The following is a 55,452-nucleotide window of genomic DNA, read 5'->3' as shown; positions in this document are numbered from 1 at the left end:
GGATTCGGGGCAGGTCCGCCCCGGCGACCGCATCGTCACTTCGGGCGATGGCGAGGTCTTTCCGCCCGGCCTGCTGATCGGCCAGGTCGCCAAGGACGCGGGCGGGCGCCTGAGGGCGCGGCTGGCCGCGGACTACGAGCGGCTCGAGTTCCTTCGGGTGCTGCGCGACCATGGCGCGCGCCAGGTGGACCAGCCCAGCGCCCTCATCACCCCGGCGGAACTGCCCGACTCGGACCCCGAGGGCGCGACGAGCGGGGATTCGGACGCGAGCGCCGGAGATGGCTGACCCCCGCGCCGGACAGGTCTGGCTGATGCGCGTGAGCTATGTCGGGATCGCGCTGGTGGTGGTCTTCTTCCATCTCCTGCCCTTCGAGATGGAGCCGAGCCGCCTTGTGGCGCCCGATCTGCTGATCGCGGTCACCTTTTCCTGGGCGCTCAGGCGGCCGGACTTCCTGCCCGCCCTGCTTGTGGCCGGGGTCATGCTGCTGTGCGACCTGCTCCTGCAGCGCCCGCCGGGGCTCTGGGCGGCACTGGCGCTGATGGCTACCGAGTGGCTCAAGCGGCGCGACCGGCGCATCCGCGACAACACCTTCTTCGAGGAATGGCTGACGGTCGCCATCGTGCTGGCTGCCATAACCGTGATCTATCGCTTTGTGCTTGCCCTCTTGATCGTATCGCCCGGCACGCTTTACTTGGCGCTGATCCAGTACGTGGGCACTGTTCTGATCTACCCGCTTGTGGTGGCGGTCTCGCACGTCTTCCTGAACGTGCGCCACACCGCCCCCGGAGATTTCGACCCGATGGGACGTTCGCTATGAGACGCATACCGCGCGAAACGGCCGAAAGCTCCCGCCGCATCACCCGGCGGGGTCTCATCCTCGGTGGGGCGCAGCTAGGCTTTGCCGGGGCGCTCGCCCTGCGCATGCGCCAGCTCCAGGTCGACCAAGCCGACGAATTCCGCCTGCTGGCCGAGGAGAACCGGATCAACATCCGTCTGATCCCGCCGGCGCGCGGCCGTATCTTCGACCGCGAGGGCCGCGTGATCGCCGAGAACGCGCCCGCCTACCGCATCACCATGGTGCGCGAGGACGCGGACAACGTCGAAGAGGTCATCGCGCGGCTGTCGCAGCTGATCGAGCTGGACGAGGGCGAACTCAACCGGGCGCTGGCCGAGATGGACCGAAGCCCACCCTTCCTGCCGATCACCATTGCCGACCGCGTGAGCTGGGAGGCCGTGAGCCGCGTCGCCGTCAACGCCCCTGCCCTGCCCGGGGTGTCGCCCGAGGTGGGCCTCAGCCGCATCTACCCGAGCAAGGAACTCTTCGCGCATGTGGCGGGCTACGTGGGGCCTGTGTCGGATCGCGATCTGGCCGCCTACGAGGATCCGCCGCCGCTGCTGCGCATCCCGCGCTTCCAGATCGGCAAGGTCGGCATCGAGGCGAAGTATGAGCAGCAGCTGCGCGGCGAGGCCGGCGCCAAGCGCGTCGAGGTCAACGCCGTGGGCCGCGTCATGCGCGAGATCGACCGCCGCGAGGGCGAGGCCGGCAACGACCTACAGCTGACCATCGACGCGTCGCTGCAGGAGTACGTGCAGGCGCGCCTTGGCGAGGAATCCGCCTCGGTCGTGGTCATGGACCTCGAAAAGGGCGACCTGCTGGCCGTGGCTTCGGCGCCCTCCTACGATCCCAACAAGTTCGTGCGGGGCATCTCGGTCGCCGACTACGGCGAGCTGCGCGACAACAACCACCGGCCGCTTGCCTCCAAGACCGTGCAGGACGCCTACCCGCCCGGCTCGACCTTCAAGGTCGTCACCGCGCTTGCGGCGCTCGAGGCCGGCGTGGTCGGCCCCGAGGAAACCGTCTGGTGCCCCGGCTACCTCAAGGTCGGCACCCGGCAGTTCCGCTGCTGGAAACGCGGCGGGCACGGGCACCTGAACATGGAAGGCTCGCTTCGCGAAAGCTGCGACGTCTACTACTACGACCTCGCGCTCAAGGTCGGCATCGACAAGATCGCCGACATGGCGCGCAGGCTGGGGCTCGGCACGGCCTACGACATCGGCATGTCCGCCGTGACCCGCGGCCTTGTCCCCGACAAGGACTGGAAGCGCAGCGAGCGCGGCGAGGAATGGCGCATCGGCGACACGGTCAACGCTTCGATCGGCCAGGGCTACGTGCTGACCTCGCCGCTGCAGCTGGCGGTGATGACCGCCCGGGTGGCCACCGGGCGCAGCATCTCGCCCCGTCTGGTCAAGAGCCTCAACGGTGTCGAGACGCCCTCGCAGGGGGGCGAGGATCTGGGCATCAAGCCCGAACACCTGCGCCAGATCTGGAAGGGCATGTACGCGGTCAGTAACGACCGGCGCGGCACCGGCTATGGCTCGCGTGTGATCGGTGACGACATGCGCATCGCCGGCAAGAGCGGCACCGCGCAGGTGCTGAACCGCGTGGTGCGCAACGAGGACGTCGACTGGGAGGAACGCGACCACGCGCTCTTCATCACCTTCGCGCCCGCCGACAACCCCAGCATCGCCGTCTCGGTCGTGGTCGAACACGGCGGCGGCGGGTCCTCCGTCGCGGGGCCCATCGCGCGGGACGTGGCGCTGCAAGCGCTCTACGGCGGCGCGCCCCCCGTCGAGGTCTACCCGACCAAGGACCGCGACCGCATCTCGGCGCAGCAGGAACGGCTCGAACGCGAACGCCTCGAACGCGAAGCCGCACAGCGGACGCGCGCATGAGTTACCTCGAATATACCGTCAAGTCGGTCCCCTCGGGCTGGCGCAAGGTGCTCTACCTCAACTGGCCGCTGGTGCTGCTGCTGAGCGCGGTGGCCTGCGTCGGCTTCCTGATGCTCTACTCGGTGGCCGGCGGCACCTTTCAACCCTGGGCCGAGCCGCAGATGCGCCGCTACGTGCTGGGGCTCGCCGCCATGTTCATGGTGGCCATGGTGCCGATCTGGTTCTGGCGCAACATGGCGCTGCTGGCCTACCTCGGCACCTTCGCGCTGCTGATCTTCGTGGAGTTCTTTGGTTCCGTCGGCATGGGCGCGCAACGCTGGATCGACCTCGGCTTCATCCGGCTGCAGCCCTCCGAGCTCATGAAGATCGCCATGATCATGCTGCTGGCCGCCTATTACGACTGGCTGCCGCTGCGAAAAACCTCGCATCCCTTCTGGGTATTGGTGCCGGTTCTGATCATCCTCGCGCCCACCGCCTTCGTGCTGATCCAGCCCGACCTCGGGACCGCACTTCTGCTGGTCATGGCGGGCGGGCTGCTGATGTTCGTCGCGGGCGTGCACTGGGCCTATTTCGCCACCGTTATCGCGGCAGGTGTCGGCGGTATCTATACCGTCTTCCTCTCGCGCGGGACCGAATGGCAGCTGCTCAAGGACTACCAGTTCCGCCGCATCGACACCTTCCTCGATCCCTCCTCGGATCCGCTCGGGGCGGGCTACCACATCACACAGGCCAAGATCGCCATGGGCTCGGGCGGCTGGACCGGCAAGGGCTTCATGCAAGGCACGCAATCACGGCTGAACTTCCTGCCCGAGAAGCACACCGACTTCATCTTCAACACGCTGGCCGAGGAATTCGGCTTCATCGGGGGCGTCTCGCTGTTGATCCTCTACGTGCTGGTGCTGCTCTTCTGCATCTTCTCGGCCCTGCAGAACCGCGACCGCTTCTCTTCGCTGCTGACGCTCGGGATCGGGCTGACCTTCTTCCTGTTCTTCGCGGTCAACATGTCCATGGTCATGGGGCTTGCCCCGGTGGTGGGCGTACCGCTGCCGCTGGTCAGCTACGGCGGCTCGGCCATGCTGGTGCTCATGGTGGCCTTCGGCCTCGTCCAGAGCGCCCACATCCACCGTCCCCGCTGAGGCGCAGCCGCGCGACATACAAACAGAGCGGTTCACTTGCGGGCCGCCCTGCGCTAGTCCGGTGGCAAAACAGAGACCGGAAGCCCCATGACCACCAACATCCTATTCGCCGCAAACTCCGAACGCTGGTCCGTCTACGAGCCGCACCTGCGCCACGCGCTGGACTCGCAGAAGATCGACTACACGCTCGGGACAGACATGCCCAAGGATCAGGTCGACTACATCATCTACGGGCCGGGCCTCAGCGAGATCGAGGATTTCTCTGCCTTTCCCCGCCTGCGGGCGGTGCTGAACCTCTGGGCCGGCGTCGAGAACATCGTGAAGAACCCCACCCTCACGGTGCCGCTCGCGCGAATGGTCGACGAGGAAGGCCTGACGCAGGGCATGGTCGAATGGGTCACCGGGCACACCCTGCGCCATCACCTCGGCATGGACGCCCACATCGTGAACCCCGATCACGAATGGAACCACGTGGCACCACCGTTGGCCGCTCAGCGCCCGGTGACCATCCTCGGTCTCGGCGAGCTCGGCATGGCCTGCGCGCGGTCCCTGCGCCAGCTGGGCTTTCCGGTGACAGGCTGGAGCCGCCGCCAGCGCAGCATCGCGGGCGTGACCTGCTATTCCGGCCCCGACCAGTTCCACCGCGCGCTCGACGGGGCGCAGATCGTCGTGCTGCTGCTCCCGCTGACGCCCGACACCGAGAACACGCTCGACGCCCATGCGATCGGGCGCCTGGCCCCCGGCGCGGTCGTGCTGAACCCGGGCCGCGGGCCTCTGATTGACGATGGCGCGCTGCTTGCCGCGCTCGACAGCGGGCGGCTTTCGCACGCCACGCTCGACACCTTCCGGATCGAACCGCTGCCCGCCGGGCATCCCTTCTGGGCGCATGACAAGGTCACGGTCACGCCGCACATCGCCTCCGAGACGCGACCGGCCAGCGCCTCCCGGGTGATCGCGGACAACATCCGCCGCGGCATTACGGGCAAACCGCTGCAGCATCTTGTGGACCGCGACGCGGGGTACTAATCCGCCCGCGACGTTAACAGGAGACGCCCATGTCCTTCGACCGCAGCCTCAAGATCGCGCCTTCGATCCTTGCCGCCGATTTCGCCGACTTCGGCCGCGAGGTGCGCGCGGTCGAGGACCAGGGCGCCGACTGGATCCACGTGGACGTCATGGACGGGCATTTCGTGCCGAACCTGACTTTCGGCCCGCCCATGGTATCGGCCCTGCGCAAGCACGTGACCACGGTGATGGACGTGCATCTGATGATCGCGCCCGTCGATCCCTACATCGAGGCCTTCGCCAAGGCCGGCGCCGACGTGATCACCGCCCATGCCGAGGCCGGTCCCCATCTGCACCGCACGCTTCAGGCGATCCGGGCGGCGGGCTGCAAGGCGGGCGTCGCGCTGAACCCCGCCACCCCGTCCAGCGCCGTGGCGCCGGTTCTGGACATGGTCGACCTCGTCTGCGTGATGACCGTGAACCCCGGCTTCGGCGGCCAGGGCTTCATCCATTCCATGGTCGACAAGGTGGCGGAACTGCGCGCCATGATCGGCGACCGCCCCGTGCACATCGAGATCGACGGCGGCATCACGCCCGAGACCGCGCCTGCGGTGGTCGCCGCCGGTGCCGACGTGCTTGTCGCGGGCTCTTCGGTCTTCAAGGGCGGCTCGGTCGAGGACCCGGCCCCCTACGGCGCGAACATGCAGGCGATCCGCCACTCGGTCGGCTAGGATGCCGCCTCGCCCGCCCGAGGGCATCCTCTGACGGATCGCCAGCCGGTCCGTGGTGTCACTGGTGGGTCACAGGGCCGTGGAAAAGGTCCCGATCAGCTTCGCAGGCGGACTTGATGAACTGCCAGACCGCATACTGCCCCGGGTAGCGGTGCAGGTCGGTGGTGGCCGAGATCCAGTAGGTCCGCTCGAAGCTGATCGACGGCATGACCTGCTCGAGTCCCCGCCCGTGGGCCACGTAGTGCGGCAGGATGGCGAGCCCAATGCCCGACCGGGCGGCCTCGAGCTGGGTCATTAGGGTGGTGCCGCGGAAGGCATAGGTCAGGTTGTCGCCAATCTCGCGGTGATAGGTCAGCGCGGACGAGAAGATCAGGTCCTCGACATATCCGATCCAGAGCTGCGACTGCAGACCGGCGCGGCTCTCGATGGGAGGACGCTGTTCGAGGTATCCCGGCGAGGCGTAGATCCCCAGCCGGTAGGGCACCAGCACCTGCTTGATGATGTTCTGGCCTTCGGGCTCTTCCATGTTCACACAAAGATCGGCCTCGCGCTGCGTGACACGGCTGAGCTTGGTCAGCGTGACCAGTTCCAGCTCGATGTCCCGCTGGCCGATCCAGGTCGCGAAGCGGGTGGCGAAATAAATGTTGCCGATTCCCTCGGTGACACCGACGCGCACGCAGGGCCGCACGGGAACCACCTCGCCGATGCCCGTACCGGCGGCGAGCTGAAGCTGTCGCTCGCATTCCTCAGCGTAGGGAAGGAATGCCTTCCCCTCCCGCGTCAGGCGAAAACCGTCGGTCCCCTGCGAGAAGAGTTGCTGCCCGATGGCGCGTTCCAACTCGGCGACGCGGTTCGAGACCGTCACATGGGTGCTGCCAAGCTCGCGCGCAGCGCCGGTCAGGCGCTGCCTGCGGGCCAGCGCCAGGAAGTATTTCACGTCATTCCAGTTCATGCGGTCGAGGTCCGGCGGCATGGCGGCACTCCTGCGGTCAGGTCTGACACCAGACTAACAGCCCTGCGCGCCTTGCTGTAACAGAACTTGGCCACGCCGGGACGCCTAGCCCGACATCAGATTGGGAAGGGCCATGCTGATCGCGGGGATGTAGGTGATCGCGAGAAGCGCCAGGATCATGATCGCGATGAAGGGCAGGCAGGCCCGGAAGATCGCCGGAAGCGACATCTTCGACACGGTCATGGCGACGAAGAGGTTCAGCCCCACCGGCGGCGTCAGCATCCCGACCGAGAAGTTGACCAGCGTGATCACCCCGAAATGGACGGGGTCGATGCCCACCTTGGCCGCGATCGGCTCGAGCAGCGGGGACAGCACGATGATGGCCGAGGCGCTGTCGAGAAAGAACCCGGTGACCAGCATGATCAGGTTGAAGAGCGCAGCAACGGCAAGCGAGTTGTCCGTCGTGGACAGCACCTGCCGGGACAGCTCGGCCGGCGTGCCGGTGAAGGCCAGCAACCACGAGAAGGCCGCAGCCCCGGCGGTGATGAGCAGCAGCGCCGCCGAGATCGTCCCCGAGGACTTCAGGATCTCGCCAAGCTCGGCCACACCGATCTTGCGGTAGATCACCGTACCGACGAACAGCCCGTACATGCAGGCCACCGCCGCCGACTCGGTGGGCGTGAAGACGCCCGAGTAGATCCCGCCCAGCAGCACCACCGGCAGGCCAAGCCCCCAGGCCGCGCGCCTGAAGGCCCGCAGGATCTGTCCGGCGGTCGGGAACGGCGCGCGGGGATAACCCTCCTTCAGCGCGAAGACGACGCAGGCGCCGATCAGCAGGCCGCCGATCAGTACGGCCGGCAGGATACCCGCCGCGAAGAGGCTGCCGACCGAGGTACCGGTGACGGCACCGTAGATGATGAGCGCGATGCTCGGCGGCACGATCGGCCCGAGCGTGCCTGCCGTGGTGATCAGGCCGATGGCGAAGGCCTTGGAATAGCCGGCCTCGACAAGGGCCGGGAACATGATGCTGCCGATGGCGATCACGGTGGCAGGACTCGACCCCGATATCGACCCGAAGAAGAGGCACGACAGAACCGTCGCGGCCGCGAGCCCGCCCGGCACCCAGCCGATCAGCGCCTCGGCGAAGTCGATCAGCCGCTGCGACAGGCCGCCGATCCGCATGAGCTCGGATGCGAGAATGAAGAACGGGATCGCCATGAGCGAGAAGTTGTTCATGCCCCAGAACATGCGCATCGGCATGATCACCGGATCGAGCATGCCGCCGGACGAGACCGCACCGGCCACCGACAGCGAAAGCGCGGCAAAGATCGGCAGGCCGAGCAGCAGGAGAAGCGCGAAGATGACGAGCAGGGCAGGAAGCATGTCGGCAGGCCTCGTGGTTGTACGTGGAAGGGCGGCGCAGCGGCCGGATCACATCAGCGTCGGCGTCTCTTCGCCCACCGGACGCGTGTCGCCACGCCAGCTCCGGCCGAATTCCAGGGCATAGCGAAAGGCCGTGGCGAGGCCCGCGAAGGGGATGATCGCGTAGACGTAGCCCATCGGGATTCTCAGCGCGGGCGAAAGCTGTCCCCGGCCGAACGTCGTGGCTGTCAGTTTCCAGCCGAGCCAGAGCAGCACCACGCCGAAGACGATCCCCAGCGCGCAGGACAGGATCCTGAACGGCCATGCGAAGCGCGACGGCAGAAAGGCCTCGAGCACGTCCACCGAGATGTGGCTCGCCCGCGGCAGCCCGTAGCTGATGCCGACGAAGCTCATCCAGATGATCGCGTAGAGCACCACTTCCTCGGCCCAGAAGAGCGGCGCGTTGAACACGTAGCGCAGGACCACCTGCGTGAAGGTCAGCGTGATGGCAACGGCCATGCAGACCACCATCATGGCGCCTTCGAACCTTTCGAGGCAGCGGTCGAGAAGTCGTATCATCGGTATTGCCTCCGTCGGTCGGACAAGCCGGGGCGGCGCGGATCCCGCGCCACCCCGCCGAAGGTCGTGTTACTGCTCCGGACCCGCGCCGGTGGCGTCGTAGATGGTCTGGATCAGTTCCGGCGTCACCACGTCGGCGAAGGCCTCGTGCACCGGGTAGCTGGCCTCGATGAAGGCCGAAAGCTCTTCATCGCTCAGCCGCTTGATCGCGATCTCGTCCCCGATGGCCTCGAGCTGCTCTGCCTCGTAGTCCACGGTCAGTTCGCGCGCGAGGTCACGGGCGTTGTCGAACGCCTCGGTCATGACCTCCTTCAGATCATCGGGAAGCTGGTTCCAAGCCTGCTCGTTCACCACCGCGGCGTAACCGTGGTAGGCATGGTTGGAGATCGTGATGTGGTCCTGCACCTCGTAGAAGCGCATCGAGACGATGTTGGCGATCGGGTTTTCCTGGCCATCGACCACACCGGACTGAAGCCCGTTGTAGACCTCGGCAAAGGCCATCGCGGTGGGGCTTGCGCCCCACTGGCGGTACTGCTCCAGGATCACCGGCGCCTGCATGGTCCGCATCTGGACCCCTTCGAGGTCCCCTGCGCTGGCCACCTCGCGCACGTTGTTGGTGATCTGGCGGAAGCCTGCGCCCCAGAAATTCACCCCGTGCATGCCATGCTGGTCGAGCGTGTCGAGGATCATGCGTCCGGCCTCGCCGTCGAGCACGGTCTCCATGGCCTCCTGACCCGGCATGATGAAGGGCAGGTCGAGCACCTGGAGCTTGGGCTCGAAGTTGCCCAGCGTCGCCGTGGGCGGAATCGCGATCTGCACGAGGTTCTGCTGAAGCTGCTCGATGATCTCGACATCGCCGCCAAGCTGACCCGCGGGCAGCACGTTGATGCGGATGCGTCCGTCGGATTGCTCGGCCACTTCCTCGGCAAAGCTGATCGCCGCCTGGCCGTTCGGCGTGTCTTCCATCAGCACGTGGGCGAAGGTGAAGGTGTAGTCCTGTGCCGCGGCGGGCATCGCGGCTGCGGCGGCCAGCAGACCTGCGGGCAGGATGGTTCTGAGCGTTTTCATGTCGTTGTCTCCACTGTTGGGTGTCGGTTCACACCGCAAGCGCCCCGCTGGGGCGGCTGCGCACTTCGGACAGGAATCGGTAGTTGGTCCGAGCTTCCAGGAGATCGTCACGCTTCAGCGTCGCGCGCAGGATCTCCTGCCCTGTCTGCCCGGCCTCGGCGAGAACGCCCGAGGCGGGAGAGGCGATCTGGCTGAGCCCCATGCGTTCCCATTCCCCCAGACCACCGCCAAGATCCTGCGTCCCGCAGCAGTTGGCCGAGAGCACGAATGCCTGGTTCTGGACGGCGGTGACAAAGGGCAGCTTGTGCCAGAGGTCGCGCTTGGTTTCCGGGTCTCCGACGCCGCCCCGCGCGCCACCCCGCCAGAAGGAGGAGGAAAAGACGATCATCTCGGCACCATCGAGGAAATGCTGCCGCGCGATCTCTGGGAATAGCGCGTCGTAGCAGATCACCGTGCCGACCCGGCCAAGCCCGCAGTCGAAGGCCTTCACCGCCGGGCCCGGCGTGTAATAGAGTTTCTCGACACCGGGAAAGTTCTGCTTTCGGCTCACGCCGACGACACCCTCGGGACCGATCAGCGCCGAGCTGTTGTAGACCACGCCGAACGTATCCGAGCGTTCGTTGAAGCCCACGACGGTATAGAGGTTGAGACGCCGCGCCGCGTCGCGGACCACCTCGATCTCGGGACTGTCCAGCGTGATCGAGGCCGTCTCCCAGAGATCGCGCATCCCGCCCGGACCGTGTCTGAAGAAGTTGGTGATGCCCACCTCTGGAAAGACCACCAGCTCGGCGCCCGATTTCGCCTCGTCGGCGAGCGTCGCAAGGATGAAGTCGATATTCGCCTGCCGCTCCTGCTTTTCCGCAGGTCGGTGTTGGACGACGCTGGCCTGAACCGCCTCGCGCATGAAGAAACTCCGCATCTGGGACGTCCTCGGACGCCGATTTCGGAGAATGCTAGCGAGCGTCGCCGCCGTATGTCAGCCGCAAGAGGCTTGCACGGGGTGTAAGGAAATTATCAGCCACGCCGCAAGTGGCTGAAAAAACAAACTGTGCGGGCAGGCCGGAGGCACCGGCTGCCGACCAACTCAGCCCGAGATGATATCGATAAAGGGCAGATTGCCCGCCGTCAGGCCCGCGTCCACCGGCAGGACGGTCCCTGTGACGCCGCTCGACAAAGATGAGGCCAGGAAGATCGCGGCATTCGCCACTTCCTCGGGGCGGACGAGCCGACCAAGCGGGTAAAGCCCGGTGACACGCCCGAATATCTCGGGCTGACGCGCCTTGCGCTCGTCCCAGGCGGCGGTGTGCACCGACCCGGGCGCCACGACGTTGGACCGGATGCCGAGGCGGCCCTCCTCGGTCGCCAGAGCCCGCGACCAGGCGATGAGCCCCGCCTTGGCCGCGGAATAGGCCGGGTTGCCGTAATGCGCGAGGCCATTGACCGAGGCGACAAAGACCGCTGCCGCCCCATCGGGCCGCCCGCGCATGGCTGGCAGCAGGGCGCGGCTGAAGACCGCCGCCCCGGTGAAGTTAAGTTGCATTTCCGCCTGGATCACTGCAGAATCTGTCTGCTCCATGAGGTCCGTCCGCGACCCGCCCGCGTTCGAGATCAGCACATCCACCGGCTTTTCGGCAATCCGCGCCGCCGCGGCCTCGCTCTCGGCCACGTCGGTGATGTCGAACTCGACCATCTCGTCGGCCTCGGGCGCAGAGCCCGCCCTGTCGCAGGCCACGACCGTGGCGCCTGCGGCGCGCAGCGCCTCCATCATGGCGCGCCCGATTCCGCCGCCGGCGCCGGTCAGGACCGCCCTCTTGCCTGTCAGTATCATGCCTGCGCCTCCTTCTCGACCGTCGCCTCGTCGAGCCCCAGCGGGTCCGCCACCTTGGGCCAGAAATCACGTCCCGCCTTGCGATAGTCGGTCAGGGCCGGCTTGGTCGGATAGGACGAGGGGCTGTCGACGTGGATGATCCGCGACGACACCGGGTCGAAGCCCGCGTGGAAGTGGTTGGTCGACTTGACCAGCAGGATCTCCTTGCCGGTGAAATCGACGCCCTGGTTGGAGAAGAGCGTCGGCTCGTAGGTCTGGGTCCGGCTCGAGATCAGGACGATGTCGATCTCGGTGCCGATGATGCGCACCGTGGCCGACCGTCCCAGCGAAACCCGGCTTGCGCGAAAGCTCTGGTGGCCTTCCTCGGAAAGGTGCCGCACCTCGATATCGGCGTCGATGGGCAGGCCCGCCTCGGCCCCGGCCTTGCCGCCGAAGCGCAGACGCAGATGCGCGCCCTGCCCCGCGGCATGGCAGAAGCTGACGGCGATCGGATCCCAGATCGCGCCAACGGCAACCCGCTCGACCTGCCGCGCGATCAGCGACCTGAGCACGAAGGTTCCGTCCCCTGCGCAGCCGCCGCCGGGATTGTCCCAGGTGTCAGCGATGGTCACGGGCTTCGACGGGTCGGCGGCGTAGGTTTCACGTGCAAGGTCGATGCCTTCCTCGTAGTCGAGGATCGCCATCGCCGTCTGGCCGCGCAGGGCATAAAGCTCCTCGCCCAGCCGTTGCGCCAGCGCCGCGCCTTCCTCGGGCGCGTTGTCGCTGACCACAAGGATGCGCGTGCCCATCTCGGGCACGTCGCCCGCCATGAATCCGTGGATGACCGAGCACGACAGGATGGCGCCCTGCCCTTCGAGCACCTTCATCCGGTCGACGAAGCCGCGCATGGGCTGCTGGCTGGTGGGATAGATCCCGATCATGCGGCAGTCGAATGTGGAAATCACCGGGGTGATCTCGCCCCGCAGCGTGCGCAGAGCAAGGTCCACCACGTGGGCGCCGCGTTCCTGGAAATCCGTATGCGGGAATTCGAGAAAGGCCGCCGCGATATCAAGTTGGGCCACGCGCTTTGCCGTCAGGTGGCTGTGCGGATCGAACTCCGCCGCCAGCACCACGTCCGGCCCGACGATGGCCCGGACCCGTTCCAGCAGGTCACCCTCGCAGTCGTCGTAGCCCTGCGCCACCATGGCGCCGTGCAGACCAAGCACCACGCCGTCCACCGGCAGCGCCGCGCGCAGCTGGTCGAGGATCTCGTCGCGCAGCTCCTCGAAGGTCTCCTGTTTGATGAGCCCCGCCGGTTCCGCCCAGGTCGAACTGCCTTCGATGACGGTAAAGCCCTCCTCTCGACCACGCCGCCGCAGGATCGGCACTGGCGAGGAACAGAGCGTGGGCGTTTCAGGGTGTTCGCCGGGGCCTGCGTAAAAGCCCGCCTCGAAGGCCGCGCGGTCGGTGGGCAGCGGCGAGAAGGTGTTGGTTTCTGTCGCCAGGGAAGCGGTAAATACCCTCACGCGGGTCTCCTTGCGTCTGGGCGTGCCTGTCCGGCCGCGGCTTGGGGATAGGGGCGCCGCATCAGGCGGCCCGCGGTTTCGGATCGCGCAGGGCCAGGATCGCGGCGCCGACCAGCCCCGGCTCCTCGCGGTGCTGCGCTTGCACCACGAGCGGGCTGGAGGGCTGGGCCAGCGTCAGCGGCCGGGTGGCATCGTCCAGTGCCGCGATCAGGGGGGCATCGCTGGCAAGCCCTCCGCCGGTAGCGACGACCGTGGCCCCGGTCATATTGACGACCATCGCCAGCGGTCCCGACAAGAGTTCGAGCCAGGCCGACACGGTCCGCGTCGCGCCCGTGTCGCCCGCGTGCCAGCCCGCGACGACCTCGGTCGATGGCAGATATTTACCCGCGATGTCGCGGTGCAGACGCTCGATCCCACGCGCGGAACATGTGGCGTCAAGGCAGCCCTTCAGGCCGCAGCCGCACTGGTAGAGCGGCAGGACCTGGTCGATGGACTCGAGCATCCGCCGCGCCACCGGCCCGTGGCCCCATTCCCCGGCATAGCCACTGCCGGTGCCGATCAGGCGCCCTTCCGAGACGAGCCCGCCGCCGATGCCCGTGCCGATGATCGCGCCGAAGACCACGTCATGCCCGCGCCCCGCGCCCACCACCGCCTCGGCGAGGGCAAAGCAGTCAGCGTCATTGGCCACCAGAACATCGAGGCCGAGAAGCCGCGACAGCTCGGGCGCCAGGCGGCGGCCGGTCAGGCAGGGGATGTTGGCCACATGGGCCTTGCCGCTGACGGGATCAACGACCCCCGCGATCGAGATCGCCAAACGCTCCGGCCGCGCGCCGGCCTCGGCGATAGCCTCGCGCAGGGTTTCGACAAAGGCTTCGAAATCACGCGTGGGCGTGGGCCTGCGCGAGAGTGGGCGCACGTCGTGGGCCGTGGTGGCGACGGCGCTTTTGACGCTGCTGCCGCCGATGTCGAAACAGATGATCACGATTGGGCCTCCAGCAAACCGCCGACCCAGGTCGACTTCAGTTCCAATGCGCCGTCGAGGACAAGGAAATCCGCCCGCGCGCCCGGCGTCAGACGCCCCCTGTCCGCAAGGCCCATGGCTTCGGACGGGTAGAGCGTGGCCATGCGGATCGCCTCGCCCAGAGGCAGGTCCAGCCGCTCCGTGCAATACCGAACCGCTTCAAGCAAGGATATATCCGCCCCCGCCAGCGTCCCGTCCTCGAGCGCAAGCCGCCCGCCCGCGCGGCGTATGGTGCGGCCGTTCAGGGTGAAGGCGTCCAGATCGGAGCCCGCCACCGCCATGGAATCGGAGACGAGGAAGATGTGCCCCGGGCCGCGCTTGGCCCGCAGCGCCACGCACATCGCCGTGTCGCTGACATGGTGCCCGTCCGCGATCAGCCCGTAGCTTACCGTACCGCTTTCGAGCGAGGCGCCGACGAGCCCCGGCGCGCGATGGGACATCTGGCTCATGGCGTTGAAGAGATGCGTGGTCATGCGTGCCCCGGCCGCCATGTAGACCTTGGCGATTTCGGCGTCGCAGTCGCTGTGGCCAAGCGACACCCGGACGCCACCGCGCACCAGCCGCGCAACCTGATCGAGCGCCACCGCTTCGGGCGCAAGCGTCACCAGCAGCGGGCCGCAGGTTTCCACCGCATCGAGGATGCAGGCGAGGTCGGCTTCCTCCATCGGGCGGACCAGGGCGGGGTCATGGGTGCCCGGGCGCGCAGGGTCGAGGTGCGGCCCTTCCAGGTGCACCCCGACAAGCCCGGCCTGCCCCGCAGCGCGGGCCTCGGCCACGGCGGCGATCGCGGCGTGCGTCACGTCGGGCCCGTCGGTGATCAGCGTCACGAGGATCGAGGTGGTCCCAAGGGAACGATGCGCGGCGCAGATCGAAGCGATTCCCCCAGCGTCGGGCCGGTTGTTGAACTGCACTCCGCCACCGCCGTTCACCTGCAGATCGACGAGGCCGGGAACGATCAGATCGACCTCCGGCGCGCCGCCGGGAATCAGGTCGGTGATCCTGCCATTCGCAAACGCCACCGCCACGTCGCGGTGCCATGTCTGTCCGTCGAAGACCCTGCGCGCCACCGGCGAAACCCCGGCCGTCATCCGCCCGTCGTCCTCGCTACCGGAGCCTGCCCATGGTTGAGGCATAAAATGAAAATGAATTTCATCATTACCGCTATCATCCGCACTTTCTTATTGACTGTCACGAATCTCGTCCACAGTCTACGAAAATAAATTACGTACTTACGAGACTTGCGCCACCGCCTCCGGGCAGCGACGCGAGCCTCAGAAACGGGAAACTGGTATGAAAGTCGGCATCGTCGGGCTCGGATATCGCCTGGGTTACCTGGGACAGGTCTTCACTCAAATTGACCCTGGGTTCGAAATCCGGGGCTACGTCGATCCGGCCCCCGCGGGCATGGACCTGCTGGTCGAAAAGGGCATCTCGGCGGGGACGCAATACAGCAGCGTCGAGGAGCTTCTGAAGACCGAGGACCTCGACCTGCTGATGGTCGGCTCGCCCAACGTGATGCACCTCGATCACATCCGTGCGGGCTTCGAGGCGGGCGTGAGGGTCTTTTCCGAGAAACCCGTCGTCACCACCCGCGAGGACAGCTTCGCCATGGCGGAGCTGCTGGCGAAATATGGTGTCGAGAACCTGCTGATCGGCCTCGTGCTGCGCTACGCCCCGCTCTACACCGATCTGCGCGCGGCGCAGGCGCGTGGCGAACTGGGCGAGGTGATCTCGATCGAGGCCTCCGAGCATATCCCGCCCTACCACGGCGCCTTCTTCATGCGCGACTGGCGTCGCTACGACCGCTACGCGGGCGGATTCATGCTCGAGAAATGCTGCCACGACATCGACCTCTACAACGGCGTGATCGGCGCGCGGCCCGAGCGGGTGAGCAGCTTCGGCGGGCGTCGGACCTTCGTGCCTGCGAACGATCCCCGAAACCGCGGGATCAACGACATGACGGTCTACAGCCGCAAGCCCTCGGGCTGGGAAGGCACCGACAAAGTTTTCGACAGCGATGCCGAGATCATCGACTACCAGGTGGCCATCGTCGAATACGAGAACGGCGCCGCGCTGAACTTCCACACCAATCTCAACGTGCCCGACGACTTCCGCCGCTTCGCGGTGATCGGTTCGCAGGGCATGGCCGAGGGTGACTTCGTGCGCGGGTTCCTCAACATCACGGACAGCCACACCGCCCGCCCGCTGGAGCGCAAGACCTACGAGGCCTCCGAGCTGTCGCACCACTACGGCGCGGACGAGAAGATGGCCCAGGGCGTCATCGACGCGGTCAGGACCGGCGCGAAACAGCCCGTCTCGGTGCTCGACGCGCTCGAGGCGGGGCTGCTGGCTATGGCGATGGACGAGGCCCGCGCCACCCGCAAGGTGGTCGAGATGGCCCGCACCTGGGATATGTACGACGAGGCCCTCAACAGGAAGGTCCCCGCCTGATGCCCGGACAGAGATCAGCCGTCCTCTTCGCCTGGATCCTGCTGGTCCCGGCGCTCATCTATGTTTGCGCCATCGTGGTCTACCCGCTGCTGCAGACCATCAACCTGTCGTTCACCGATGCCTCGCTGCGCCGGACCACCGATTACATCGGCTGGGAAAACTACGCGCGTATCTTCGATGCCGAGTTCGCCACCATCATCGGCCGCACCTTCCTGTGGACCTTCCTTTCGGTCGCGCTGAAGATGATCATCGGCACCTGCGGCGCGCTTCTGCTGAACGCCGCCCTGCCCGGCCGGTCGCTGTTCCGTCTGATGACCATGCCGCCCTGGATCGTGCCCATGGCCATCGGCATCTTCATGTGGGGCTGGATGTACAACGGCCAGTTCGGGATGATCTCGGGCCTGCTGCAGCGCTTCGGCATCGTCGACGGGCCCATCGCCTTCCTCGCCTACGGCAACACCGCCTTCTGGGCGACCATCGTCACCGACGTCTGGATCGGCGTGCCCATGGTCACGATGTACATGCTGGCCGCGGTGCAGACCGTCCCGCAGGACCTGCACGAGGCCGCCTGGACAGACGGCGCAAGCCGGCTCTACCGCATCCGCCGCATCACCCTCCCGATGATCTTGCCGGCGGCGATCACCATGTCGATGATCTCGCTGATCTCGACCTTCAACTCGTTCGATCCGATCTGGATCCTGACGCAGGGCGGCCCCTCGGGATCGACCACGACCATGATCATCGACACCTATTCCACCGCGCTCGGCTCCAAGCGGTTCGGCGAGGGCGCCGCCCGCGCGGTCGTGATCTGCCTGTTCCTGTCGGCCTTCGCCCTGCTCTACTTCCGCGCCGTCACCCAGCTGTCGAAGAGGATGTCGACATGATGAAGAAGAACGCGATGATCGACCGCTACCGCTGGTGGGAGGTGATCCTGATGTACATCGGCATCGCCATCTTCCTCTTCTTCATGCTGGCGCCCTTCATCGAGGGGTTCCTCGTCTCGCTGAAGCCGCTGGGATTGCTCTTCTCCACGCCGTACAAGTTCTTCCCCGAGAACGCCTCCTTCGACGCCTACTTCACCATGTGGGACAGCGTCCCCGAGTTCGGCCGCTACATCTTCAACTCCTTCTACATCTCGACCGTCATCACGATCATCGTGCTGCTGCTCGTGGTGCCCGCCTCGTATGCCTTTGCCCGCATCAACTTCGGCGGCGCCGGCCCGCTGCTGGGCGCCTTCCTGGCCGTGAACATGTTCTCGGGCGCAGTGCTGCTGATCCCGCTGTTCCGCCTGATGCGCGCCTACGGGATGCTCAACACCTACTGGTCGATGATCGTGCCGGGCGTCGCCTTCCTGATCCCCACGGCGATCTGGCTGCTTTCGGCCTACATGCGCCGCATCCCCAAGGAACTGGACGAGGCCGCCTACGTCGACGGCGCCGGGCATCTCTACATCCTGCGCCGGGTGATCCTGCCGCTGGCCATGCCAGGCATCACCGTGGTCGCCATCACGACCTTCATCGGCGCCTATGCCCAGCAGTTCATCTTCGCGCTGACCTTCAACTCCAAGACCGAATACATGCCGCTGCCCATCGGGCTTTACGCCTACTTCGGCCGGCAGGAGGTCATCTGGAACGAACTCATGGCGGCAAGCTTCGTCGGCATCGCCCCCGCCATGATCCTCATCTTCGCGCTGCAACGCTACCTCGTGGCCGGTCTGACCGCCGGCGCGATCAAGCAATAAGGCGCAAGACCAAGGGCGCCCCTGCGCGGGACGCCCCACAAAAGACCGCCCGCCCGGGGCACCAACAGGAGAGAGACATGACCAAGACACTTCTTCGCAGCGGCGCTGCGATCCTGGCCCTCAGTGCGGCCGCACCCGCCATGGCTCAGGAGATCAGCATGATCGTCTGTGGCGACGAGATGGACCCGATCCAGCAGAAATACATCGACCAGTGGGAATCCGAGAACGAGGGCTGGACCGTCGCCCCCGAGGTCGTCGGCTGGGGCCAGTGCCAGGACAAGGTGACCACCCTCGCCGTCGCCGGCACCCCCGTAGGCATCGCCTACGTGGGCTCGCGCACGCTCAAGGAATTCGCCGAGTTCGGCCTGATCGAGCCGATCCCGATGACCGAGAAGGAAAAGGCCTCCTACTATCCCAACGTGGTCGACACCGTGACCTACCAGGGCGAACAGTGGGGCGTTCCGGTCGCATTCTCGACTAAGGCCTTCTACTGGAACAAGGGCCTCTTCGAGGAAGCCGGCCTCGACCCCGAGACCCCGCCCACGACCTGGGAAGAAGTCATCGCCGACGCCAAGGCCGTGACCGAGAACACCGACAGCGCCGGCTTCGGCTTGGTCGCCAAGACCTTCGACAACACGGTGCACCAGTTCCTGCACTGGGTTTACACCAACAACGGCAAGGTTGTTGATGACGAGGGCAACATCGTCCTCGACAGCCCGCAGAACCTTGCCGCGCTGCAGGCCTACAAGGACCTCGTCCCCTACTCCGAGGAAGGCCCGACCGCCTACGAACAAAACGAGGTGCGCGCGATCTTCCTCGATGGCGGCGTCGCCATGATGCATGCCGCGGTCAGCACCGTGCAGCGGCTTGAAGACACCGACATCGACTGGGGCGTCGCCAACCTGCCGCTCGGGCCCGATGCCGAGGGCCCCGGCACGCTGCTCATCACCGACAGCCTCGCCGTCTTCTCGGGCTCGGGCTACGAGGACAAGGCCATGGACCTCGCCAAGTACATCACCGCGCCCGGCCCGCAGGAGGAATACGACCTCAGCTACGGCCTGACGCCGCTGCGCCCCTCGGACAACATCGATGCCCTCGTCGAGGAAAACCCCTACTGGAAGCCCTTCATCGACGGGATCGAGTACGGTGGCCCCGAGCCGCTGTTCACCGACTACCGCGGCTTCCAGAACATCATGATCGAGATGGTGCAGTCCGTCGTGACCGGCCAAGCCGAGCCCGCCGAAGCGCTGAGCAAGGCCGACGCCGCGCTCAAGGAACTCGACTGACCAAGGTCCCTCAGGGGATTCAGGGTCCGGACCAGATGGTCCGGACCGTTTCATAAGGAAAGGACACTGCCTTGGGACAGCTCGCCCTGAGAGGAGTGAAGAAACGCTTCAATCACCTCGAGGTCATCCACGGGATCGACCTCGAAATCCAGGACGGCGAATTCGTGGTGTTCGTCGGCCCCTCGGGCTGCGGCAAGTCCACGCTCCTGCGCATGATCTGCGGGCTCGAGGACATCTCGTCGGGCGAATGCACCATCAACGGCCAACGCGTGAACGACCTGCCACCGGTCAAGCGCGGCATCGCGATGGTCTTCCAGAGCTACGCGCTCTACCCGCACATGTCGGTCTTCGAGAACATCGCCTTCCCCCTGCGGGTCGAGAAGATGCCCGCCAAGGAGCTCAAGGAACGCGTCATGCGCGCGGCCAGTGTCCTGCAGCTCGAGAACCGGCTCGAACAGAAACCCGGCAATCTCTCGGGCGGCCAGCGCCAGCGGGTTGCCATCGGCCGCGCGATCGTCCGCGAACCCTCGATCTTCCTCTTCGATGAACCGCTCTCGAACCTCGACGCCGCACTGCGCTCCGAGATGCGGATCGAGCTCGCCGCGCTTCACCAGAAACTCAAGGCGACGATGATCTACGTCACCCACGACCAGGTCGAGGCCATGACCATGGCCGACCGCATCGTGGTGCTGGACGGCGGCCGCATCAGCCAGGTCGGCGCGCCGCTGGAGCTTTACCACAAGCCCGACAACCTCTTCGTCGCCGGCTTCATCGGCAACCCGCGCATGAACTTCATCCCCGCGACCTGCACCGCCGCCGGCGAGGGCGGCGTGACTGTCAAGCTGGTCACCGGCGGCGAGATCACCGTGCCCGTCGCGGCCCCTGCGGGCTTGGTCGGCGAGACGGTGACGCTGGGCGTCCGGCCCGAGCACCTGCACCAGGGCGCGGGCGACGTCGCGATCGAGGTCATCCCCAGCGTGGTCGAACGGCTCGGCGTGAACACCGTGGCCTATGCCGAACTCAAAGAGGTGGGCACCGTCTCGGCCCTGCTGCCCGGCGCCGCGCAGGTGGCACCCGCCGTGCCCGCCACGCTGTCCTTCAGCGGCGCGGACTGCCACCTCTTCGTGGCAGAGGGCAAGGCCCTGCCCCGCACGGTCGACACCTCGGCGCCCATGCCGGACGTGGCCACCGCATAAGAAAAGGCGCCGGGGCCTGCCCCGGCGCCTCCGACCCATTCCGACGAAGGCGAGCTACCAGACGGTGCCGCGTGCCTTCACGTCGAGCACCCGTGTCACCACGCCACCATCGTGAAAGACCATCCGGTCGAACAGGTTCGTGACCACGCAGGTGTGGTTCGGGATGATGCGCAGCTGCTCTCCGACCTGCGGTCCCTCGCCCTCCACGCCCGACAGATCGACGACGCCGTGTTCCTCGGACAGGCCGGTGATCCGCGCGCCCGGGTAGTCCGGGATCAGCCCATGATCGGGAAAACCCAGAAGATCCGAGGTCAGCGCCTTGGAGCCCGCGTCGATCACCGCGCGGTTCGCCGTCGGGCGTGACACGCAGGTGACGAGCACGTGCATCGCGCAGTCATCTTCGCTCGCATGGCCCGCCCGCACCATCGCCCGGTCGTTGTAGACATAGGTACCGGCCCGGTGCTCGGTGGCCGAGGGGATCTCTCCGGCGGCGAAGAAATCCGGCGTTCCGCCGACCGACACCGCCGGACAGCCAAGCCCGGCCTCCTCCAGCAGCGCCTTCGCTTTCGTCACGAACCCCTCGACCGCCGCGGCCCCGCCCGGCGCGGGATAGGTCATGAGGCCGCCGAAGGTCAGCCCCTCCGCGTCTGCAATTTCCCGTGCCAGATCTCTGGCAGCCTCGGGCGTCTGCACGCCGCAGCGCCCGCCGCCCGTGTCGCATTCGACCAAAACCCGCAGGGGTGCCGCAGCATCGAAGGTGGCCGCAAGCCCCGCGACGGTGGTCGCATTGTCGGCCGTCACCGCCAGCCGCGGCACGCGGGCCTGCAGCGCCTTCAGCCGTGCAAGCCGTGCCGCGCCGAGGATGTTGTAGGTGATCAGGATGTCCGCGATCCCCGCATCGGCAAAGACCTCGGCCTCGGTCACCTTCTGGCAGTTGATGCCCACCGCCCCTGCGGCGAGCTGGGTCAGCGCCACCTCGGGCAGCTTGTGCGTCTTGATATGCGGACGAAAGGCGCGCCCGAGTCCGTCCATATGGGCCTGCGCGAGCGCGATGTTGGCGGCCATGCGCGCCTCGTCGATAACCGGCATCGGCGTCAGCACTTCGGACAGTGGTGTGCCCGCTTCGGGCCAGATCCCCTCCATCTCAGTGCCCCGCATAGGGCAGGTAGCCGACGAAGCCCGCGATCTTCCAGCCATCGGGCGTCTCGCGGCAGGTGTAGAGCGTCTGCCACAGCATCCGGTCGGCCCCGCCATCGGCCCGTCTGATCGTGCCGTCGAACTTCTTGCGCACCAGCGCCACCGGGCCCTGAAGCTCGATCTCCTCGAGCTTTGTCGCGCGGAAAATACCGGCACGCTGATCCTCGGCGTATTCTGTCTTCTGCGCGTCCGCCGCCTGACGCAGCCACTCGTCCCGGTAGGCCTCAAGCGAGGCGAAGGACAGCGACCAGTTCTGCGGGTCGGGATCGAAATTGCCGTTCATGCCGATGAAGTTCTCGGCGATGAAATCCCCCGCGATCATCGGCCAGTCGGCGCCGATGAAGGCGTCGATGTCGCGCTGCACGAGCATCTCCCAGATGGCGTGGCGGGCCTCGTCCAAGGGATCGAAGGGGTTCTGCATGGGATCTCGCATCCGGGTGGCCTCTTTTTCTGCAATCATGCAAATTATTTTCTCTATTCACCAAAAATACTGGCCAATCCACGGGTCGCATGCAAGTGTGATCGGGAAAACAAGAAAATGATTTTCGGAAATGCGGGCCTGCGCCCCTTCCCGAACCCCGAAGACCCGTGAGAGGATGGGGCCATGGATATCTTCGCGACACTGATGCAGGAGGGGCTCAAGCTCTCCCAGTCGGAACAACGGCTCGCGGACATCGTCCAGGCGGACATCGACTTTGCCACCAATGCCTCGATCACCGACCTCGCCGCAAGGGCCGAGGTCTCGCCGCCGACGGTGACGCGCTTCTGCCGCAGGCTCGGCTGCAACTCCTTCTCCGACTTCAAGGTGAACCTGGCCAAGTCGAACTACGTGGGCTCGCGCTACCTGCGCCCCGAGGCCCGGACATCGACCCCATCCGAGGTGGCCGAGGACATCGTGACCAAGGCGCAGAAGGCGCTCTTCATGATGCACGAGGCGCTCGACATGGCAGCCATGGAAAAGGCCGCGGCGCTGCTGTCTGGGGCCGAGATGACCTATGCCTTCGGCTCGGGCGGCAATTCCTCGATGATCGTGGGTGAGTTGCAGAACCGCCTGTTCCGGCTCGGCTGCCGCATCACGACCTCGACCGACCACGGCATGCAGATGATGCTGGCCTCGGCCCTGAACCGCGAGGACCTAGTGATTGGCTCGTCCTTTTCGGGGCGCAACGCCGAGCTTGTCACCTCTTTCGAACTGGCCCGCGCCCAGGGCGCCACGACCATCGCACTGACGCAGTCCGGCTCGCCCGTGGCGCAGGCCGCCGACCTGGTGCTGGCCGTCGATCTTCCCGAGGGCGAGAACATCTTCCGCCCGACCTCCACCCGATACGCCATGCTCGCCGTGGTCGATATCCTTGCCAACCTTGTCGCCTACGCGGACCGCACGGCCACCGCCGCCACGCTGCGCCGCATCAAGGAAAGCCTGATCCGCCATCGCGACGGTGACGACAGCCAGCTCCTGGGCGACTGACCCGAAGGACCCCTTCCATGACCAAGACCCACCGGATCGCCGTCGGCGGCATCCACACCGAATGCTCGACCTACAACCCCGTCCTGATCCGCGAGGCCGATTTCGCGGTCATGCGCGGCGAGGCGCTGGCAGCGTCGGACTACTTCGGCTTCCTGCCCCGCGAGGATGTGCAGGTGCTGCCCCTTCTGCACGCCCGCGCCGTGCCCGGCGGCCCGGTGGAGCGCGAGACCTACGAGACGCTGAAGGCCGACTTGCTCTCGCGTCTCGAGGCCTCGTTGCCGGTCGACGGGGTCTACCTTGCCATGCATGGCGCCATGCACGTGGACGGCATGTGGGACGCCGAGGGCGACTGGATCAAGGCGGTGCGCGATCTGGTGGGCCCCGAGATGCCGATCGCTGTCAGCTACGACCTGCACGGCAACGTCAGCCAGCGCATCGTCGACCAGATCGACATGTTCGCCGCCTACCGCACCGCGCCGCATATCGACGTGGCCGAGACAATGACACGCGCCTGGGAAATGCTCCTGCGCTGCCTGCGAACGGGTGAAAAACCCTTCGTGACCTGGGCGAAGATCCCTGTCCTGATGCCCGGCGAACGCTCCTCGACCGAGGATGAACCGGCGAAATCGCTCTACGCCGCCCTGCCCGGTCACGACAAACGCCCCGGCATCTGGTCCGCCGACCAGATGGTCGGCTACGTCTGGGCGGACGAACCCCGCGGCACCGCCGCCGCGGTCGTGACCGCCACCGACGCAGCCGAGGCCGAGGCCGTCGCCCGCGATCTTGCCCGGGCCTACTGGGAGGCGCGCGGCGCCTTCGCCTTCGGCCCCGTGACAGGCACGCTGGACGAGATGCTCGACATGGCGGCAAGGGCCACCACCGCGCCGGTGATCCTCGCGGAAAGCGGCGACAATCCCACCGGCGGCGGGGTCGGAGACAACGGGCTTGTGCTGAAGGCGCTGATCGAGCGGGACTGGCAGGACGCTCTGATCGCCGGCATCACCGACCGCCCCGCGGTCGACGCCTGCTTTGCCGCAGGCGTCGGTGCCGAGCTCGACCTGAGCATCGGTGCCAGTCTCGATCCTTCCGGCGTCTCGGCCACGGCCCGCGTCTCGGTCCTTACGCTTGTGGAGGGCGACGGCGGTGCCTTTGCGCAGGCCGTAGTCCGCACCGGCGGCATCACCGTGGTGCTTGCCGCGCGCCGCCGTCCCTATCATAACTTCGCGGACTTCGAGCTTCTGGGCCTCAACCCGCGCGGCGTCGGCCTGCTGGTGGTCAAGTCGGGCTACCTGTCGCCCGACCTCGCGCCCATCGCAAACCCCAACCTCATGGCCCTGACCGAGGGCGTCGTGAACCAGGACATCCCGCAGCTGGCAAGCCTGCATCGCGCCCCCGGCATCTACCCTTGGGAGCCCGACGCGACCTTCACCCCGGCCCCGGTCCGCTCCGCGCGCGCCTGACGCGCCATGTTCGACCTGATCCGGAGCCTTCGCGCCTCGGCGGGCCTGCGCGCCTGCGCCATGGCGGTCTTCTGCTGCGGCATCGCCGCGGCCTCGACCGCGCCCTACAAGTCCGTCGTGGCGATACGCGAACTGGGGCTGAGCGACGGCGCCTTCTCGGCGCTGACGCTGAGCGCCGCCGTGGTCAACGTGCTGGCCTCGGTCTGGCTCGGCACGCTTGCCGACCGCGACTCGGGTTACCGGCGATTGCTCATGTGGCTCGCGGCGACCGGCATGGCGGGCTATTCCGCGATCTTCTTCTTTCCGAACGCGACGGTCTTTGTCCTCGCCCTGCTCGTGCCGGTCTCGGTCTTCGGCGGGCTCACCCCCATGCTCTTCGCCGCGGGGCGCGTCTTTTCCGAGGACCTGCCCACCGCCGACCGCATGGGCCTCTCCTCGGTGCTGCGCGGCATGGTCTCGGCCGCCTGGATCCTCGTGCCGGGGGTGCTCGGTTTTGCTCTCGCGGGCGCAGGCTCCATGCTGCCGGCCTTTGCCGTGGCGGCCTTGGCCGCAGGCGCTGCGCTGGTCATCATCGCCCTGCGCATGCCGCGGGGCGGCAGCGGCGATCCGGCCCGCCGTCCGCCGCGCGTGTCCCTGCCCGCGGCCTTCGGCCTGCTGATGCGCCCCGCGGTCACGCTGCGCGTTCTGGGCACCGCCGCCATCACCTCGGCGATCCATGTGCATGCCGCCGTCATGCCCCTGATCATGACGGGGCGCGCGGGCGGCACCACGGCGGATGTGGGCATCACGGTCGGCATCGTCGCGGGGATGGAGCTGGTCTTCCTGCTGGTCTGGGCGCAGGTCACCCGGCGCATCGCCACGGTCACGGTGCTCGCCGTCGCCATGGGGCTATACACCGGCTACCTCGGGGTGATCGCGCTGGCCACGGCACCCTGGATGATCATCGCCGGCGCCTTTCTCGGCGGGACAGCTGCCTCGGCGCTCATCACACTGCCACTCGGCTATCTGCAAGAGCTCATCTCCGACCGGCCCGGCCTCTCGGCCTCGCTGATCTCGCTGAACCTGTTCCTGGCGGGCGCCATCGCCGCCGGGCTTTTCGGCCTCGGGACGCATTTCGCCGGCTATTCCACCGTCGCGGTCATGGGCATCGTGACGGGGCTTGCCGGGGCGCTGGGACTGCTGATCATGGAACGCTTTCACCCCATCGCCCTGGCCGAGGACCCGACATGACCCGTACCTTGGAAATCTGTGTCGACAGCGCCGAGGGGCTAAAGGTCGCCATCGCGGGCGGTGCCGACCGGATCGAACTCTGTTCCGCACTGGCGCTCGGCGGGCTTACGCCGTCGGTGGGGTTGATGAGCCACGCGGCCCGCGCCCCGGTGCCCGTCCTCGCCATGATCCGGCCCCGCGCGGGCGGCTTCGACTGGAGCCGCGACGAGATCGCCATGATGGAGGCCGAAATCGCCGCGGCCGCGCAGGCCGGTCTGGCAGGCGTCGTCATCGGCGCCACGAGGACGACCGGGACGGGCACCTTGCTTGACGCACCCACGCTGGAACGGCTGGCGATCGCCGCAGGTGACATGGATATCACCCTGCACCGCTGCATCGACGTGGTGGACGATCCGCTGGCCGCGCTCGACCTTGCAGCGGACCTCGGCATACGCCGCGTGCTCAGTTCCGGTAGGGCCACTTCTGCCCCTGAGGGCACGGCACGGCTGGCCGAGATGATGCGCCACGCGGCCAGCCGGCTGACGGTGATGCCGGGCGCGGGGATCAATCCCGTCACCCTGCCCTGCCTGCTGTCGGCGCTCGACCCGGCCGAAGTACATGCCTCGGCCTCGAAACCCGATCCCGGCCCCGCAACCCTGACCCACCTCGGCTTTCACCCCGAGGGCGCCCGCCGCACCGATGCCGCGACGGTGGCCGAGTTGAAGCGGATCCTCTCGGCTCAGGCCGGGTGAACGTCGAGGTAGTAGTCCAGCAGCTCCAGTTCCGACGCCGCCGCGCGATCCAGCAGCACCGTCGCCTGACGGTGCATCTGAAGGATGCTGCCGGGCCAGCGGGCCGAGATCGGCCCCTCGATGACCTGCGCCACGGCGCGCGCCTTGGCTTCGCCGGTGGCCACCAGAAGCACCTCGCGGGCCCGCATGATCGTCCCGATCCCCATGGTGATCGCCAGCCGCGGCGGCTCTTCCCCCTCGGGGAAATAGCGGCTGTTGGCCTCGCGCGTCGACCGCTCCAGCGTCTTCAGCCGGGTGATCGAGGCAAGGCTCGAGGTCGGTTCGTTGAAACCGATATGCCCGTTCAGCCCAAGCCCCAGAAGCTGCAGGTCGATGTCGCCAGCCGCGGCGACGGCCGCCTCGTAGCGTTCCGCCTCGGCCGCAGGATCCTCGGCCTCGCCAAGCGGCAGATGCGCGGCACCCGGCGCGATGTCGATATGATCGAACAGCTTCTGCGCCATGTAGTGGCGGTAGGAACAGGGGTGGTCGCCAGCCAGTCCCACGTATTCATCGAGATTGAAGCTTGTCGCGCCGGCAAAGCTCGCCCGCCCGTCCCGATGCAGCGCGATCAACTGTTCATAGACCGCCTCCATCGTGCCGCCCGTCGCAAGCCCCAGCACCGAGGCGGGCTTTGCCGAAAGCTGCGATGCGATCTCCCCCGCCGCGCGGGCCGAGACCGCCTCCGCATCGTCGAGGATCAGGATCTTCACGCGATCAACCGTTCTGCGGACAGTAGGCGACCACGTCCATCTCGACCTTGGCATCGACCATCAGCGGCGATTCCACCGTCGAGCGGGCGGGCGGCGCGATGCTGAAGTGCTTCTTGAAGACCGCGTTGAAGGACGAGAAGTCCCGTGCGTCGTCCAGCCAGACCCCGACCTTCACCACATGTTCGAGCGTGCAGCCCGCCAGCGCCAGAACCTCCTTGAGGTTCTCGATCACCACCTCGGTCTGCGTGGCGATGTTGCCGTGCACGACCTCGCCGTCGCGCGTGGGCACCTGGCCCGAGACAAAGACGAAATCCCCGCCGCGCACGGCCTTGGAAAAGGGACGTTCCTGCCCGCCTGCCTGTGCTTCGGCGGCATCGAGACGGGTGATCCCGGGAATGGTCATGTTGCAGGCTCCACGAAATTGATTTTCTTTTTTGTGTCGTGAATACCTGCGATGAGCAAGAGATTCCTCGCCAAGTTGGCGGATTTATGAAACTGATTTACGAAAATCTCCCAAGAAGACGGACCAGATGCCAGACGCGACCAACCTGCCCTTCGCCCGGATCAGCCTGAAGTGGGGCATGATCGACGCCCCCGACCTCGACATCGCCGGCACCTTCGCCCTGCTCGCCGAGCTGGGCTTCGACGGGGTCGAGATCGACGCCCCGACCGACCTGCCGCTCGATGCCCTGACACGCGCCAGCGCCGACAGCGGCGTGGCCCTGCCCGGCGTCGTGAACGCGCGCCACTGGAGCCACCCGCTGACCTCCAACGACGCGGACACCCGCGCCGCGGGGCTGCGGGGCATGACCGAGGCGCTGGAGACCGCCAAGACCATCGGCGCGCAGACCGTCCTTCTGGTACCCGGCGCCGTGACCCCCGAGGTCAGCTATGCCACCGCCATGGACCGCGCCACCGCCGCGCTGGAGACCCTTCTGCCCGAGGCGGAACGCACCGGCGTGGCCATCGCGCTGGAGAACGTCTGGAACAACTTCCTGCTCAGCCCGCTCGAAGCGGCGGCGCTGCTCGACCGCTTCGATCACCCGCTGTTGGGCTGGTATCTCGACCTCGGCAACATCCTCAGGAACGGCTATCCGACCGACTGGATCGAGGCGCTCGGCCCCCGCATCATGCGCGTGGACATCAAGGAATACAGCCGCACCAGGATGGATGCCAAGGGCCCATGGAAGGGCTTCGACGTGGAACTTGGCGAGGGCGATTGCGACTGGGCCGCGATTAACGCCGCCCTGCGCGGCGTCGGCTACAGCGGCTGGGCCTCGGTCGAGGTGCCCGGCGGCGGGCGCGCGCGTCTTGCCGACATCCGCGCCCGCGTCGAAAGGCTACGCCGCCTCTGAGGCCAGCTCGGCCCGCACCTCGTCGAAGATGCGGATCACGTTCTTCAGCCCCGTTTCGCAGCCCATCAGCGTCGGCTCGTTGCCCTCGAACTCGAGCGAGACGTAGCCGTCGTAACCGGATTGCAGGATGCGCCGCACGATCGCGCGCGTCTCCACGTCGCCAAAGCCGAAAACCGTTCCCACGATATGCCGTCCGCCCAAGGTCTCGAGCCAGCCCGGCCCTGGGTAATGCTTGCGCACCAGGAAATCCTTCACGTGCATGTAGCTCGCGACGCCAAGGCAGTTGTTCACCGCGACGAAGGGGTCCTCGTCAACGCAGAGGAAATTGCCGATATCCAGCGTCATGCGGAAATGCGGGCTGTCCACCGCCTGAACGAGCCGGCGGCAGCGTTCGCTGCCATTCATGAGAAAGCCGTGGTTCTCGATGCTGGCCACCACGCCCCGCGCGGCTGCATGGTCTGCCACCTCGGCGCAGCCCTCCACGATCACCGGGAACAGCGCCTCGACCTGGGCATAGCTTTCGGGCCGCATGGACCACGGCACCACGTCGGTGCGCAGAAAGCCCACACCCATGTCGGCGCAGAGATCCACGTAGCGCTTGGCCCTGTCGATCTGCGCCCGGCGCGCGGCGCGGTCCTCGTCTATGAACGACGCCGGGATGCACATTCCTGACAGCGTGACGCCCGACTCTCGCGAAGCGGCCTCAAGCCGCTTGCGTGTCTCGGCGTCGCCGGACAGGTCGTAGTCCATCATGTCCTCGAGCCCCGGACCTACGGTCAGGGTCGCGAGTTCCATGTGGGTCCCGCCCGAGCCGGCGATCTGGTCGAAGACGCCCTCGATGCCGATGTCCCCTGCCTTCAGGAGCTTTTGAAAACTGTAGGAGCTGGTCCCGAATTCCATGCTGTAGCCCTCTTCTGTTGCCTTGCGCAAAGCTTGTGCGGCAGACCTCGGCACGATCCGCCGGAGGCCCCTGGCGCGAAAATATTTTACACATTGATGTTGACTTTGACGCTAGCAAGCGCCCCCATGCGGCGCAACACGAAAAGATTTTACACTCCGGAGTGCCGAGAATGATCACCCGATCCGCAGATGTCGTCATCGTGGGCAGCGGCCCAACAGGCTCGACCTACGCCCGGATCATCCGCCGCGACTGGCCCGAGGCCCGCATCCTGATGGTCGAGGCCGGGCCGAAGGCCACCGCCAGGACGGGCCAGCATTTCGACACGCTCTCGGACGCCGAACGCACCGCCGCCCGACTGATGGCGCAGGGTCCGCGGCGTGGCGAAACCTACGCGCCGATCACGCGCGAGGAATGGGAGGCCCGCAAGGCCGGCAAGCACGACCACTCGCTTCAGCGCCGTCCGGGGCTCTTCTTCGCCAACACCGACACCCCCGACGAAAAGGCCTTTGCCGGCTTCGCTGCGGCCTCGGTCGGCGGCATGGGCGTCCAGTGGACCTCCGGTTGCCCGCATCCCTCCAAGTCCGAACGCATCTCCTTCATCGATCCCGACGAGATGGAAGCTGCCCTGCAGCTTGCCGACAGCCTGCTTGGCGCCAACAAGCATCCCTTCCCCGGCGACAAGGGGTCGGAAGAGATGCGCGCGCGGCTTGGCGCAGTGTTCAACCCGGGCCGCCCAGAGGACCGCAAGGTCCAGCCCATGCCACTGGCCTACACGGTCACCGAGGATGGCGTGATCACCCACGGCACCGACCACATCCTTGGCGAGATGGTCGACGAGCCCGAGGACATGTTCCGCATCCTGCCTGACACCGCCTGCCGCCGCGTGCTGCACGAGGACGGCCGCGCCACGGGCGTCGAGCTTGTCAGCATGAACAGCGGCGAGACGTGGCAGGTCGAAGCCGGTACCGTCGTCGTCGCCGCCGACAGCCTGCACGGCCCGCAGCTGCTCTACGGATCGGGCATCCGTCCCGAGGCGCTGGGGCGCAACATCAACGACCATTTCCTGATCAACCGCTTCCTCGTAACCGACATCGAAGGGCCACTGACGTCGATGTCCTGGATTCCCCGCACCGATGACGCGGCTTTCCCCTTCTCGGTCACGATCCACGGCAACGACCCGGCGCTCTTCCCCTTCCCCGAAAAGATCGAAGGCACGCTGGTCGGCATGGGGCTTTTCGTGGCCGCCGATCCCCGCCCCGAAAACCGTATCGTCTTCGACGAGGATACCCCCGACTGGAAGGGCCTGCCCAGCTTCTCGATCCACGCGCCGATCAACGAGGTCGACGCCGAGCGCATCGAAAACGGCAAGGCCCTGGCCGAGAAGATCGCCCATACGCTGGGCGCCCCGGTCGACGGGTTCGCCACCACCCGCGTGCCCACCGGCAGCTCGCTGCACTATCAGGGCACGCTGCGCATGGGCGAGGTGGACGACGGCACCAGCGTCTGCGACCGTTTCAGCCGCGTTTGGGGCTTCGAAAACCTGCACGTGGCGGGCAACGGCGTGATTCCCACCGTCACCGCCACCAACCCCACCCCCTTCATCGTGGCACTGGCCAGCATCGGCGCCGCCAAGATCGCCGCCGAGCGCCGCACCGTGGCGCGCGCCACAGTCTGAGGCAAGGACCGCAAGATGACCGAACAGACCTTTTCCGTTCTCGTCGTGGGGCTCGGCCAGATGGGCCAGAGCCACGCCATGGCCTATCACGCGCACGCCGGCTTCGAGATCGTCGGCCTCGTCAATCGTTCGCAGCGCGAGTTGCCGTCGGGGCTGACCGTCTATCCGATGCTGCACGACTACAAGGCGGCGCTGGCCGAGCTGAAACCCGACGTGGTGTCGATCGCGACCCATACCGACACCCACGCCGACTACGCTGTCGCCGCGCTCGAGGCCGGGGCGCATGTGTTTGTCGAAAAGCCCCTCGCCGCCACCGTGGCCGACGCCCGCCGCGTGGTCGAGGCTGCCAAGGCCAACAATCGCAAGCTCGTCGTCGGCTACATCCTGCGGCACCACCCCTCGTGGCAGCGTCTTATTTCCGAATCGCGCGGCCTCGGCGGGCCCTACGCCTTCCGCATGAACCTCAACCAGCAGTCCAGCGGCGCCGCCTGGAAGATCCACCGCGAGATCCTCAAGACCACCTCCCCCATCGTCGACTGCGGCGTGCACTACGTCGACGTCATGTGCCAGATCACCGACGGCCGCCCGGTCGAGGTGCGTGGCATGGGCGTGCCCTTCGCCGATGGTCTGCCCGAGGGCATGTACAACTACGGCCAGTTCCAAGTGCTTTTCGACGACGGATCGGTCGGCTGGTACGAGGCGGGCTGGGGTCCGATGATTTCGGAAACCGCCTACTTCGTGAAGGACGTGATGTCGCCCAAGGGTGCCGTCTCCATCGTGATGGAGGAAACCACGGGTTCGGCCGACATCAACGCCCACACCCAGACCTCGAAGCTGCGCGTGCACCACGCCGAGACCGGCGACGACGGCGAACTGCTGCACGAGGACGACTGGCTGAGCATGGAGGGCGAACCCGACCACCAGGCGCTCTGCGATCTGGAGCAGGATTACCTCTACCGCGCCATCGTCGATGACACGGACCTCTCCCGCCACATGAGTGATGCGGTGGATTCGCTCAACATCTGCCTCGCCGCGGACGAGAGCATCCGCTCGGGCAAGACAGTCACGCTCTAGTCCCCTCCGCAATCGGGCGACGCTGCGTGACAGCAGCCTCAGCGCGCCGGTTGCCCATCCGGCACCCACGCATTTCGCCTATGCTACGCCGCGCGGCCTTGTCGCGCGGCGTTTCCGCATCTGCGAAAGGACCTCGCCGCAGCCGCAGGCTCCGCTGCATTGCGGCGAATTGACAGAGACATATTATTTCGCATAACAAGTCCGTGACGAAACAAGATTGTCGCCCTGACTCGGCCTTGATAGTGACGGAGACACCATGAGCGAAATCCCGATGCCCCCCCGCGACAAGCCCTGGCTGATCCGGACCTATGCCGGCCATTCGACCGCAGCGGCCTCCAACGCGCTCTACCGTGGCAACCTTGCCAAGGGGCAGACCGGGCTCTCGGTGGCCTTCGACCTGCCCACTCAGACCGGCTACGACAGCGATCATATCCTGGCCCGTGGCGAGGTCGGCAAGGTCGGCGTGCCGGTCTGCCACCTCGGCGACATGCGTACCCTGTTCGAGGATATCCCCCTCGACCAGATGAACACCTCGATGACGATCAACGCCACGGCCCCCTGGCTGCTGTCGCTTTATATCGCGGTGGCCGAGGAACAGGGCGCCGACATTTCCCAGTTGCAGGGCACCGTCCAGAACGACCTGATAAAGGAATACCTCAGCCGCGGCACCTATATCTGTCCGCCCAAACCTTCGCTCAGGATGATCGCCGACGTGGCCGAGTACTGCTACACCGAGGTTCCGAAATGGAACCCGATGAACGTCTGCTCCTATCACCTGCAAGAGGCGGGCGCGACGCCGGAACAGGAGCTTTCCTTTGCGCTCGCCACCGCGGTTGCCGTCCTCGACGAACTCAAACCCCGGGTCCCCGAACACGAATTCGAAGTCCTTGCCGGGCGCATTTCGTTTTTCGTGAATGCGGGCATTCGATTTGTCACAGAAATGTGCAAGATGCGTGCGTTTTCCGAGCTCTGGGATGAAATCCTTATGACGCGATATGGCGTCAACGATCCGAAATACCGGCGTTTCCGCTACGGCGTCCAGGTCAATTCCCTAGGATTGACCGAGCAGCAACCCGAAAACAATGTCTACCGCATCCTCATCGAAATGCTGGCCGTGACCCTTTCCAAGCGTGCCCGGGCCCGAGCCGTCCAGCTTCCCGCATGGAACGAGGCGCTTGGGCTCCCGCGTCCCTGGGATCAGCAATGGTCCATGCGGATGCAACAGATCCTGGCCTATGAAACCGACCTTCTCGAATTCGACGACCTCTTTGACGGAAATCCCGCGGTCGATGCGAAAGTCGAGGCGCTGAAGGACGGCGCCCGCGCCGAGCTTCGGAATATCGACAGCATGGGCGGGGCCATCGGCGCCATCGACTACATGAAAAGCCGCTTGGTCGAGGCCAATGCCGAACGCGTCCGCCGGATCGAGCACGACGAGATCACGGTGGTCGGCGTCAACCGCTGGACCGAAACCGAGCGCAGCCCACTGCTGGGCGAGGACGGCGGCATCATGGTCGTCGACGAGGGCGTCGAGCAGGACCAGATCGGCCGTCTGAATGCCTGGCGCGAGGCCCGCGACGACGCAGCCGTCGCCGCCGCCCTGGCCGAGCTGCGCGCAGCCGCCGGCGAAGGTCGCAACGTGATGCCCGCCTCCATCGCCTGCGCCAAGGCCGGCGTGACCACCGGCGAATGGGCCGGAGAGATGCGGGCCATCCACGGCGAATACCGCGCCCCCACGGGGGTCTCCACGGCCATGAGCAACATGACCGAGGGGCTCGAAGACCTGCGCCACGCGGTGGATGCGGTCTCGGACCGCCTCGGCCGCCGTCTGAGCTTCCTGATCGGCAAGCCCGGGCTCGACGGCCATTCCAACGGCGCCGAGCAGATCGCTTTCCGCGCGCGCGACTGCGGCATGGAGATCGACTACGAGGGCATCCGCCTCACCCCCGCACAGCTGGTCGAGGCCGCCGCCGCCAAGGAACACCACGTGATAGGGCTCTCGATCCTGTCGGGCAGCCATATCCCTCTTGTCGAGGATGTGATGACCCGCCTGCGCGAGGCGGGCCTCGGCCATGTGCCCGTGATCGTCGGCGGGATCATCCCCGACGAAGACGCAGGCCGCCTCCGCGCCATGGGCGTCTCGCGCGTCTATACTCCAAAGGATTTCGAGCTGAATAGGATAATGCACGACATTGTCACGCTTGTTGATCCCAAATCCGTGGCCGCCGAATAGGATTTATTAACCCTTTTCGGGAATCTCCTTCACGTGCACCCTCAATTCAGGTGCGCGAATTCTTGCCTTGCGCCCGGAACAGACACAAATGACACAGTTCCATGTCTTGTGGCTTCGTGTCATTTTTATATAGCAGGCAAGAAAAGGAGAAGCGCATGAATTACGATCTCGAAAACATGACCCGCGACGAACTGGAAGCGCTCATCAAGGATGCGCAGAAAGCTCTGAAAACCGTGGACGCCCGCCGCCGCTCCGAAGCGAAACGCGCTGCGGAACAAGCCGCAAAGGAATACGGCTTTTCGCTCGACGAAATACTCACCGCCGGCCCCAAAGGCTCCAAGGGCTCGCCGAAATACGCAAACCCTCAGGACCCCACCCAGACCTGGACTGGCCGCGGCCGCAAGCCCAACTGGGTGATCGAAGCGCTCGACGAGGGCAAGTCGCTCGAACAACTGGCCATCTGAAATGACGGTCCATATCGGCGCCGAACCCGGCTCCATCGCAGAAACGGTGCTCATGCCCGGAGATCCGCTCCGGGCAAAATGGGCGGCAGAAACATTCCTCGACGATCCGGTCTGCGTGAACCAGGTACGCGGAATGCTGGGTTTCACCGGTACGTGGAAAGGCAACCGCGTCACGATTCACGGTTCGGGCATGGGCATGCCCAGCCTGTCGATCTACGCCAACGAGCTGATCCGCGATTTCGGGGCAAAGACACTGGTCCGTATCGGGTCCTGCGGGGCGATGCAGGATCACGTGAAGCTGCGTGACGTCATCATCGCCATGACGGCGTCGAGCTATTCGACCCCCTCGGCCAGCTTCTTCCGCGACCTCAGCTACGCGCCTTGCGCGGACTGGAGCCTGCTGCGCGCCGCCGCCGCGGCCGCCGAGGCCAAGGGCTCGACCACCCATGTGGGCGGGATCTACTCGGCCGACGTCTTCTACGACGAACGCCCCGACCTCGATGAGCAGATGACCCGCCACGGCGTCCTCGCGGTCGAGATGGAGGCTGCCGAGCTCTACACTGTCGCGGCCCGCCTCGGCGCCCGAGCGCTGGCGGTGCTCACCGTCTCGGACCACCTGCGCACGCACGAGGCTCTGCCTTCGAGCGATCGCGAGCGCAGCTTCGGCGAGATGGTCGAGATCGCCCTCGAAGCCGCCTTTTCCTGACAGCCGGATGCGGCGGGCCTAGCGCCCGCCCGTCCCGTGACTGCGGTCGTAGCCGTTCACCGGCGGCGACCGCCAGTCGCCCAGCGCGCCCTCTTCCGGTTTCAGCACCTCGACGTTCAGCGGATGGCACGCCGCCGTGTCCGAACTGTGCTCGGCGCTGCAATCCCCGCCCGGACAGGCGCTGAGCGCGCCCAGCAGGTCGATCTCGGCAAAGAACGTCAGCGCATCGCCGGGCCGCACCGGGCTCGCCTTCATGAAATACTGCCCCGTGTCGCGGGTGAAGCCCGTGCACATGAAGACGTTGAGCACGTCATGCACATGGCGTTCGGCTTCCTCCACCGTCAAACCCCGCGACTCGGACAGCGCCCGGATCAGGTTGGAATGGCAGCAGTGATGATACTGAGTCCCCGCCAGCAGGTTGCCGGTGTAGGGATCGCAGCGCGTCCCGATCACGTCATGCACGGACCCGCCAAAGTCGTCGATGCCGTACCAGTGCAGGTCGTCCTCGACGATCGTCGCCATGGGTCGCAGCGCCGGGAAGGACGACCAGAGCCGTTCGCCCGTGGTCACATGGGTGCCGTGCAGCGCGCGGGTCTTGCCGGAATAGAACCGCTCGGACAGGTCCACGGCGTTCCACAGGTTGAGATCGCCCACCTGCGGCCCCTCGCTGCTCACGATGCGGAAGAAATGCCCGGCGGGCACCTCGAAGGCGCAGGCCTCTCGCGGCGGCGCAACATGTGTCGCCACCACCTCGGCCCCCACCAGCGCGGCGCGGTAGAGCGGCAGGTCCGGTTGCGGCAGCGTCTCGGTCGGGTAACAGATCACCGGCGGCACGGCACGGCGGGCGGCGGCGTCCTCGGGCGTCGTCTTCATGGGGAACCTCCTGTCGCGAAACGGCCGAGGTATCCCCGCCCCCCGGGGCTTTGGCAAGGGGCGTCGGACGCCTAGCCCCGCCCCTTGCGATAACGGAAGACCCCGGTGCCGGCCGCAATCAGCTCGCCGGTCTCGTCCTTCAGGGTGCCTTCGGCGAAATAGGTGCTGCGCCCGCCACCGGTCCGCCGCCCCTCGGCGATCAGCAGCGTGCCCCTGGGCCGCGACAGGAACATCACGTTGAGCGACAGCGTCATGGCAAAGACCTGCCGCTCCGGATCGCCCGTGTAGCAGCCCGCGTGCCCCATGGAGGTGTCGAGAAGGCTGGAATGCACCCCGCCGTGCGGCACGCCATGCCGGTTCATCAGGTGCGGCGCGATGGGCAGCTCGAAGCGCGCGTAATCCTCGGACCAGTCCGTCATGCGCGACCCGATATGCTGCCCGAAGGCCGTCGCCTCCTCGATCACCTTGCCACCGTCACTCATCCTCGTTCCTTTCGCCTTCGCTTTCCCCCACGAGGTAGACCCGCACGATCCACTGCGCCACCAGCGCCGGGCGATTCGCGCCCTCGATCTCGACCGTCACGTCCCAGTGCACGTCGATCCAGCCCTCCCCCTCCTCGACCTCGGCCACGAGGAAGACCGCCCGCAGCCGCGCCCCCACCGGCACCGGCGCGACGAAGCGGATGTGGTCGAAACCGTAGTTCACCCTCTGCGCCGCCTCCGGAAACACCCCGACAAGCGCGCTGTCCGACATGGGCGCCAACAACGACAGCGTCAGGAAGCCATGCGCGATGGCGCCCCCGAAAGGCGTCTCGGCCGCCCGCTCAGGATCGAGGTGGATGAACTGCCAGTCCTCGGTGGTGTCGGCGAAGCCGCGCACGCGGTCGGCGCCCACCGCCACCCAGTCCGAGACCCTCCGGTCCAGAGAGGCCAGGCTTTCAGCCAGCATCCGGCAGCCTGTGCTCGGCAAACCGCTTGCGCAGGCTCAGCTTCGATACCTTCCCCGTCGCCGTCATCGGCAGGTCCTCCACCACGACCATGTCGTCGGGCAACTGCCATTTCGCCACGTGTTCCAGCATCATCTCGTGCACCTCCGAAAGCTTCGGCGGATCGCCCGCATCAGCCGGGACCACCACCAGCAGCGGCCGTTCCTCCCACTTGGGGTGGGCGACCGCGATCACCGCGCAGTTGGCCACCTTGGGATGCGCCATGGCGATGTTCTCGAGGTCGATGGAGCTGATCCACTCGCCCCCCGACTTGATGAGATCCTTTGTCCGGTCCTGGATCTGCAGGAACCCCTCGGGGTCGATCGTGGCGACATCGCCGGTCCCGAACCACCCCTCGGCGTCGAAAGCCGCCTCCGTCGCCGCTTCGTTGTTATAGTAGCCCGAAATCACGGCATTTCCGCGCACGAAAAGCTCGCCCGCCGCCTTGCCGTCATGCGGCAGCCGCGCGCCGTCCTCGCCCAGGATCTTGAGATCCACGCCGAAGACGCGCCGCCCCTGCTTGCCCTTCTTCTCGAGCTTCTCGGTGTCCGAAAGCCCCTGCATCGACACCGGCAGCTGCGCATGGGTGCCCACGGGCGACATCTCGGTCATGCCCCAGGCGTGGCAGACATCCACCCCCTGCCCCTCGAAAAAGCCGATCATGGACTTCGACGCAGCCGAGCCGCCGATCACCAGCTGGTCGAGATCCGCAGGCGCGCGCCCGCGCTTTTCCACCTCGGCCCGCAGGCCCAGCCAGACGGTGGGCACGCCCCAGCTTGCCGTGACCTTCTCGCGCTCCATCAGGTCGAACAGCGACGCCCCGTCGAGCCCGTGCCCCGGCATGATGAGAGAGGCGCCCACCATGGGCGCGGCATAGGGCAGCCCCCAGGAATTGACGTGGAACATCGGCACGACCGGCAGGATGCGCGCCCCCTCGCGCAGGCTGCGCGCCACGGTGATCGCGATGTAGAAGGCATGCAGCACCGTCGAGCGATGCGAATAGAGCGCCCCCTTCGGGTGCCCCGTGGTGCCCGACGTGTAGCAAAGCGAGGCCGCGGTATCCTCTGGCAGCTCCGGCCAGTCGTAGTCTTCCGGCTGCCCGTCCAGCAGTTCCTCGTAGCACAGAAGCTCCAGCTTGCTCTCGGGCATGTGCGCCCGGTCGGTCATCACCACCAGGGTCAGCTCCTTGGGCAGGTGATCGGCCAGCGCCTCGGTCAGCGGCACGAAGGTGGTGTCGAGGAACAGCACCCGGTCCCCGGCATGGTTCAGGATGTAAAGCAGCTGCTCCGCCGGCAGGCGCGGGTTGATCGTGTGGCAGACCGCCCCCATGCCCGAGATCCCGTAGTAGAGTTCGAAATGCCGGTAGCCGTTCCAGGCCAGCGTCGCCACGCGGTCCCCCTCCGCGATGCCGAGCCCCGCCAGCGCATGGGCCAGCTGCCCCACCCGGGCATAGGCCTCGGCATAGCCGTAGCGATGAATGTCCCCCTCCGTGCGGACCGAAACGACGCCCGTGCCCGGATGCGCCTCCGCCGCGTAGCGCAGGATCTCGATGATCGATAATGGACGGTGCATCATCATTCCGTGCATGGCCTATCCTCCCCTTGCCGTGCTCCGTTGTCGGGTCAGGTTGGCTGAGGTAAGCCCGGGGCTGCAACCGCTTTCGGCGGAAGCGACGTAGCGACAGACAACCGAAAGAGGAAACGCCATGACCGAGCAGATGACGCGCATCGCGCTGGCCCGCCGCCCCGACGGCATGCCCGTGCCCGAGGATTTCTCGCGCGAAACCGCGCCCCTGCCGCGGCCCGCCGAGGGCGAGGTCCTGGTCGCGACCGAGTATCTCTCGCTCGACCCCTACATGCGCGGTCGCATGCAGGACGTCAAAAGCTATGCCCCCTCCGTCGACATCGGCGGCACGATGACCGGCCAGGGCGTGGGTCGCGTGCTGGCTTCGAAGGCCGAGGGCTTTGCCAAGGGCGACCGCGTCACCGGCATGACCGGCTGGGCCAGCCACGCGGTGCTGCCTGCGGGCGAGTTGCGCAAGCTCGACGCTGACGTCTCGCCAACCTCCGCGCTTGGCGTGCTTGGCATGCCCGGCTTCACCGCCTGGACGGGGCTGAAGAAATACGGCCGCCCCGAGGCGGGCCAGACCCTCGTGGTGGGCGCCGCCACGGGCCCGGTGGGCTCCATGGTGGGCCAGCTTGCGAAGCTTGCGGGGATGCGCACTGTCGCGGTGGCCGGCGGGGCCGAGAAATGCGCTCTGGCCCGCGACACCTTCGGCTTCGACGCCACCGTGGACCACCGCGCCCACGATGACGCCGAAGGCCTGCGCGCGGCCCTCGCCGAGGCAGCGCCCGACGGCGTCGACATCTACTGGGAAAACGTCGGCGGCAAGCTTCTTGAGGCGGTCATGCCGCTCATGAACACCCACGGGCGCATTCCCCTCTGCGGCACCATCGCCTGGTACGGCGGGTTCGAGGACGTGGCCGACCGCCTGCCCGGCTTCATGCGTAGCATGCTGGTCAAGCGCCTGCAGCTTACCGGCCTGATCATTTTCGACCACTGGGACGCCTTTCCGCAGTTCCTGGAGGAGGTCACCCCCAAGGTGAAGGCAGGCGAGATCGCCTTCCTCGAGGACATCGCCGAAGGCCTCGAGACCGCGCCGCAGACCTTCATTTCGATGCTCCAGGGCGGCAACCGCGGCAAGCAGATCGTGAAGATCTGAGGTCGGGTCTCGCCGCGCTGGCGCGCGACGATCCGGCGGGGGGCTCTGCCCCCGACCCCCGGGATATTTCCGTCAAGAAGAAGCGGCGGCCTGCGCACCTGGTCCACCCTTGCGCGCCTGTGCCTCCAACGAAACAGGACACCCGCGAGGCAATCGCGCCGTCCGAAGCTTCTTCTTGGCAGAAATACTCCCGGGGAGCGGCCGCAGGCCGCGGGGGCAGAGCCCCCCTTTCTACCGGGCCACGCGGGACATTCCTAAAATTCGGTTAAAGTGTCTCTGTAACCCATTGATTTCTCATGAGAGCGACAATGTCCCGGCGCGGGACACCCCTCGGGACACCCTTTCGCCCTGCCCGACCAAGCTTGCGCGCGCCCCCCGGGGGTGACACCGTCCGCGCCATGACAGCCCCCGTGACCCTGCCGCTCTGGCTCTTCATCCTGATCGTCCTCTTCGCGGCGGCCAGTTTTGCGACCAACTTCCTCTTCCCCTCGGTCCGCTGGTTCTTCCGCAGACGGGCCGAGAAGCTGGTGGCCCGGATCAACCAGCGGCTCGAGCGGCCCATCGAGCCCTTCAAGCTCGCCCGCCGCTACGACCTGATCCAGCGGCTCTGCTACGACCCCGAGGTCACCAAGGCCATCGTCGAGCATGCCCGCACCGAAGGGGTCCGCGAGGACGTCGCCTTCGAGCACGCCCGCCGCTATGCCCACGAGATCGTGCCCTCCTTCTCGGCCTTCACCTACTTTGGCTGGGGCGTGAAGGCCGCGCGCTGGCTGTCGACCACGCTCTACCGCGTGCGGCTGGGCCGCCACGACGACGCGGCGCTGGCCCGCATCGATCCCGACGCCACGCTGATTTTCGTGATGAACCACCGGTCCAACATGGACTACGTGCTGGTCACCTACCTCGCCGCGCAACAGTCGGCGCTGAGCTACGCGGTGGGCGAATGGGCGCAGATCTGGCCCCTCTCGCGGCTGATCCGCTCCATGGGTGCTTATTTCATCCGCCGCAAGTCGCGGAACCCGCTCTACCGCAAGGTCCTTGCCCGCTACGTCCAGATGGCCACGGTGGGTGGCGCCACCCAGGCCGTCTTTCCCGAGGGCGGGCTCTCGCTCGATGGCCGCCCGCAGCCGCCGAAGGTCGGCCTTCTGAAGTACATCACCGACGGCGCCGACCTAGCCACGCGCGACGTGATCTTCGTCCCCGTCGCCATCAACTACGACAGGGTCTTCGAGGACTCGGTCCTCGTCCGCGCCGGCGCCTCGGGCGGACGCCAGTTCAACGCGCGGATCACTCACGTCCTGAAGGCCTGCCTGCGACAGGTCTGGCTCTGGGTGACGCGCCGCTACCACCGCTTCGGCTACGCCGCCGTCAGCTTTGGCCAGCCGCTGTCCCTCCGAGAGTTCCCCGAGCTTCATACCAGGCCGGAGGCGCTGGCCCGAACCCTCATGGCCCGCATCGCGGCTCAGGTTCCGATCCTTCCGGTCCCCCTCGTAGCGCATCTTCTCAGCGAAAACGGCCCCTGCACCCGCAGCGCGCTCGAGAATGCATTTTCGGCGACGCTTGAGCGGCTCGACCATGCCCACATCCACCTGCCGCGCAACCGGACCGACTACGCCGTGGAGGTCGGCCTGCGCGGCCTGATCGAGCGGGGCGTCGTCACCGCACAGGGCGATATCTACACGATCACCGAAGGTGCCGCCCCGCTCGCCGACTTCTACGCCAACTCGATACGCCACCTTCTCTGAGCTTGGTGGACGACTTTCTGCGGTTGCTCGGTTATAAAATTTCAATATGAGCATATCGATTGTTGCAATCTTTCGTATTGAGGGATATCCCGGGGCCGTCGCCCCTTGATTCTGCACTGCAGAGCCGAGTGGCGCCGGGAACCCAGGCTTTACTGAGAGGAGGCCGCCATGGCTCTGGACACGCAGCCCAGCATCGCCCAGTACGATGCCCCCAAGAAGGACCTCTACGAGATCGGTGAAATGCCGCCGCTCGGTTACGTGCCCAAGCAGATGTACGCTTGGGCGATCCGGCGGGAGCGTCACGGCGAGCCCGACAAAAGCTTTCAGATCGAGGTGGTCGATACATGGGACGTTGATAGCAACGAGGTGCTGGTCCTCGTGATGGCGGCAGGCGTGAACTACAACGGCGTCTGGGCGGGGCTCGGCCAGCCGATCAGTCCCTTCGACGGTCACGGCGCGCCCTACCACATCGCGGGTTCCGACGCCTCGGGCATCGTCTGGAAGGTCGGCGCCGCCGTGCGCAACTGGAAGGTTGGCGACGAGGTCGTCATCCACTGCAACCAGGACGACGGCAACGATGAGGAATGCAACGGCGGCGACCCCATGATGTCGCCCACCCAGCGGATCTGGGGTTACGAGACACCGGACGGGTCCTTCTCGCAATTCACCAAGGTGCAGGCCCAGCAGCTCATGCCACGCCCAAAGCACCTGACCTGGGAGGAGAGCGCCTGCTACACGCTGACGCTTGCCACCGCCTACCGGATGCTCTTCGGCCACGCGCCCCACGAGCTCAAGCCAGGACAGAACGTGCTGGTCTGGGGCGCCTCGGGCGGACTTGGCTCCTACGCGATCCAACTTGCCAACACGGCCGGCGCGAACGCGATCGGCGTGATCAGCGAGGAGGACAAACGTGATTTCGTCATGTCCATGGGCGCCAAGGGGGTCATCAACCGCAAGGACTTCAACTGCTGGGGCCAACTGCCCACGGTGAACACGACCGAATACAACGACTGGCTCAAGGAAGCGCGCAAGTTCGGCAAGGCTATCTGGGAAATCACCGGCAAGGGCGTGAGCGTCGACATGGTCTTCGAGCACCCGGGCGAAGCAACCTTCCCGGTTTCGACCCTGGTCTGCAAGAAGGGCGGCATGGTGGTGATTTGTGCAGGGACGACCGGCTTCAACTGCACCTTCGACGTGCGTTACATGTGGATGCACCAGAAACGCCTGCAGGGCAGCCACTTTGCCCATCTGAAACAGGCGGCCTCGGCCAACAGGCTGATGATCGAGCGGCGTCTTGATCCCTGCATGTCCGAGGTCTTTCCGTGGGCGGAAATTCCTGACGCTCACATGAAGATGCTGCGCAACGAGCACAAGCCGGGAAACATGGCCGTCCTTGTTCAGTCGCCGAAGACCGGACTGAAGACCTTTGAGGACGCGCTGGAAGCTCGCAGCTAGGCCGAGGACGCGTTAACGGACAAAAACAGAACACTAGAACCGGCCCGATGGGCCGGTTTTCTTTGCATTTTTACGATCTCCGAGAATTCAACGACTTATAAACGGATCCCCCGCTATTTTTGGGGAGTGGAAATTCGTGAATATTAACGCCGCTCCGGCCCTGCTAGAGTTGTATTAATAGTTCATTAACTACCTATCAGCGAGGCTGTCATGAGACATGACTGGATTATGGATGTACTGACCGACCTGAGAAGCTACGCGCGTACGAACGGGTTGCAGGCGCTGGCCGAGCAGCTGGACGATGCCCGTCTCCTCGTGCAGGTCGAGCTTGCATCCCAGGGCGAGGATGGCCGCATTGGGATATGTGGAACAGGGGACGGGCCGGGACGCGCTGTTCGGGCGGTTGGAGACCGCTGAGACCCCGGAGGAACTGCAGCAACTCATCGAGTTACTCAGGGACCACTACAGTGTGGATCACATTGTTTACCACTGGGTAAATAGCAACGGAGACCAGTACGGCTGCGGTACCTACCCGAAGGCCTGGGTTTCTCGATACCTGGAACGAGGCTACCTGCGTATCGATCCGGTTGTTCAGGGATGCTATCAGCGTTTCCACCCTGTCGATTGGAAGCGTCTCGACTGGTCTGGAAAGGCCGCGCGCAACTTCCAACGCGATGCCGTGGAACACGGGATCGGAAACCAAGGCTATTCTATTCCTATCCGCGGTCCAAACGGCCAATTCGCAATGTTTTCCCTTAGCAGCAATTGCAGTGACGAAGACTGGGATACGTTTACCGAAGAGCACCGCCGCGACCTCATCCTTGTCGCGCACTACTTCAACCAGAAAGCCCTCGAACTGGAGCCTGGGCGAAAACCGGAACCCTCGCAGGCCCTTTCTCCGCGGGAGGTGGAGGCCCTGACGCTCCTCGGCGTCGGCTACAGCCGTGCCCAAGCGGCCGAAACGCTTTCCATTTCCGAGCACACTTTGCGCGTCTACATTGAAAGCGCGCGTTTCAAGCTTGGCGCGATGAACACGACCCATGCCGTCGCCCGCGCGTTGAGCCGCGGCCTGATCGTTATTTGAATTCCCCGCACTACAATATCTGAAGGCACTACAATATCTGAAGAATGCGTTAGCTGGTGTTTCACTGGGCGCGCGGACTCCCCAGAACTGGTTAAGCGGCCAGACCGCACTCTCACCTCCGACAGTCATCCGAGGGAAGAGACGATGATCCGCTACATCTATGCAGAAGACCTGAACAAGTTTCCGATGCTTGCACGCAGCATGTTCCGCGACCGGGCCGACCAGTTCGCGACGCGTCTGGGATGGGAGGTGTCGGTGGACGAGCGGGGCGAGGAGCGGGATGATTATGACCGCGAAAACCCGCTCTACGTGATCTGGGAGAAGCCCGACGGGACGCATGGGGGGTCGATGCGGCTGCTGCCGACCGTCGGGAAGACGATGGTGAACGATCATTTCGTGCACCTGACAGACGGGGTCCGGATCGAGAGCCCGCTGATCTGGGAATGCACGCGGTTTTGCTTGTCTCGGGACGCGACACCGGGGATCGCGGCGGCGCTGATGCTGGCGGGAGGCGAGGTGATGCGGCAGTTCGGGGTGGAGCACTACGTGGGGGTCTTCGATGCCCGGATGGTGCGGATCTATCGCCGGATCGGGAGCTCGCCGGATATCCTCGGCCAGGAGGGCCAGGGGCGCGAGATGATCGCGGTGGGGCTCTGGGAGTTCACCGCGGAGGCACAGAAGAAGGTGGCCGAGAGTGCCGGGATCGCGCCCAAGCTGACGCGGCAGTGGTTCGAGATGGCCTTTGGCGCGACGCCGGCCGAGGTGGACGTCGAGGCGGCCTGAAAGGGTGTCCCGCGCCGGGACATCTTACCGCCCTATACAAAACAAAGGGTTACAGAGGCGTATTAACTGAACTTTAAGAATGTCCCGCAAACGGCGTCCCCGGGTTTCCTTGCGAAACCCATCATCGGGGCGCCGTTTTCGCGCCCCGCGATCTCTGGCGCAGCACCGCGAAGGCAGATAGTCTGCGAGCCATGAACGCCCCTGCCCTCGTATTCTCCGATGACCAGGCCCAGGCCTTTGACAGCGTGTCCGAGATGATGCGCGAGGCAGGCGTGGACCTTGCCGAGGGCCTGGCCCTGCCCGCGCCCGAGGGACGGGCGCGGACCATGGCGCTCATGGGCAAGGCGGGCAGCGGCAAGACCGCGCTTCTGGCAGAACTGGCAAAGGCGCTGAACGACGCAGGCGTCGAGACGGTGTCGGGCGACTGGGAGGGGCGCAAGCGGCGCGACCGGCGGACGCTGGCGATCCTGGCACCGACCAACAAGGCGGCGAGCGTGCTGCGCCTTCGCGGGGTCCCCGCGACCACGATCCACCGCATCCTCTATACCCCCGTCTACGATCCCGAATACGAGCGAGTCGCCGACTGGCTTGCGGGCACGGGCGACCGGCCCGAGATCGAGGACCTGACCGATGCGGCGCTCGACCGGGCGCAGGCGAGCTACGAGCTGCACAAGTCCATTCCCGCCGCGCTGGCGGCGGCAGGCCTGCGGGGCAGCGATTTCATCACTGGCTGGAAGCGCCGCGAGGAGCCGCTAGACATCGGCTTCGTCGACGAGGCGTCGATGCTGGACGAGAAGCAGTACAACGACCTGCGCGAGATCTTCCCCACCCTGCTACTGTTCGGCGATCCGGCGCAGCTGGCGCCGGTGGGACAGTCCGGGCAGATGGTCTTTGACGGCATGAAGCCCGAGCAGAAGCTCGAACTGGCCCGGATCCACCGTCAGGACGCCGACAACCCCATCCTCGACCTGGCCCACGCGCTGGCCGATCCGCAGCTTGAGTTCGAGGATTTCGAGCGGATGGTCGAAGAAAAGGCCCGCAAGGACGACCGCGTCGTCTGGGGGCAGCGGGTCGAGGTCGACCTGATGGCGCGGTCTCCGGTGCTGGTCTGGCGCAATGCCACGCGAATCCGGCTGATCAACGCGTTTCGCCAAGTGCACGGCGCGCCCGAGACCGAGCTTCTGGCCGGGGAGCCGCTGATCTGCGACGGGCTGGAACTGCCCCTGAAGCATCGCAAGAAGCGGCTCGACCTCGAGGCGCGCGGGCTCATCAAGGGGGCGCAGGTGGTCTACCTCGGCCCCGGGCGCAAGCCGGGGTTTTCGCGGCTTCACGTCATGGGCGCACCGGAACCGCAGGTGTCGGCGGCGTCCATCGTGAAGATCGAGAAGCCCGAGGAGGAAGAGCCCTTCATCCCCTTCGCCGCGCGCATGGGCGCGACCTTCCTGCACGGGGCGGCGGTCACGATCCACAAGGCACAGGGCAGCCAGTGGGAGGCGGTGCAGGTCTTTGCGCCCGACCTGTATGCCGCCGCGCGGATGGGCCGGAACGAGGCGGGCCAGCCGCTGTGGAAACGGCTGGCCTATGTCGCGATCACGCGGGCGCAGGAAAGGCTGCACTGGGTGGTGCGCAACCGGCTGGCGAAACCCACTCACGAGCTGCGCATCGACGATCTGGGCGGCACCCCGGCCCCGCTTGCGCTGGCCGGGGAGGAATAGCGCCTCAGATCACCACGACGTCGAGCGGCGGGAAACCGTTGAAGCCGACGCTGGAGTAGGTCGAGGTGTAGGCGCCGGTTGCGCGGATCACCACGCGGTCGCCTGCCTTGAGCCCCAGCGGAAGCTGAACCGGCTGCTTTTCGTAGAGCACGTCGGCACTGTCGCAGGAGGGACCGGCAAGGATGCAGGGGCCGGTGGGTTCGTAGTCGCGCGCGGTTTCGAACTGGTAGCGGATGGCTTCGCCCTCGGTCTCGGCAAGGCCCGAGAAACGGCCGATGTCGAGGTAGACCCAGCGGTGCAGTTCGCTGTCCGACTTGCGCGAGACAAGCAGGACCTCGGCGGCGATGGCGCCGGCCTCGGCGACCATGCCACGGCCGGGTTCGGCCATGATGTGCGGCACGTCGCCAAAGCGGGCCTCGACCTGGGCCATGACGGCGGCACCGTAGGCTTCGACGCCGTCGATCTCGGTCCCGTAGAAGGCGGGGAAACCGCCGCCGATGTTGAGCAGGCGCAGGTCGTGGCCGGCCGCGCGGGCGGTGTGCCAGACCTCGGCCACCTGGTCGAGCACCGGGGCCCACATGGCGGCCTGACGGGTCTGCGATCCGACGTGGAAGCTGAGCCCCTCGATCGTCAGACCGAGGCCTGCGGCCATGTCCATGAGCGCGAGCGCCTTGTCAGGCGCGCAGCCGAACTTGCGGGTCAGCGGCCAGTCGGCGCTGGAGGCGGTGACGATCATACGCAGGAAGACGCGGGCGCCGGGGGCGTTTTCTGCAATCTTCTCAAGCTCTTCCTCGGCGTCGGCGGCAAAGAGCGTGATGCCCTGCGCAGCCGCCCAGGCGATGTCGGAGGGCCGCTTGATGGTGTTGCCGAAGGAGATGTTGGCAGGCGCGGCACCGGCGGCGAGGCAGGCGGCGATTTCAGCGCGCGAGGCCGCGTCGAAGCCGCTGCCGCAGGCGCGGAGGGTTTCGAGGATCTCGGGCGCCGGGTTGGCCTTGACCGCGTAGTGGATGGAGGCCCGACCAAGACCGCGCTTCAGGCCACGGAACTGGCGTGCGACGGCCTCGCGGTCCACGACCAGCGTCGGGCGGTCAAAGGTGTTGATGGCGAGGAAGGCGTCGAGGCGCGACAGTTCAGTGCGGGCCAGCGGCCCGGTTACGTGTGCGTTCATGGTCATCTCCAAGAGACAAGGGGCAGTGTGGGCCCGATTTCTGTCAGAGACGTTACCGTCGCTACGTAACCGTGGGGCGGAACCCATGGGACAGAGGCGCGTGCGTTGGCGTCCGTATTCGCGCATATGGGGCAGGACCCCGAGTCGCGCAAGCTTTTATTTCGCGTTTTAGGCAGATGTTTTGGGGGCTTGGCGCGGATGACTCAGGTGCGTTCCTGGAAGCATTCGGTCGGCTTTTCGCCGATGGGCCCGGTGGTTTCGGCACCGCACTGGACGCAGCGCCAAGTGCTTTGCCCATCCTTGCGGTGTTCGCGCCAGCGGCAGTTGCGGGTGGCGGGATTGTAGAGAATGAGCATCACCACGAAGGCGATGACGAGGCCGATGACAACAATCATGCGATGTTATCTAGGGCATAGGGTCCGAAGGACCAGAGGGCCGCATCTGATCGGTGCGGCCCGCTTGAAGCAGGCGGCTCAGGCGGCCTGCTGGATGTCGGCGTAATCCTGGTTTTCGAGCGCGGGACGCTCGGTCGGGACGTAGTAGCTCCAGGCCTCTTCAAGGGCTGCCAGGGCGGCTTTGGCGAGGTCTGCGGCGGTGGTGGTCTGCTCGGTCATGGGGCACCTTTCGAAGTACTGGCGGTTCCTCCCGTGACCCCGAAATAATCCCCTGCCCCGGTCTCCACACCCCACAATGCTGCAACTGCGAAATGCGCAGAGTGCATGAGCGGCGCACCCTTGGTTTACCGGGTGTTGCAGCGCAGCAAAAAGCCGGCCACGGGGGCCGGCTTTGACTAGGCTATGGCGCGGGCTCAGACCGCGCGTTCGACCATGAGCTTCTTGATCTCGGCAATCGCCTTGGCCGGGTTCAGACCCTTGGGGCAGGTCTTGGCGCAGTTCATGATCGTGTGGCAGCGGTAGAGCTTGAACGGGTCCTCGAGGTCGTCGAGGCGTTCGCCCGTCGCCTCGTCCCGGCTGTCCACGATCCAGCGGTATGCGGCCAGCAGGGCCGCCGGGCCGAGGTAGCGGTCGCCGTTCCACCAGTAGGAGGGGCAGGCCGTCGAGCAGGAGGCGCACATGACGCATTCGTAGAGGCCGTCGAGTTTCTTGCGGTCCTCGATGGACTGGCGCCATTCCTTCTGGGGGCGGTTGGTCTTGGTTTCCAGCCAGGGCATGATGCTGGCGTGCTGCGCGTAGAAGTGCGTGAGGTCGGGGATCAGGTCCTTGACCACGGGCATGTGCGGCAGCGGGTAGATCTTCACGTCGCCCTTGATCTCGTCGAGACCGTAGATGCAGGCGAGCGTGTTGATGCCGTCGATGTTCATGGCGCAGGAGCCGCAGATGCCTTCGCGGCAGGAGCGGCGGAAGGTCAGCGTCGGGTCGATCTCGTTCTTGATCTTGATGAGCGCGTCCAGAACCATCGGGCCGCACTTGTCCATGTCGACGAAGTAGGTGTCGACGCGCGGGTTTTCCCCGTCGTCTGGGGTCCAGCGGTAGATGCTGAACTTGCGGACGTTCTTGGCGCCGTCGGGTTTGGGCCAAGTCTTGCCGGTCCGGATGGTGGAGTTCTTAGGTAGTGTGAATTGAACCATGGCTGTCTCCTCGGCGTGCCCGCTTGGGCCGGCTTGATCCAATGAAACCTTGTAGGACACCTAGTTGATAACGCGGGAAAAGCCAACGCCGGAATGCGGCCAAAGGAACCACCGGCCATTGTCTTTCAAAAGCTTGCGGGATAGCGCTTGAAAAACCGGACCCGGGGCCGCGGCAGGAGACCCAAGACATGGCATCGCAGGCGTCGCCCGTTCTCGCGATCGTGACACGGGACATCACCAAATACTCCGAGACCTTCATCCACCGGCACGCGCTGCGGCTGAACGGCGGGCGGACTGTCGTGATCGCACTGGCCCCCTGCCCCGCGCCCGTCCGGCCGACGCTCACGCTCGAGAACTACCGCAAGCGGGGCGGCGTCCCGATGGTGCTGGGGCTGAATGCCCTTCGTCAGATGAGGCGGCGCAGGCTGATCCGGCAGTTCCTGAAGGCGCAGGGCGTGACCCATGTGCTTTGCGAGTTCGGCTACGTGGCGACGGAGTTGGAGCGGGATCTGAAGGGGCTCGACCTGCCGGTATTCTGCATGTTCCGGGGGCGCGATTCCTCGGCGCAGTTGAGCTCGGACAAGTATCGCGCGGCGCTGGAGCGCGTGCTGCCCCGCCTCGACGGGATCGCCGCCGTGGCTCAGTTCCTGCTCGACAACCTTGCCGCCCGAGGCCTTCGCCACCCGCGCAGCATCGTGGTGCCGAGCGGTACCGACACCGAGGCATTGACGCCGGGCACGCCCGAGCAGGGCCTGGTCTTCTGCGCGGGGCGGCTTGTGGGCAAGAAATCCCCCCTGCCGCTGATCCGGGCCTTTGCCCGCGTGGCCGAGCAACACGACCTACGCTTGGAGATCGCCGGGGACGGCCCTGAAACGGAGGCAGCCCACGCCCTGATTGCCGAGCTTGGACTGGAAAAGCGCGTGTTTTTGCTTGGACGGATGCCGCATGACGCACTGCTTGCAAGGATGCGGCAGGCCATGATCTACGCGCAGCACTTCGACACCCCCGCCGACGGAGATACCGAGGGCATGCCCAACGTGATACAGGAAGCCATGGCCTGCGGCCTGCCCATCGCGACCACGCGCCACGCCGGGATTCCCGAGCATGTGCACGATTGCGAAACGGGGCTTCTGGTAGAGCCGGGCGACGAGCTGGGCCTGGGCGACGCGCTTGGACGTCTTGCAGGGGACGGCGCCCTGCGCGACCGGCTTGGACGGGCGGCACGGGAGCACGCGGAAAAAGAACTCGAATTTCGCCGTCTCTACAAGCGGCTGGAAGACTTCATGGGGCTGCACGGATCATGAACAAGAGGGATCTCGTCCTGCACGTTGGCGCCCACCGGACCGGGTCGACCTCGCTCCAGTGGCGGCTCGACGCCAATGCCGAGGCACTGCGCGCACAAAGCGTGGCGGTACTGACGCCACCGCGGAAGGACCACAGGGATACGCCGACGCTGCGCGATTCGGTACGCGCGCTGCGCGATGTGAAAGGCCGGTTCCCGGGATTCTGGTATCGCCGCACGCTGAAGCGCGCGCGAAGCACGCTCGAACGGGAAATCGGCAAGGCCGAGAGCGGGACCACGACCCGCCGGCTGATCCTAAGCGACGAGATGATGCCCGGCGTGGCCTTTTCGAAGGAGGGCGAGGGACTTTATCCCGAGGCGGAACGGCACCTGAACCTGCTGACGCGGATCCTGCCGGACACCCCGTCGGAGGTTCACCTCGTGATCCGGAGCTACGAAAGCTTCATCCCTTCGGTCTTTGCCATGCGCGCGGTCTACGTGGGCGGGATGCCGCCCTTCGACGCGCTGCGCAACACGCTCACACGCCCCGAGCGGGGCTGGGTGGAGCTTGTCGATCTGCTGGCAGAGGTCTTCCCTTCTGCACGGCTGGTGATCAGCCGCTTGGAGACCGTCTCGCAGGAGAAGGTCTTTCTGAGGTTGACGGATGCCAAGGCAGAAACGCTCGATCTCGAGACGCCAAGCCATCTGAACGCGGCGCCGACTCTCGAGGCGATCCAAGCAGCGTCTGCCATGACGCCGGGCAGCTATTCTCCCGATGCGCTGGTCGAGGAACACGCCGGGGGACGTCGCTTCGACCCGCTGACAGAGGAAGAAAGGGGCCGACTGCGGCAACGGTACGAGACCGATTGCCGGCGTCTGTCCGCGCGGCCGAGTATCCGGTGGTACGGCTGACCTAGGCGCCCGAAAGACAGCGGACCGTCTCGGGGCGCGAGATCACGCTGGCCACGATCTGGAATGAGCTTTCGGTGGGGCCCGTCACGCTGTCCGAGGCAAGTGCGTCGATCTGACCGGGCGATGCGTACCGCAGGATGCAGGTGATCGCGGGCTCGATCCGCAGTTGCGGCTGGCGCTGTGTCACCACGCGGGTGACGGTAGCGCTGGCGGCCTGGCGGGAGATCTGGTCCTGTGCTTGCGGAGAGCAGGCAGCAAGACCGAGAAGGATGACCGCCAGGCCGTATTTCATCAGAACGTCCGTTCCTTGGGTGCGATGCGCTTGAGTTCGATGCCGCCTTCCTGTTCGACGGTGAGCGGGTCGACGATCACCGGACGGTAGGTCAGGTCCACCTTTGTGTCCTCGACCCGGGCGATGCTGTGCACGCGCCAGTTCTCGTCGTCGCGCTCGGAGAAGTCCTCGTGCGCGTGGGCGCCGCGGCTTTCCTTGCGGGCCTCTGCGCCGACGATGGTCGCCAGCGCGTTGGGCATCAGATTGGTCAGCTCGAGGCTTTCCATCAGATCCGAGTTCCAGATCAGCGACCGGTCGGTGACCTTCAGGTCCGAGAGCTTGCCCGCGATGGCTGTCATTTTCTCCTTGCCCTCGGCCAGCGTCTTGGACGCGCGGAAGACTGCGGCATCCTCCTGCATGGTGCGCTGCATCTCGAGCCGCAGCTCGGCCGTCGGCGTGCCGCCGTCGGCGTGGCGGACGCTGTCGAAGCGGTCGAAGGCCTTGTCGATCGAAGCCGCCGAGGGACGCGGGGTGCTTTCCTCGGGGTTGATCGTCTTGCCGGCGCGGATGGCGGCGGCGCGGCCGAAGACCACGAGGTCGATCAGCGAGTTGGAGCCGAGGCGGTTGGCACCGTGCACCGAGGCGCAGCCCGCCTCGCCCACGGCCATGAGGCCCGGGACGACCGCGTTGGGATTGCCCTCGGTCGGGTTCAGCACCTCGCCCCAGTAGTTCGTGGGAATGCCGCCCATGTTGTAGTGCACGGTTGGCAGAACAGGGATCGGTTCCTTGGTCACATCCACGCCGGCGAAGATCTTGGCCGATTCCGAGATGCCCGGCAGGCGTTCAGCCAGCGCTTCCTTGGGAAGGTGGCTGAGGTTGAGGTGGATGTGGTCGCCGTGTTCACCCACGCCGCGGCCCTCGCGGATCTCCATGGTCATGGAGCGCGAGACGTAGTCGCGGGGCGCGAGGTCCTTGTAGGTGGGGGCGTAGCGTTCCATGAAGCGCTCGCCCTCGGAGTTGGTGAGGTAGCCGCCCTCGCCCCGTGCACCTTCGGTGATGAGACAGCCCGAACCGTAGATGCCGGTGGGGTGGAACTGGACGAATTCCATGTCCTGCAGCGGCAGCCCTGCGCGGGCGACCATGCCGCCGCCGTCACCGGTGCAGGTGTGGGCGGAGGTGGCGCTGAAGTAGGCGCGGCCGTAGCCGCCGGTGGCCAGCACCACGGTCTTGGCGTTGAAGACATGCATGGTGCCGTCGTCGAGCTTCCAGCAGAGCACGCCCTGGCAGACGCCGTCGTCGCTCATCAGTAGGTCGATGGCGAAGTATTCGATGAAGAACTCGGCGTCGTTCTTGAGCGACTGGCCGTAGAGCGTGTGCAGGATGGCGTGGCCGGTGCGGTCGGCGGCGGCGCAGGTGCGCTGCACCGGGGGGCCTTCGCCGAATTCGGTGGTGTGGCCGCCGAAGGGGCGCTGGTAGATCTTGCCCTCTTCGGTGCGCGAGAAGGGCACGCCGTAGTGCTCGAGCTCGTAAACGGCGGCCGGGGCATGGCGGGCGAGGTATTCCATGGCGTCGGTATCGCCGAGCCAGTCGGAGCCCTTCACCGTGTCGTACATGTGCCACTGCCAGTTGTCGGGGCCCATGTTCGACAGCGAGGCGGCGATGCCGCCCTGCGCCGCGACGGTGTGCGAGCGGGTCGGGAAGACCTTGGTCACGCAGGCGGTGCGGAGGCCCTGCTCTGCCATGCCGAGGGTTGCGCGCAGGCCGGATCCCCCGGCGCCCACGACCACGACGTCATAGTCATGCGTCTCGTATTCGTATGCAGCCATTGTTCTTGTCCGTCTTTCAGAGGGCGAGGCGCGCGATGGCGAAGATGCCGATGCCGGCGAGGCCGTAGCTCACGCAGGTTAGCAGCAGGATGGTGATCTTCTCGGCGAGGCCGTGCACGTAGTCCTCGATCATCACCTGCGCGCCGTCGTTGAAGTGCTTGAAGCCGACCAGCAGCGTCAGTGCCGCGACGATGGCGGGGAACGGGCGGGAATAGTAGGCCGTGATCTCTTCGTAGGTGCCGCCGAGCGCGGGGCCGAAGGTGAAGACGAAGAGCGGCACGAGGATGAGCAGCGCGACAGAGCTTTTCTTCATCGCCCAGAAGTGGGCGGTGCCGGACTTGGAGGCGCCAAGGCCCACGGCGCGCTTGCGGTCGGTCAGGAATGCCATGAGATCAGCCCCCTCAGATGATGATGGCGGTGAGAATGGTCAGAACGACCGAGCCGCCGATGACGCCCCAGCCGAGCTTCTCGGCGATGTCGAGACGCAGGCCCACGGCGTAGTCCCAGACCAGGTGCCGGATCCCGGCGAGCGTGTGGTACCAGAGCGCCCAGAGCGACAGGAAGAGCACGAGATCCCCGAACCAGGAGGTCAGCACCGCGTCGGCGGTGGCGAAGGCCTCGGGCGAGGTGGCGGCGGCGAGCAGCCACCAGACGATCAGGATCGCCGCGACGAGCAGGCCGTTGCCGGTGATGCGCGTCAGGATCGATGTCATCGAGGTGAGCTGCGGGCGGTAGTACTTCCCGATCATGAAGGGAGAGAGCGGGCGGTTGCCCCGGTTCACGTCGGCCATGTGATGCGTCCTTTCGGTTCCCTTGGGCTGGTTTGTAATGCTTTTGCCCGAAGTGTCACGGGACAGCTTGTTAAAAGGGCGCGGTTTTTTGGCGCAACAGGGACCTGAAGCCGCCTATGTGATCACGTGGCCAATTTGTGTGATCACATATTCGAGGTGCAGCCGCCTCCGTTAGCGCAAAACGACACAGCCGCCCCGCGGGACGGCCGGAATCATCCGATGCGCGCCACATAGGTGCCGTTGCGAGGCAGGCTATTCGGCAAAGCCGAGGTGATCGAGGGCGGCGCGGCACCGCGCCTTGTGACCGTCGTCGGGCGACCGCAGCCCTTCGTGGATGTTCGCCAGCAGCGGCGAGAGGCGCCTTTGATGAAGCAGTTCCGAAATCGCCTCGGGAATATCCCGTGACGGGATTTG

General features: G+C 66.2%; 56 protein-coding genes (2 of these 56 running past the window's edge). 29 read left to right on the top strand and 27 right to left on the bottom strand.

The window, feature by feature from the left end:
• The 6 genes from mreC to rpe all read left to right on the top strand — a co-directional run.
• Window positions 1–286 carry the 3' portion of a rod shape-determining protein MreC gene (gene mreC, locus C8N44_RS01360; protein WP_107974352.1) on the top strand. Its footprint begins 641 nt before the window's first position, so the window shows 286 of its 927 coding nt (coding positions 642–927); the start codon falls outside the window, past its left edge; the stop codon is at window positions 284–286.
• Window positions 279–818 carry a rod shape-determining protein MreD gene (locus C8N44_RS01355; RefSeq protein ID WP_107974351.1) on the top strand — a complete coding sequence of 180 codons (540 nt, stop codon included), beginning with the start codon at window positions 279–281 and terminating at the stop codon, window positions 816–818. Before mreC ends, C8N44_RS01355 begins: the two co-directional genes overlap by 8 nt.
• Window positions 815–2,734 (top strand): penicillin-binding protein 2, encoded by a 1,920-nt coding sequence (gene mrdA, locus C8N44_RS01350; RefSeq protein ID WP_107974350.1) that lies wholly within the window; start codon window positions 815–817, stop codon window positions 2,732–2,734. Before C8N44_RS01355 ends, mrdA begins: the two co-directional genes overlap by 4 nt.
• Window positions 2,731–3,870 (top strand): rod shape-determining protein RodA, encoded by a 1,140-nt coding sequence (rodA, locus tag C8N44_RS01345; RefSeq protein ID WP_107974349.1) that lies wholly within the window; start codon window positions 2,731–2,733, stop codon window positions 3,868–3,870. Before mrdA ends, rodA begins: the two co-directional genes overlap by 4 nt.
• An 87-nt stretch (window positions 3,871–3,957) precedes the next feature.
• On the top strand, window positions 3,958–4,896 hold the full coding sequence (locus tag C8N44_RS01340; RefSeq protein WP_107974348.1) for a 2-hydroxyacid dehydrogenase: 939 nt from the start codon (window positions 3,958–3,960) through the stop codon (window positions 4,894–4,896).
• 29 nt (window positions 4,897–4,925) lie between these two features.
• Window positions 4,926–5,606, top strand: a complete 681-nt coding sequence (rpe, locus tag C8N44_RS01335; protein WP_107974347.1) for a ribulose-phosphate 3-epimerase — start codon at window positions 4,926–4,928, stop codon at window positions 5,604–5,606.
• 58 nt (window positions 5,607–5,664) lie between these two features.
• Here rpe and C8N44_RS01330 read toward each other — a convergent pair whose 3' ends face one another.
• From C8N44_RS01330 to nagA, 9 genes are all read right to left on the bottom strand, one after another.
• Complete coding sequence (locus C8N44_RS01330; RefSeq protein WP_107974346.1) at window positions 5,665–6,579, bottom strand: LysR family transcriptional regulator; 915 nt, start codon at window positions 6,577–6,579, stop codon at window positions 5,665–5,667.
• Window positions 6,580–6,663: 84 nt separating this feature from the next.
• Window positions 6,664–7,941: a TRAP transporter large permease gene (locus C8N44_RS01325; RefSeq protein WP_107974345.1), complete on the bottom strand. Its 1,278-nt coding sequence runs from the start codon at window positions 7,939–7,941 to the stop codon at window positions 6,664–6,666.
• 48 nt (window positions 7,942–7,989) lie between these two features.
• A complete protein-coding gene (locus C8N44_RS01320) occupies window positions 7,990–8,499 on the bottom strand; it encodes a TRAP transporter small permease (protein ID WP_107974344.1) in 510 nt (169 codons plus the stop codon).
• 69 nt (window positions 8,500–8,568) lie between these two features.
• Window positions 8,569–9,567 (bottom strand): TRAP transporter substrate-binding protein, encoded by a 999-nt coding sequence (locus C8N44_RS01315; protein WP_107974343.1) that lies wholly within the window; start codon window positions 9,565–9,567, stop codon window positions 8,569–8,571.
• Window positions 9,568–9,595: 28 nt separating this feature from the next.
• Window positions 9,596–10,486 carry a carbon-nitrogen hydrolase family protein gene (locus C8N44_RS01310; protein ID WP_107974342.1) on the bottom strand — a complete coding sequence of 297 codons (891 nt, stop codon included), beginning with the start codon at window positions 10,484–10,486 and terminating at the stop codon, window positions 9,596–9,598.
• Between the two features lie 165 nt (window positions 10,487–10,651).
• Window positions 10,652–11,395, bottom strand: coding sequence for an SDR family oxidoreductase (locus C8N44_RS01305; RefSeq protein WP_107974341.1), 744 nt, complete (start codon window positions 11,393–11,395; stop codon window positions 10,652–10,654).
• Window positions 11,392–12,900, bottom strand: coding sequence for a M81 family metallopeptidase (locus C8N44_RS01300; RefSeq protein ID WP_107974340.1), 1,509 nt, complete (start codon window positions 12,898–12,900; stop codon window positions 11,392–11,394). Before C8N44_RS01300 ends, C8N44_RS01305 begins: the two co-directional genes overlap by 4 nt.
• A gap of 61 nt (window positions 12,901–12,961) precedes the next feature.
• Window positions 12,962–13,882 (bottom strand): ROK family protein, encoded by a 921-nt coding sequence (locus C8N44_RS01295; RefSeq protein WP_107974339.1) that lies wholly within the window; start codon window positions 13,880–13,882, stop codon window positions 12,962–12,964.
• A complete protein-coding gene (nagA, locus tag C8N44_RS01290; RefSeq protein WP_107974338.1) occupies window positions 13,879–15,009 on the bottom strand; it encodes an N-acetylglucosamine-6-phosphate deacetylase in 1,131 nt (376 codons plus the stop codon). The genes C8N44_RS01295 and nagA overlap by 4 nt, the downstream gene beginning before the upstream one ends.
• A gap of 202 nt (window positions 15,010–15,211) precedes the next feature.
• Between nagA and C8N44_RS01285 the strand changes: the two genes are divergently transcribed.
• The 5 genes from C8N44_RS01285 to C8N44_RS01265 all read left to right on the top strand — a co-directional run bounded on the left by C8N44_RS01285 (window position 15,212) and on the right by C8N44_RS01265 (window position 20,595).
• Window positions 15,212–16,372, top strand: coding sequence for a Gfo/Idh/MocA family protein (locus tag C8N44_RS01285; protein ID WP_107974337.1), 1,161 nt, complete (start codon window positions 15,212–15,214; stop codon window positions 16,370–16,372).
• Window positions 16,372–17,256, top strand: a complete 885-nt coding sequence (locus tag C8N44_RS01280) for a carbohydrate ABC transporter permease (RefSeq protein ID WP_107974336.1) — start codon at window positions 16,372–16,374, stop codon at window positions 17,254–17,256. Before C8N44_RS01285 ends, C8N44_RS01280 begins: the two co-directional genes overlap by 1 nt.
• Window positions 17,253–18,113, top strand: a complete 861-nt coding sequence (locus C8N44_RS01275; RefSeq protein WP_210204138.1) for a carbohydrate ABC transporter permease — start codon at window positions 17,253–17,255, stop codon at window positions 18,111–18,113. The genes C8N44_RS01280 and C8N44_RS01275 overlap by 4 nt, the downstream gene beginning before the upstream one ends.
• Window positions 18,114–18,190: 77 nt before the next feature.
• Window positions 18,191–19,399, top strand: coding sequence for an extracellular solute-binding protein (locus tag C8N44_RS01270; protein WP_107974335.1), 1,209 nt, complete (start codon window positions 18,191–18,193; stop codon window positions 19,397–19,399).
• 71 nt (window positions 19,400–19,470) lie between these two features.
• Window positions 19,471–20,595 (top strand): ABC transporter ATP-binding protein, encoded by a 1,125-nt coding sequence (locus tag C8N44_RS01265; protein WP_107974334.1) that lies wholly within the window; start codon window positions 19,471–19,473, stop codon window positions 20,593–20,595.
• 54 nt (window positions 20,596–20,649) lie between these two features.
• Here the strand turns inward: C8N44_RS01265 and C8N44_RS01260 are convergent, their stop codons facing one another.
• Both C8N44_RS01260 and C8N44_RS01255 read right to left on the bottom strand, forming a co-directional pair.
• Complete coding sequence (locus C8N44_RS01260) at window positions 20,650–21,738, bottom strand: D-TA family PLP-dependent enzyme (RefSeq protein ID WP_107974436.1); 1,089 nt, start codon at window positions 21,736–21,738, stop codon at window positions 20,650–20,652.
• A 1-nt stretch (window position 21,739) separates the two neighbouring features.
• Complete coding sequence (locus C8N44_RS01255; protein ID WP_210204137.1) at window positions 21,740–22,252, bottom strand: hypothetical protein; 513 nt, start codon at window positions 22,250–22,252, stop codon at window positions 21,740–21,742.
• Between the two features lie 144 nt (window positions 22,253–22,396).
• On the opposite strand from C8N44_RS01255, the gene C8N44_RS01250 reads away from it, so the two are divergent.
• Genes C8N44_RS01250 through C8N44_RS01235 form a run of 4 tightly spaced genes read left to right on the top strand, consistent with a single transcriptional unit; the run spans window position 22,397 to window position 26,681 of the window.
• The gene (locus C8N44_RS01250) at window positions 22,397–23,260 is read left to right on the top strand and encodes a MurR/RpiR family transcriptional regulator (protein WP_107974332.1); all 864 of its coding nucleotides are present in this window, start codon (window positions 22,397–22,399) and stop codon (window positions 23,258–23,260) included.
• A gap of 17 nt (window positions 23,261–23,277) precedes the next feature.
• The gene (locus C8N44_RS01245) at window positions 23,278–24,720 is read left to right on the top strand and encodes a M81 family metallopeptidase (RefSeq protein WP_107974331.1); all 1,443 of its coding nucleotides are present in this window, start codon (window positions 23,278–23,280) and stop codon (window positions 24,718–24,720) included.
• Between the two features lie 6 nt (window positions 24,721–24,726).
• Entirely contained in the window at window positions 24,727–25,950 is a 1,224-nt protein-coding gene (locus tag C8N44_RS01240) for an MFS transporter (RefSeq protein WP_107974330.1), read from the top strand.
• Entirely contained in the window at window positions 25,947–26,681 is a 735-nt protein-coding gene (locus C8N44_RS01235) for a copper homeostasis protein CutC (protein WP_107974329.1), read from the top strand. Before C8N44_RS01240 ends, C8N44_RS01235 begins: the two co-directional genes overlap by 4 nt.
• On the opposite strand, the gene nagB is transcribed toward C8N44_RS01235, so the two are convergent.
• Both nagB and C8N44_RS01225 read right to left on the bottom strand, forming a co-directional pair.
• Window positions 26,669–27,430, bottom strand: coding sequence for a glucosamine-6-phosphate deaminase (nagB, locus tag C8N44_RS01230; RefSeq protein WP_107974328.1), 762 nt, complete (start codon window positions 27,428–27,430; stop codon window positions 26,669–26,671). The genes C8N44_RS01235 and nagB overlap by 13 nt on opposite strands.
• Before the next feature lie 4 nt (window positions 27,431–27,434).
• On the bottom strand, window positions 27,435–27,833 hold the full coding sequence (locus C8N44_RS01225; RefSeq protein WP_107974327.1) for a RidA family protein: 399 nt from the start codon (window positions 27,831–27,833) through the stop codon (window positions 27,435–27,437).
• A gap of 127 nt (window positions 27,834–27,960) precedes the next feature.
• Between C8N44_RS01225 and C8N44_RS01220 the strand changes: the two genes are divergently transcribed.
• On the top strand, window positions 27,961–28,785 hold the full coding sequence (locus tag C8N44_RS01220; protein ID WP_210204136.1) for a sugar phosphate isomerase/epimerase family protein: 825 nt from the start codon (window positions 27,961–27,963) through the stop codon (window positions 28,783–28,785).
• On the opposite strand, the gene C8N44_RS01215 is transcribed toward C8N44_RS01220, so the two are convergent.
• Entirely contained in the window at window positions 28,771–29,685 is a 915-nt protein-coding gene (locus C8N44_RS01215) for a sugar phosphate isomerase/epimerase family protein (RefSeq protein WP_107974326.1), read from the bottom strand. The genes C8N44_RS01220 and C8N44_RS01215 overlap by 15 nt on opposite strands.
• 170 nt (window positions 29,686–29,855) lie before the next feature.
• Between C8N44_RS01215 and C8N44_RS01210 the strand changes: the two genes are divergently transcribed.
• From C8N44_RS01210 to deoD, 5 genes are all read left to right on the top strand, one after another.
• Window positions 29,856–31,361 (top strand): GMC oxidoreductase, encoded by a 1,506-nt coding sequence (locus C8N44_RS01210; protein ID WP_107974325.1) that lies wholly within the window; start codon window positions 29,856–29,858, stop codon window positions 31,359–31,361.
• A 15-nt stretch (window positions 31,362–31,376) separates the two neighbouring features.
• Window positions 31,377–32,435 carry a Gfo/Idh/MocA family protein gene (locus C8N44_RS01205; RefSeq protein WP_107974324.1) on the top strand — a complete coding sequence of 353 codons (1,059 nt, stop codon included), beginning with the start codon at window positions 31,377–31,379 and terminating at the stop codon, window positions 32,433–32,435.
• A 256-nt stretch (window positions 32,436–32,691) separates the two neighbouring features.
• On the top strand, window positions 32,692–34,668 hold the full coding sequence (locus tag C8N44_RS01200; protein ID WP_188758609.1) for a protein meaA: 1,977 nt from the start codon (window positions 32,692–32,694) through the stop codon (window positions 34,666–34,668).
• A gap of 155 nt (window positions 34,669–34,823) precedes the next feature.
• Entirely contained in the window at window positions 34,824–35,132 is a 309-nt protein-coding gene (locus tag C8N44_RS01195; RefSeq protein WP_107974323.1) for an H-NS histone family protein, read from the top strand.
• Window position 35,133: 1 nt separating this feature from the next.
• The gene (gene deoD, locus C8N44_RS01190; protein ID WP_107974322.1) at window positions 35,134–35,838 is read left to right on the top strand and encodes a purine-nucleoside phosphorylase; all 705 of its coding nucleotides are present in this window, start codon (window positions 35,134–35,136) and stop codon (window positions 35,836–35,838) included.
• A gap of 18 nt (window positions 35,839–35,856) precedes the next feature.
• Here the strand turns inward: deoD and C8N44_RS01185 are convergent, their stop codons facing one another.
• From C8N44_RS01185 to C8N44_RS01170, 4 genes are all read right to left on the bottom strand, one after another.
• Complete coding sequence (locus C8N44_RS01185) at window positions 35,857–36,711, bottom strand: urea carboxylase-associated family protein (protein ID WP_107974321.1); 855 nt, start codon at window positions 36,709–36,711, stop codon at window positions 35,857–35,859.
• A gap of 71 nt (window positions 36,712–36,782) precedes the next feature.
• Window positions 36,783–37,193: a PaaI family thioesterase gene (locus tag C8N44_RS01180; protein WP_107974320.1), complete on the bottom strand. Its 411-nt coding sequence runs from the start codon at window positions 37,191–37,193 to the stop codon at window positions 36,783–36,785.
• Window positions 37,186–37,659 carry a MaoC family dehydratase gene (locus tag C8N44_RS01175; RefSeq protein ID WP_107974319.1) on the bottom strand — a complete coding sequence of 158 codons (474 nt, stop codon included), beginning with the start codon at window positions 37,657–37,659 and terminating at the stop codon, window positions 37,186–37,188. The genes C8N44_RS01180 and C8N44_RS01175 overlap by 8 nt, the downstream gene beginning before the upstream one ends.
• Window positions 37,649–39,283: a long-chain-fatty-acid--CoA ligase gene (locus C8N44_RS01170; RefSeq protein ID WP_107974318.1), complete on the bottom strand. Its 1,635-nt coding sequence runs from the start codon at window positions 39,281–39,283 to the stop codon at window positions 37,649–37,651. The genes C8N44_RS01175 and C8N44_RS01170 overlap by 11 nt, the downstream gene beginning before the upstream one ends.
• 118 nt (window positions 39,284–39,401) lie before the next feature.
• On the opposite strand from C8N44_RS01170, the gene C8N44_RS01165 reads away from it, so the two are divergent.
• The 6 genes from C8N44_RS01165 (at window position 39,402) to C8N44_RS01135 (ending at window position 47,200) form a co-directional block, all read left to right on the top strand.
• Window positions 39,402–40,418, top strand: a complete 1,017-nt coding sequence (locus tag C8N44_RS01165) for an NADP-dependent oxidoreductase (protein WP_107974317.1) — start codon at window positions 39,402–39,404, stop codon at window positions 40,416–40,418.
• Window positions 40,419–40,816: 398 nt separating this feature from the next.
• Window positions 40,817–42,163, top strand: a complete 1,347-nt coding sequence (locus C8N44_RS01160; protein WP_107974316.1) for a 1-acyl-sn-glycerol-3-phosphate acyltransferase — start codon at window positions 40,817–40,819, stop codon at window positions 42,161–42,163.
• 168 nt (window positions 42,164–42,331) lie between these two features.
• Window positions 42,332–43,618, top strand: coding sequence for a crotonyl-CoA carboxylase/reductase (gene ccrA, locus C8N44_RS01155; RefSeq protein WP_107974315.1), 1,287 nt, complete (start codon window positions 42,332–42,334; stop codon window positions 43,616–43,618).
• Window positions 43,619–44,009: 391 nt separating this feature from the next.
• Window positions 44,010–44,702: a helix-turn-helix transcriptional regulator gene (locus tag C8N44_RS01145; RefSeq protein ID WP_425352928.1), complete on the top strand. Its 693-nt coding sequence runs from the start codon at window positions 44,010–44,012 to the stop codon at window positions 44,700–44,702.
• A gap of 144 nt (window positions 44,703–44,846) precedes the next feature.
• A complete protein-coding gene (locus C8N44_RS01140) occupies window positions 44,847–45,485 on the top strand; it encodes an acyl-homoserine-lactone synthase (protein WP_107974312.1) in 639 nt (212 codons plus the stop codon).
• Between the two features lie 191 nt (window positions 45,486–45,676).
• Window positions 45,677–47,200, top strand: a complete 1,524-nt coding sequence (locus C8N44_RS01135) for an AAA family ATPase (RefSeq protein ID WP_107974311.1) — start codon at window positions 45,677–45,679, stop codon at window positions 47,198–47,200.
• A gap of 4 nt (window positions 47,201–47,204) precedes the next feature.
• On the opposite strand, the gene C8N44_RS01130 is transcribed toward C8N44_RS01135, so the two are convergent.
• The 4 genes from C8N44_RS01130 to C8N44_RS01120 all read right to left on the bottom strand — a co-directional run bounded on the left by C8N44_RS01130 (window position 47,205) and on the right by C8N44_RS01120 (window position 49,956).
• Window positions 47,205–48,368: a type III PLP-dependent enzyme gene (locus C8N44_RS01130; RefSeq protein ID WP_107974433.1), complete on the bottom strand. Its 1,164-nt coding sequence runs from the start codon at window positions 48,366–48,368 to the stop codon at window positions 47,205–47,207.
• Window positions 48,369–48,571: 203 nt separating this feature from the next.
• Complete coding sequence (locus C8N44_RS01125) at window positions 48,572–48,763, bottom strand: hypothetical protein (RefSeq protein ID WP_107974310.1); 192 nt, start codon at window positions 48,761–48,763, stop codon at window positions 48,572–48,574.
• 78 nt (window positions 48,764–48,841) lie between these two features.
• Window positions 48,842–48,982, bottom strand: coding sequence for a hypothetical protein (locus tag C8N44_RS23285; protein ID WP_158273977.1), 141 nt, complete (start codon window positions 48,980–48,982; stop codon window positions 48,842–48,844).
• A gap of 194 nt (window positions 48,983–49,176) precedes the next feature.
• Window positions 49,177–49,956, bottom strand: a complete 780-nt coding sequence (locus C8N44_RS01120) for a succinate dehydrogenase iron-sulfur subunit (protein WP_107974309.1) — start codon at window positions 49,954–49,956, stop codon at window positions 49,177–49,179.
• 188 nt (window positions 49,957–50,144) lie between these two features.
• Between C8N44_RS01120 and C8N44_RS01115 the strand changes: the two genes are divergently transcribed.
• Together C8N44_RS01115 and C8N44_RS01110 are read left to right on the top strand one after the other, a co-directional pair.
• A complete protein-coding gene (locus C8N44_RS01115) occupies window positions 50,145–51,260 on the top strand; it encodes a glycosyltransferase (RefSeq protein WP_107974308.1) in 1,116 nt (371 codons plus the stop codon).
• Window positions 51,257–52,150 (top strand): hypothetical protein, encoded by an 894-nt coding sequence (locus C8N44_RS01110; protein ID WP_107974307.1) that lies wholly within the window; start codon window positions 51,257–51,259, stop codon window positions 52,148–52,150. The genes C8N44_RS01115 and C8N44_RS01110 overlap by 4 nt, the downstream gene beginning before the upstream one ends.
• Window position 52,151: 1 nt before the next feature.
• On the opposite strand, the gene C8N44_RS01105 is transcribed toward C8N44_RS01110, so the two are convergent.
• The 5 genes from C8N44_RS01105 to C8N44_RS01085 form a co-directional block, all read right to left on the bottom strand.
• The gene (locus C8N44_RS01105; protein ID WP_107974306.1) at window positions 52,152–52,442 is read right to left on the bottom strand and encodes a hypothetical protein; all 291 of its coding nucleotides are present in this window, start codon (window positions 52,440–52,442) and stop codon (window positions 52,152–52,154) included.
• Entirely contained in the window at window positions 52,442–54,247 is a 1,806-nt protein-coding gene (gene sdhA, locus C8N44_RS01100; RefSeq protein ID WP_107974305.1) for a succinate dehydrogenase flavoprotein subunit, read from the bottom strand. The genes C8N44_RS01105 and sdhA overlap by 1 nt, the downstream gene beginning before the upstream one ends.
• A gap of 16 nt (window positions 54,248–54,263) precedes the next feature.
• Entirely contained in the window at window positions 54,264–54,635 is a 372-nt protein-coding gene (gene sdhD, locus C8N44_RS01095) for a succinate dehydrogenase, hydrophobic membrane anchor protein (protein WP_107974304.1), read from the bottom strand.
• Window positions 54,636–54,648: 13 nt separating this feature from the next.
• Window positions 54,649–55,038 (bottom strand): succinate dehydrogenase, cytochrome b556 subunit, encoded by a 390-nt coding sequence (gene sdhC, locus C8N44_RS01090; RefSeq protein ID WP_107974303.1) that lies wholly within the window; start codon window positions 55,036–55,038, stop codon window positions 54,649–54,651.
• 252 nt (window positions 55,039–55,290) lie between these two features.
• On the bottom strand, window positions 55,291–55,452 hold the 3' portion of the coding sequence (locus C8N44_RS01085) for a hypothetical protein (protein WP_107974302.1). It continues 42 nt past the right edge of the window; the window shows 162 of its 204 coding nt (coding positions 43–204); its start codon lies off the right edge, out of view — the gene reads right to left on this strand; the stop codon is at window positions 55,291–55,293.

Source organism: Allosediminivita pacifica (assembly GCF_003054175.1).
Taxonomy (GTDB): domain Bacteria; phylum Pseudomonadota; class Alphaproteobacteria; order Rhodobacterales; family Rhodobacteraceae; genus Allosediminivita; species Allosediminivita pacifica.
The sequence above is the reverse complement of the archived record's forward strand: the minus strand, read 5'-3'. Positions and strand labels throughout refer to the sequence as shown.

What these genes read in the sequence shown, in the direction of transcription:
- C8N44_RS01355 (WP_107974351.1), top strand. Translation starts at nt 279, where the DNA reads ATGGCTGACCCCCGCGCCGGACAGGTCTGGCTGATGCGCGTGAGCTAT.
- mrdA (WP_107974350.1), top strand. Translation starts at nt 815, where the DNA reads ATGAGACGCATACCGCGCGAAACGGCCGAAAGCTCCCGCCGCATCACC.
- rodA (WP_107974349.1), top strand. Translation starts at nt 2,731, where the DNA reads ATGAGTTACCTCGAATATACCGTCAAGTCGGTCCCCTCGGGCTGGCGC.
- C8N44_RS01340 (WP_107974348.1), top strand. Translation starts at nt 3,958, where the DNA reads ATGACCACCAACATCCTATTCGCCGCAAACTCCGAACGCTGGTCCGTC.
- rpe (WP_107974347.1), top strand. Translation starts at nt 4,926, where the DNA reads ATGTCCTTCGACCGCAGCCTCAAGATCGCGCCTTCGATCCTTGCCGCC.
- C8N44_RS01330 (WP_107974346.1), bottom strand. Translation starts at nt 6,579, where the DNA reads ATGCCGCCGGACCTCGACCGCATGAACTGGAATGACGTGAAATACTTC.
- C8N44_RS01325 (WP_107974345.1), bottom strand. Translation starts at nt 7,941, where the DNA reads ATGCTTCCTGCCCTGCTCGTCATCTTCGCGCTTCTCCTGCTGCTCGGC.
- C8N44_RS01320 (WP_107974344.1), bottom strand. Translation starts at nt 8,499, where the DNA reads ATGATACGACTTCTCGACCGCTGCCTCGAAAGGTTCGAAGGCGCCATG.
- C8N44_RS01315 (WP_107974343.1), bottom strand. Translation starts at nt 9,567, where the DNA reads ATGAAAACGCTCAGAACCATCCTGCCCGCAGGTCTGCTGGCCGCCGCA.
- C8N44_RS01310 (WP_107974342.1), bottom strand. Translation starts at nt 10,486, where the DNA reads ATGCGGAGTTTCTTCATGCGCGAGGCGGTTCAGGCCAGCGTCGTCCAA.
- C8N44_RS01305 (WP_107974341.1), bottom strand. Translation starts at nt 11,395, where the DNA reads ATGATACTGACAGGCAAGAGGGCGGTCCTGACCGGCGCCGGCGGCGGA.
- nagA (WP_107974338.1), bottom strand. Translation starts at nt 15,009, where the DNA reads ATGACGGCCGGGGTTTCGCCGGTGGCGCGCAGGGTCTTCGACGGACAG.
- C8N44_RS01285 (WP_107974337.1), top strand. Translation starts at nt 15,212, where the DNA reads ATGAAAGTCGGCATCGTCGGGCTCGGATATCGCCTGGGTTACCTGGGA.
- C8N44_RS01280 (WP_107974336.1), top strand. Translation starts at nt 16,372, where the DNA reads ATGCCCGGACAGAGATCAGCCGTCCTCTTCGCCTGGATCCTGCTGGTC.
- C8N44_RS01275 (WP_210204138.1), top strand. Translation starts at nt 17,253, where the DNA reads ATGATGAAGAAGAACGCGATGATCGACCGCTACCGCTGGTGGGAGGTG.
- C8N44_RS01270 (WP_107974335.1), top strand. Translation starts at nt 18,191, where the DNA reads ATGACCAAGACACTTCTTCGCAGCGGCGCTGCGATCCTGGCCCTCAGT.
- C8N44_RS01260 (WP_107974436.1), bottom strand. Translation starts at nt 21,738, where the DNA reads ATGGAGGGGATCTGGCCCGAAGCGGGCACACCACTGTCCGAAGTGCTG.
- C8N44_RS01255 (WP_210204137.1), bottom strand. Translation starts at nt 22,252, where the DNA reads ATGATTGCAGAAAAAGAGGCCACCCGGATGCGAGATCCCATGCAGAAC.
- C8N44_RS01250 (WP_107974332.1), top strand. Translation starts at nt 22,397, where the DNA reads ATGGATATCTTCGCGACACTGATGCAGGAGGGGCTCAAGCTCTCCCAG.
- C8N44_RS01245 (WP_107974331.1), top strand. Translation starts at nt 23,278, where the DNA reads ATGACCAAGACCCACCGGATCGCCGTCGGCGGCATCCACACCGAATGC.
- C8N44_RS01240 (WP_107974330.1), top strand. Translation starts at nt 24,727, where the DNA reads ATGTTCGACCTGATCCGGAGCCTTCGCGCCTCGGCGGGCCTGCGCGCC.
- C8N44_RS01235 (WP_107974329.1), top strand. Translation starts at nt 25,947, where the DNA reads ATGACCCGTACCTTGGAAATCTGTGTCGACAGCGCCGAGGGGCTAAAG.
- C8N44_RS01225 (WP_107974327.1), bottom strand. Translation starts at nt 27,833, where the DNA reads ATGACCATTCCCGGGATCACCCGTCTCGATGCCGCCGAAGCACAGGCA.
- C8N44_RS01220 (WP_210204136.1), top strand. Translation starts at nt 27,961, where the DNA reads ATGCCAGACGCGACCAACCTGCCCTTCGCCCGGATCAGCCTGAAGTGG.
- C8N44_RS01215 (WP_107974326.1), bottom strand. Translation starts at nt 29,685, where the DNA reads ATGGAATTCGGGACCAGCTCCTACAGTTTTCAAAAGCTCCTGAAGGCA.
- C8N44_RS01210 (WP_107974325.1), top strand. Translation starts at nt 29,856, where the DNA reads ATGATCACCCGATCCGCAGATGTCGTCATCGTGGGCAGCGGCCCAACA.
- C8N44_RS01205 (WP_107974324.1), top strand. Translation starts at nt 31,377, where the DNA reads ATGACCGAACAGACCTTTTCCGTTCTCGTCGTGGGGCTCGGCCAGATG.
- C8N44_RS01200 (WP_188758609.1), top strand. Translation starts at nt 32,692, where the DNA reads ATGAGCGAAATCCCGATGCCCCCCCGCGACAAGCCCTGGCTGATCCGG.
- C8N44_RS01195 (WP_107974323.1), top strand. Translation starts at nt 34,824, where the DNA reads ATGAATTACGATCTCGAAAACATGACCCGCGACGAACTGGAAGCGCTC.
- deoD (WP_107974322.1), top strand. Translation starts at nt 35,134, where the DNA reads ATGACGGTCCATATCGGCGCCGAACCCGGCTCCATCGCAGAAACGGTG.
- C8N44_RS01185 (WP_107974321.1), bottom strand. Translation starts at nt 36,711, where the DNA reads ATGAAGACGACGCCCGAGGACGCCGCCGCCCGCCGTGCCGTGCCGCCG.
- C8N44_RS01180 (WP_107974320.1), bottom strand. Translation starts at nt 37,193, where the DNA reads ATGAGTGACGGTGGCAAGGTGATCGAGGAGGCGACGGCCTTCGGGCAG.
- C8N44_RS01175 (WP_107974319.1), bottom strand. Translation starts at nt 37,659, where the DNA reads ATGCTGGCTGAAAGCCTGGCCTCTCTGGACCGGAGGGTCTCGGACTGG.
- C8N44_RS01170 (WP_107974318.1), bottom strand. Translation starts at nt 39,283, where the DNA reads ATGCACGGAATGATGATGCACCGTCCATTATCGATCATCGAGATCCTG.
- C8N44_RS01165 (WP_107974317.1), top strand. Translation starts at nt 39,402, where the DNA reads ATGACCGAGCAGATGACGCGCATCGCGCTGGCCCGCCGCCCCGACGGC.
- C8N44_RS01160 (WP_107974316.1), top strand. Translation starts at nt 40,817, where the DNA reads ATGACAGCCCCCGTGACCCTGCCGCTCTGGCTCTTCATCCTGATCGTC.
- ccrA (WP_107974315.1), top strand. Translation starts at nt 42,332, where the DNA reads ATGGCTCTGGACACGCAGCCCAGCATCGCCCAGTACGATGCCCCCAAG.
- C8N44_RS01140 (WP_107974312.1), top strand. Translation starts at nt 44,847, where the DNA reads ATGATCCGCTACATCTATGCAGAAGACCTGAACAAGTTTCCGATGCTT.
- C8N44_RS01135 (WP_107974311.1), top strand. Translation starts at nt 45,677, where the DNA reads ATGAACGCCCCTGCCCTCGTATTCTCCGATGACCAGGCCCAGGCCTTT.
- C8N44_RS01130 (WP_107974433.1), bottom strand. Translation starts at nt 48,368, where the DNA reads ATGAACGCACACGTAACCGGGCCGCTGGCCCGCACTGAACTGTCGCGC.
- C8N44_RS01125 (WP_107974310.1), bottom strand. Translation starts at nt 48,763, where the DNA reads ATGATTGTTGTCATCGGCCTCGTCATCGCCTTCGTGGTGATGCTCATT.
- C8N44_RS23285 (WP_158273977.1), bottom strand. Translation starts at nt 48,982, where the DNA reads ATGACCGAGCAGACCACCACCGCCGCAGACCTCGCCAAAGCCGCCCTG.
- C8N44_RS01120 (WP_107974309.1), bottom strand. Translation starts at nt 49,956, where the DNA reads ATGGTTCAATTCACACTACCTAAGAACTCCACCATCCGGACCGGCAAG.
- C8N44_RS01115 (WP_107974308.1), top strand. Translation starts at nt 50,145, where the DNA reads ATGGCATCGCAGGCGTCGCCCGTTCTCGCGATCGTGACACGGGACATC.
- C8N44_RS01110 (WP_107974307.1), top strand. Translation starts at nt 51,257, where the DNA reads ATGAACAAGAGGGATCTCGTCCTGCACGTTGGCGCCCACCGGACCGGG.
- C8N44_RS01105 (WP_107974306.1), bottom strand. Translation starts at nt 52,442, where the DNA reads ATGAAATACGGCCTGGCGGTCATCCTTCTCGGTCTTGCTGCCTGCTCT.
- sdhA (WP_107974305.1), bottom strand. Translation starts at nt 54,247, where the DNA reads ATGGCTGCATACGAATACGAGACGCATGACTATGACGTCGTGGTCGTG.
- sdhD (WP_107974304.1), bottom strand. Translation starts at nt 54,635, where the DNA reads ATGGCATTCCTGACCGACCGCAAGCGCGCCGTGGGCCTTGGCGCCTCC.
- sdhC (WP_107974303.1), bottom strand. Translation starts at nt 55,038, where the DNA reads ATGGCCGACGTGAACCGGGGCAACCGCCCGCTCTCTCCCTTCATGATC.